The sequence below is a fragment of the Paenibacillus sp. FSL H7-0442 genome, assembly GCF_038593105.1.
GTDB lineage: Bacteria > Bacillota > Bacilli > Paenibacillales > Paenibacillaceae > Paenibacillus > Paenibacillus polymyxa_D.
In genome coordinates, this window is the sequence record NZ_CP151963.1 from 2,702,672 (window position 1) to 2,760,342 (window position 57,671).

Annotated in this window: 15 protein-coding genes and 1 riboswitch (1 of these 16 cut by a window edge); of the genes, 11 read left to right on the top strand and 4 right to left on the bottom strand. The window is 49.5% G+C overall.

The annotated features are described in order from the left end of the window. Positions 1–83 precede the first annotated feature (83 nt). From MHH57_RS12040 to MHH57_RS12060, 5 genes are all read left to right on the top strand, one after another. Entirely contained in the window at positions 84–494 is a 411-nt protein-coding gene (locus MHH57_RS12040; protein ID WP_069011340.1) for a MarR family transcriptional regulator, read from the top strand. A gap of 73 nt (positions 495–567) precedes the next feature. After that, a complete protein-coding gene (locus MHH57_RS12045) occupies positions 568–2,331 on the top strand; it encodes an ABC transporter ATP-binding protein (protein ID WP_039275165.1) in 1,764 nt (587 codons plus the stop codon). Continuing rightward, on the top strand, positions 2,324–4,174 hold the full coding sequence (locus tag MHH57_RS12050) for an ABC transporter ATP-binding protein (RefSeq protein WP_342435120.1): 1,851 nt from the start codon (positions 2,324–2,326) through the stop codon (positions 4,172–4,174). The genes MHH57_RS12045 and MHH57_RS12050 overlap by 8 nt, the downstream gene beginning before the upstream one ends. A 121-nt stretch (positions 4,175–4,295) precedes the next feature. After that, positions 4,296–4,604, top strand: coding sequence for a hypothetical protein (locus tag MHH57_RS12055; protein WP_342435121.1), 309 nt, complete (start codon positions 4,296–4,298; stop codon positions 4,602–4,604). Between the two features lie 2,016 nt (positions 4,605–6,620). Then, positions 6,621–48,827, top strand: coding sequence for a non-ribosomal peptide synthase/polyketide synthase (locus MHH57_RS12060; RefSeq protein ID WP_342435122.1), 42,207 nt, complete (start codon positions 6,621–6,623; stop codon positions 48,825–48,827). Between the two features lie 820 nt (positions 48,828–49,647). On the opposite strand, the gene MHH57_RS12065 is transcribed toward MHH57_RS12060, so the two are convergent. Beyond that, the gene (locus MHH57_RS12065) at positions 49,648–50,310 is read right to left on the bottom strand and encodes a YitT family protein (RefSeq protein WP_340885403.1); all 663 of its coding nucleotides are present in this window, start codon (positions 50,308–50,310) and stop codon (positions 49,648–49,650) included. Positions 50,311–50,424: 114 nt separating this feature from the next. Between MHH57_RS12065 and MHH57_RS12070 the strand changes: the two genes are divergently transcribed. The 4 genes from MHH57_RS12070 (at position 50,425) to MHH57_RS12085 (ending at position 52,359) form a co-directional block, all read left to right on the top strand. Further along, positions 50,425–50,877 carry a MarR family transcriptional regulator gene (locus MHH57_RS12070; RefSeq protein WP_340885407.1) on the top strand — a complete coding sequence of 151 codons (453 nt, stop codon included), beginning with the start codon at positions 50,425–50,427 and terminating at the stop codon, positions 50,875–50,877. A gap of 26 nt (positions 50,878–50,903) precedes the next feature. Beyond that, positions 50,904–51,422 carry a GNAT family N-acetyltransferase gene (locus MHH57_RS12075; RefSeq protein ID WP_165150630.1) on the top strand — a complete coding sequence of 173 codons (519 nt, stop codon included), beginning with the start codon at positions 50,904–50,906 and terminating at the stop codon, positions 51,420–51,422. Positions 51,423–51,507: 85 nt separating this feature from the next. Beyond that, positions 51,508–51,604, top strand: a riboswitch (guanidine-I (ykkC/yxkD leader). Between the two features lie 95 nt (positions 51,605–51,699). After that, positions 51,700–52,041, top strand: a complete 342-nt coding sequence (locus tag MHH57_RS12080) for an SMR family transporter (RefSeq protein ID WP_340885412.1) — start codon at positions 51,700–51,702, stop codon at positions 52,039–52,041. Between the two features lie 3 nt (positions 52,042–52,044). After that, entirely contained in the window at positions 52,045–52,359 is a 315-nt protein-coding gene (locus MHH57_RS12085) for a multidrug efflux SMR transporter (RefSeq protein WP_023988641.1), read from the top strand. Between the two features lie 149 nt (positions 52,360–52,508). Here MHH57_RS12085 and MHH57_RS12090 read toward each other — a convergent pair whose 3' ends face one another. Both MHH57_RS12090 and MHH57_RS12095 read right to left on the bottom strand, forming a co-directional pair. Continuing rightward, positions 52,509–53,159, bottom strand: coding sequence for a helix-turn-helix domain-containing protein (locus tag MHH57_RS12090; RefSeq protein ID WP_342435123.1), 651 nt, complete (start codon positions 53,157–53,159; stop codon positions 52,509–52,511). Between the two features lie 11 nt (positions 53,160–53,170). Further along, a complete protein-coding gene (locus MHH57_RS12095) occupies positions 53,171–53,314 on the bottom strand; it encodes a hypothetical protein (RefSeq protein ID WP_342435124.1) in 144 nt (47 codons plus the stop codon). A gap of 153 nt (positions 53,315–53,467) precedes the next feature. On the opposite strand from MHH57_RS12095, the gene MHH57_RS12100 reads away from it, so the two are divergent. Then, a complete protein-coding gene (locus MHH57_RS12100; RefSeq protein ID WP_340885416.1) occupies positions 53,468–53,692 on the top strand; it encodes a hypothetical protein in 225 nt (74 codons plus the stop codon). Between the two features lie 324 nt (positions 53,693–54,016). Here the strand turns inward: MHH57_RS12100 and MHH57_RS12105 are convergent, their stop codons facing one another. Continuing rightward, positions 54,017–56,863 carry an alpha-amylase family glycosyl hydrolase gene (locus MHH57_RS12105; protein ID WP_029515329.1) on the bottom strand — a complete coding sequence of 949 codons (2,847 nt, stop codon included), beginning with the start codon at positions 56,861–56,863 and terminating at the stop codon, positions 54,017–54,019. A gap of 561 nt (positions 56,864–57,424) precedes the next feature. On the opposite strand from MHH57_RS12105, the gene MHH57_RS12110 reads away from it, so the two are divergent. Continuing rightward, positions 57,425–57,671 carry the beginning of a starch-binding protein gene (locus MHH57_RS12110; protein WP_342435125.1) on the top strand. 1,823 nt of this gene lie beyond the right edge of the window, so 247 of the gene's 2,070 nt are visible here — the first part of the coding sequence; it begins with the start codon at positions 57,425–57,427; its stop codon lies beyond the right edge, outside the window.

Genomic DNA, 57,671 nt, shown 5'->3' on the forward strand with positions numbered 1-57,671 from the left:
TGTAACCCAACATTATTATTATCTTATACTATAAGATTAATTATCTCATACTATAAGGTATTAGCGAGAAGGTGTTGTGACCATTGGATTATAAAGCATTAGCGACAGAACTATTCGAGTATATCGTCAAATCGCGGAAACCAGCATTAGAGGAACGAGGGCACTTCTCACGTGGCGAAATGGGGATTCTCATTTGTCTGAATTTCAATAAGGACGGGGTTACCTCTGGCCACTTGAGCGAATACTTGTCCGTCAGTACGGGACGAGTAGCAACGGCACTGAAGAGCCTTGAGAAGAAAGGACTAGTTGTACGGCGTACTGATGTCAATGACAAACGTAAGGTGATTGTATTCATTACGGATTCAGGTAAGCAATTTATGATTGATAGGCATAAGGAAGGAATCACATGGACCGAGAATGTTCTTCGAAAGTTAGACGAACAGGATGCCAAAGAACTGATCCGGCTCATTAAGCTTATTGTCTCTAGAAGCTGAATTTCTATGCAGACGCAGGAGCACCATACTTCACCAGACATCAAAGACTATCAGATAAAAGGAGAGCAACGGAATGCTAAAGATATTCAAATATCTCAAAAAAAATGAATGGATGCTCGTGCTTTGCAGCCTGGCTTTCATCGTTGTGCAGGTATGGCTTGATCTGAAGCTACCTGATTATATGGCGGAAATTACGACCAAGCTGCAAACAGAAGGAACACCTATGTCCGAACTGCTGATTCCCGGCAGTTACATGTTGTTTTGTGCCGTCGGCAGTATGATTGCATCTATTATTGTCGGCTATTTTGCGGCAAAGGTCGCGGCAGGGCTGGCCATGCGTCTGCGTGCGATGGTCTTTGACAAGGCCTTATCTTTTTCCATGGAAGAGATGAACAACTTTTCAACAGCCAGCCTTATCACCCGCTCCACGAACGATGTTACCCAAATTCAAACGGTGGTTGCGCTGGGGCTGCAGGTGATCATCAAGGCGCCGATTCTGGCCGTGTGGGCCATTGCAAAAATTGCGGATAAAAACTGGCAGTGGACCGCCTCTACAGGAGTGGCTGTGGCTGTCCTGATCCTGATGCTGAGTGTCATTGTTATTTTCGCTCTTCCGAGTTTCCAAAAAATCCAACGTCTCACCGATAATCTGAACAGAGTAACACGTGAGCATCTGACCGGGCTTCGGGTGGTGCGCGCTTATAATGCAGATCAGTATCAGGAGGAGAAGTTCGGGCAGGCTAATGCCGAATTGACGAATACAAACCTGTTTGCGAACCGGTTAATGGCAATGGTTGGCCCGGGTATGACCTTTATTATGTCGGGTCTGAGTGTCTCGATCTATTGGGTTGGCACTTACCTGATTAACGGAGCGGCCGTGCCGGACCGCATTACGCTATTCTCTAATATGGTCGTATTCTCCTCTTATGCGGTGCAGGTGGTCATGGCCTTTATGATGGTAAGTATGATTTTCTTCCTGATGCCTCGAGCTTCGATTTCTGCCAAACGGATCATGGAGGTTTTGAATACCGAATCCAGTATCGTTAACGGGCATGAGACGACTGGAGAAGAAAGCGTTATGGGGCAAGTGGAATTCCGTAATGTCAGCTTCAAATATCCGGACGCGGAGGAGGCCGTGCTTCGCAATATTAGCTTTACGGCGAAACGAGGCGAGACGGTTGCCTTTATTGGCGCTACAGGCAGCGGCAAAACCAGCGTGATCAATCTAATTCCCCGCTTCTATGATGTGACCGAGGGAGAGGTACTCGTGGACGGTGTGAATGTCAGGAACTATAATCAGCAGGCACTCCATAACAAAATCGGATATGTTCCCCAGAGAGCTGTACTGTTCAACGGTACGGTGGTATCCAACGTTTCGTATGGTGTTAACGGAAGAGCAGGAGCTTCAGAGAAACTCGTCAAAGAAGCCGTTGGTATTGCTCAAGGAACGGAGTTTGTTGAAAAAATGGATGGTCAGTATCAGGGTAGAATTTCGCAAGGTGGAGCGAACGTGTCCGGTGGTCAAAAGCAACGGCTGTCGATTGCGCGTGCCATCTACCGACAGCCGGAAATTTATATTTTCGATGATTCCTTCTCGGCACTAGATTACAGAACAGATCGGATTCTGCGCTCCGCTCTCAAAAAAGAAACCGGCCACGCTACGACACTTATTGTTGGTCAGCGCATAGGCACTATCAAAGACGCTGACCGAATTATCGTGCTGGACCAGGGGGAGATTGTAGGGAGTGGCACGCATGAAGAGCTGATGACGAACTGCAGCACCTATCAGGAGATCGCATATTCGCAGCTTTCGAAGGAGGAACTCATACATGGATAAGAATGAACACACCGTCGACAGCCAGCAAATGAAAATGAATCAGCCAGGTCCCATGGGCAAAGGTCCCACGGGGGGCAGGGGTGGTGGTGAAAAAGCAAATAATTTTAAAAAGACCATCAGCCAGCTTGCATCCTACAGCAAGGCCTATGTGCCTATGATTATACTCGCTATGGTACTGGCCCTGGTCGGCTCTACCCTCAACGTGATTGGCCCAGATAAGCTCAGTGATATTGCCAACCTGATTCAGGAAGGAATCGTAACCGGGATTGATGTAAGTGCTGTTCAGAAGATTGTTTTTGTATTAGCGCTTTTATATGGATTTGGTCTTATTTTTAACTATTTTCAGGGCTTCATTACAGCAACCGTCTCACAGCGTCTTACAAAGAAGATGCGAACAGAGCTGTCTCGAAAAATCGATCATATGCCTTTGAAGTATTTTGACTCTACGAGTTACGGTAATGTGCTTAGCCGCGTAACCAACGATGTCGATACCATCGGACAAACGCTAAACAACAGTCTCGGCACGCTTGTTAGTGCGCTGGCCACTTTCGTGGGAGCCTTGATTATGATGCTTTATACGAACTGGATCATGACCGTTACCGGAATTGTAGCTACGCTGATCGGCTTTAGCCTGATGAGCGTGATTATGAAGCATTCACAGAAATACTTTGTAGCACAGCAAGCGGAGCTTGGCCAGATCAACGGTCATATCGAAGAAACCTATGCTGGTCATAACGTAGTCAAGGTCTATAACGGGGAACAAGCAGCCAAGGAGGTGTTTCATGGCATTAACAGCCGCTTATATACAAATGCATGGAAGTCCCAGTTCATGTCTGGTCTGATGATGCCAGTCATGATGTTCATTGGAAATTTTGGTTATGTCGCGGTCTGTGTTGTGGGAGCTTTGCTGGTCAACCAACAGACTATAACCATCGGAACTATTGTCGCCTTCATGGTGTATATTCGTCTATTTACACAGCCCTTGTCACAGTTGGCGCAGGCAGCAACCAATTTGCAATCGGCTGCTGCTGCCAGTGAACGTGTATTCGAATTTTTGGGTGAAGAAGAATTGGCGGATGAAAGTGACAAGACTATGAAGCTGGATAACGCCAAAGGGGATGTTGAATTCAAACATGTTCGTTTCGGTTATAACGAAGACCATATGATTATCAAAGACTTCTCTATGAAAGCTGAAGCTGGTCAGAAAGTCGCCATTGTCGGTCCGACAGGCGCTGGTAAGACCACGCTCGTGAATTTACTCATGCGGTTTTATGAGCTGAACGATGGAGAAATCTACATTGACGGAACCCCGATCAGCCAATTAACGCGTGAGAATATTCATGAATTATTCTGTATGGTGCTTCAGGATACCTGGCTGTTCGAAGGAACGATTCGTGACAATATCGTCTTTTCCAAAGATCATGTTACTGATGAGCAGGTAGAAGCTGCATGTAGAGCGGTGGGACTGCACAGTTTCATTAAAACACTGCCGCAGGGATATGATACAGTTCTGGATGACAAAGCCAATCTCTCTGCGGGTCAAAAGCAATTGATTACCATTGCAAGGGCGATGATTGAAGATTCACCTATGCTCATTCTGGATGAGGCCACAAGCTCGGTCGATACGCGTACGGAATTGCTGATTCAACAAGCGATGGACCAGCTGACTGTGGGGAAAACCTCCTTTGTGATTGCTCACCGACTTTCGACGATCAAGAATGCGGATCTGATTCTGGTCATGAAGGACGGTGACATTATCGAAATGGGTAACCATGAGGAATTGCTAGCAAAAGGCGGCTTCTATGCCGATCTATACAACAGTCAGTTTGAACATGCGTCCTAAAAAGTAACTGCTTGAAAGTATAATTAATATCCATATAGTTCCAACTTAATTAACATCATCATGTGGACATTATAAGGTATGAGAGCCAGAATTTCTTAATCATAATTGTGGAGGCAGATCAATGAACCAGCGTTTTCGAATCACCCGTTCCATGCAGGAAAATCCTGTGGAGCAATCCATTTCCCTGGAGGAGTGCAAAGATTACTTTGCATCCCAGCCAAACTTTTCGTATTCACGGGAGCTTATCATACAAGGTACTGAGAGCACCATGTCGATCGAGGGAGATTTTTTCATGTGGAAGTATGCTGACGTAGAAATACCTTTTCGTCATTACATGGGGGATGTGTACGTGGCTATTTCCAATGAGGCTGTCGTGCCTAAGATGATTGAAATTGCAACAGATTTACAAGCAGATGTAGTGGATGGGTGAAGAACGATTCTTATTGCAGCAAAGTAGGCGTAGAAGCCAATATCCGGTTCAGTTCTCGCACCAGTTTGAATCGGTTAATGTGGACAGCCGCGGGAATCCCTTGTCATCTAAAAGACGTGATATACGATTGCTTGTCTGGATATCTGGTGAGTGGTTGCAAAGGATTTGTTCCATGTCTGATCACAGGGCAGAAGCTCAATCGGTTGTGATGTGCTCGGCAACAAAAACGATTCGATTCGTACACAGTATACGTCACACAACAAATGTTTCTGGTACGTTCGCTGTGGCAGTATTCACTTCATTCTTAAGGGTCAAGTCGCCAAAACATAAAAATAGCAAGTCTCTTGCAACATGGAGACTTGCTATTTTGTGTTTTCGGTTCATTGAATTTTGCGAAAAAAAATAGTTCCAAAGTTATGAGTTTTCTAAAAATTTATACTTTTAAAGGAAGATCAAAACGTTTCTATTAAATAAAAAGCAAAGTTTCTAGCTAAAATTAGAGAAAAATTTAATCTGAACTGAAATTTCAGAAGAAAATTAAAGAAAATTTCGCATGTGAATTAGTTCAAAAGAGCTATGAAAAGTCACTATCTATTTAAAAAATGAAGAGTTATTAATTTTGAATCACTTCAGCTTGATGTGAATAAATTCCATTATATAGGTGATTAAAGAATATTGCTGAAAAAGTTGAAATTTGTCGGATGATGTCAGAATTGATTTGTTACATTTGTGTTAATGATGTGTAACGTAAAATTTGTTTTGATACAAGGGTTTTGGACTTTTTTGCAAGTCTACGTCATTTTGATTTTATCAATTTATAAAATCAAAAATTTTGTCTTAAATCACGTTAACAGGTCATGATCGGTATTCAATTTAATAAAAAAGTGAAATTCTTGTATTTGAAGATATAAAAATAATAGAATAATATGGGTTATTTATGGATTTCATGAAATCTATCAATTTGGAACTTTTGTCCCATGCTAATCGGTTTTAAAGTTTGTATATTTAAAATAGCTAGAAAGTATTGGGAGGAAAAAAGGGATATAAGGATTTATTGTGAAATTTTGGGCAATAAGAGGATTTGAGAAATTTATATGGCGACTCCGATCATGTCTTAGTTTTTAAAAATCGTGATCTATCTGACTGAGAAGATCCAGTTATTTTCGCCCGATATGAGGACTTTGCTTAATGGCTTGCAGAACATAGAAGTTGTTCAACAGAAGCTCCATGGACATCAAGCAGGACAACATGCCCTCACTGCTTCCCGAAATGGCTTCATAAGTACATAAGCTGTTCTCTTTTTTAGACAATGTATGGGGGCACTGATTGTAATTGAAACAGCATGGCAGTTGTATAGGCCAAACTGTAAGATTCCCTGTCCATAGCATCATATCCAGTAAATCCGTCCCACATCTCCCGTATTGCAAAAGACAACTTCATTATTTTTAAGGTATGTGAAACGTATCCTTAGCAGCCTGGGAACCCCGTTGGCCCGTCCGATGACCATCATTTTTCATCCATGTACAAAATCAGGAAGTCATAAGCGCAGTCGTGAATCACGCTCCTAACCACGCTGCAGCAGCTCATGTATCTCACAGCATCGATACCCTCCAGCCAAGATTCGACAGCACACATCATGATACACTACGTTGTTAATATTGTGGCAACCATTCTACAACCCACCACCAAGATGTACTCTCAGCATAATTCAAAAATATTCTCATTCCATGCACATTTTCATACATCCAGATCAGAGTTATTTGCTATGTCCGCACAACTAAAAAAGCTTGCACTGCGAAAGTGTGAGCGATGAAAAAGAAGATGCGCTTGTTTCGATTCAAATTCAGCTCTTTGAAGGCACCCATATCTCAATGGTATATCAGGAGTGATCGCTTTTGCCGACTACCATTGGCAATTTAATGCCGGAGAAAAGACACGCATGACTAGTTCCTTGACAAGGGCGGTCATTTATGAGGAGTTACTTTACCTCTATCTATTTCGCGAGGAGAGATACGTATGACTCAGCACAATGTTCAACTGTTTGCATTAAGCCAACCACAGCAACGTATTTGGTACACGGAGCTTGTGTATCCCAATCGCAACACGTCCACGATTATTACCACTGTTAAAATCAAGGGAACGGTTCGAATAAATGCATTGCAGCAGGCAATGAACCGGGTGATTGCACAAAACGATTCTTTTCGTATCAAAATCACGGCTCGGGATGGCATCCCCTATCAATATGTGGAACCGTTTGCTGCTCAAAGCATAGAAACGCTTCAGGTTACCCCGGAGGAAGCTGAGCTATGGGTCAGCCATCACAACGCACAGCCGTTCCCCTTACTGGATTCGCAGCTGTATCGGTTTACTATTTTGCAGCTGGGGGCAGAAGACACCTGGTTTAGTTTCAAGATGCATCATATTATTTCGGATGGCGTTACCATGGAGCAGGCCATTAATGAAATTACGGGGAATTATATGAATATTGTGCATGGTACAGGTTCAGATGCGCCGGCCCCAGCGAACTCATATCTCGATTTTATTCAGACGGAGCAAAGCTATGAGCAATCGGACCGCTATCAAAAGGATAAGATGTACTGGACGGAGAAATTTGCCAATTTGCCGGAGGTTACAGGTTTAAAATCGTACAATCCGCTCACAGTAAGCACGGCTGCACGCCGGGAGACCTATACACTGGAGCACGAATTATATCGTGGTGTCACGGCTTTTTGCGAGGCGCATAACATCAGTATTTTTACATTTTTCCTGGCTGCTCTGTATATTTATTTACATAAAACGACAGGTGAACAAGATTTAACGGTTGGTACATTGTATGCTAACCGTACGTTGAAGAAGGAAAAAAATACAATGGGCATGTTCGTCAGCACTGTGGCTACACGTTTGCAAGTTGAGCCGGAATCCGAGCTGCTTACTTTCCTACAGGGTGTTGGAAAGGAGCAGTCGTCCATTTTGCGGCATCAGCGTTATCCGTATAACAAAATCATACAGGATTTGCGTGAACAACAAAGCGGCACGGATATTGGCCGCCTGTTTGGCGTTACCATTCAGTACCGTACGCTGAGCTTCTCTCGTTTTGATGAAGCTGTTCAGCAGGTGCATACCGATTTCTGCGGAGATACAGTGAGTGACTTTGATATTGCCATGATTGATATGCTGGATGACGATAAACTTGTATTGCAACTGGATTATCGGACCGAGCTGTTCAGCGAGCAGGAAATCGCCCGAATTATTCGTCAATTCTTGAGTGTGGTTGAGCATATGGTGAAAGGGCCACAGCAGCGGATTCAGGAGTTGTCACTGATGAGTGACAAAGAGCGGGCACAAATTATGAATGTATTTAATGCGACCACAGTTCCCTTTCCAGACGATGTGGGGATTCATGAGTTATTCGAGAAACAGGCAGAATGTACACCAGATCAGACAGCGGTTATGTTTGGAAGTCAGAGTCTGACTTATCGGGAACTGAATGAACGGTCGAACTCATTGGCACGAATGCTTCAAGCACAGGGAGTAGGACCTGACAAGCTGGTCGGCCTGATGATGCAGCGCTCCGTGGAAATGATCGTAGGCCTGCTGGCTGTTCTAAAAGCAGGCGGTGCTTATGTGCCGATCGATCCTGAATTTCCGTCATCTCGTATTCAATACATGCTTGAAGACAGCAAGGCTGCAGTGCTTCTGACCAGTCGTGATCTGTTGGAAGAGCATCATTGCAATGCCAATGCAATATTTCTTGAGGATGCAGCATTGTATCAGGGAGAAAGCAACAACCTGGAGACGATTGCTCGCCCAGAGCATTTGGCTTACGTCATCTATACCTCTGGATCGACCGGAAATCCAAAAGGAGTTATGCTCCAGCATCGTTCGGTACTGAACTTTATTACCGGGATGCATGAAATCATTGACTTTGAAGCTGGCAAAACCATTTTGTCACTCACGACCATTTCATTCGATATTTTCGTCTTGGAAACCATCTTGCCACTGTTGGCCGGAATGACGGTTGTGCTTGGCGACCATCAGCATCAGGTGGACCCTCAGGCGCTGGGTGAGTTGATTGCTCATCATTCTATAGACATGTTGCAAATGACACCATCCCGGCTACAGATGCTGCTGGATCATGAAGCTGGTTCCCACGCGCTGCGAGGCGTGAAGGAAATCATGGTGGGAGGTGAAGCCCTTCCGTCCAAGCTGCTCGCAGCACTGCAAGAAATAAATGGTCCCCGTATTTATAACATGTACGGACCTACAGAAACGACGGTTTGGTCGACCGTACAGGAACTGACTCATGCTCAAGAAATTAATATAGGACGTCCGATCGCGAATACCCAAATCTATATCATGAATGCGAGCGGGGAATTGCAGCCAGTCGGTATGCCGGGCGAGTTATGTATTGCGGGGGAAGGATTGGCCCGTGGGTATTGGAATCTCGAAGATCTGACGGCAGAGAAATTTGTGGAAAATCCGTTTGCCGGAGGCAAAGAGGGCTATGAACGGATGTACCGTACAGGCGATTTGGCGAGATGGACACTGGATGGCAATATTGAATATTTGGGACGAATGGATCACCAGGTTAAAATCCGTGGCTACCGGATCGAACTGGGCGAGATCGAATCGCAGCTATTGCAGGTGGAGTCGGTACGAGAAGCGGCTGTCGTGGCCCGTGCGGACGAAACAACGGGTCAAAAACAAATGGTGGCGTACTATGTGGCCAGTCAAGAAATGGAAGCCAGTGAACTGAGAAGTGAGCTGGGGCGGGAGCTACCAAGCTATATGGTGCCGTCGTATTTCATTCAGTTAGAGCAGATGCCGTTGACACCGAACGGTAAAATCGACCGCAAGTCCCTGCCAGCACCGGAAGGCAGTCAGCAAAGCGGAGCGGATTATGAAGCGCCCCATACCGCGCCGGAACGGGCACTCGTGGCGATCTGGCAGTCTGCCTTGGGCGTGCCAACTGTAGGTATTTTGGACAATTTCTTTGATCTGGGCGGCGATTCCATCAAGGCGATTCAAATCGTATCCCGTGCGTTCCAGGTAGGCTACAAGCTGGATATGAAGGATCTGCTTCGCTGTCCAACCATCGCAGCATTGGCACCGTTTATGGTAAGTCGTATGGCAGATCAGGGAGAAGTGAGCGGGGAAACGGCATTGCTTCCGATCCATCATTGGTTCTTTGAACAGGAGCATGTAGACGCGCATCACTTTAATCAGGCGGTTATGCTGCACCGGGAGCAGGGCTTTGACGAAGCTGCTTTGCATCAGGCGCTAATCCAGTTGACCGAGCATCACGATGCACTACGGATGGTATTCAGGAAGACCGAGCAAGGCTACCAAGCGTGGAACCGCGGAATACAGGAAGGCGAGCTGTATCATCTGGACGTGCTAGACTTTAGGGCCTTGACGGATGAAGCCATTCTGAGCGCGACGATTGAGGCGAAAGCAACTGAAATTCAAAACAAAATGAATCTATCCGAAGGACCGCTGGTAAAGCTGGGTCTGTTCCGTTGCAACGATGCAGACCATTTGCTGGTGGCGATCCACCATTTGGTGGTTGATGATGTGTCTTGGCGTATTTTGCTGGAGGATTTGGCAACCGGCTATGAGCAGGCTTTACGGGGCGAGTCTGTCCGGTTGCCGAATAAGACGGATTCCTTCCGTCTGTGGGCAGACCAGCTATCCGCTTATGTGAGCAGTGCAGCGTTGGAGAAGGAGCGTGCGTATTGGGAACAAATTGAGCAAGTAGGGAAGAGCCAGGCATCCTTGCCTAAAGATTACACTCGTAAATCTCAGACCAAGCCACAGCTTCGCGATGATCGGACACTGACCGTAGCGTGGACGGTAGAAGAAACGGAACAATTCCTGAAACAAGCTCATCGGGCCTACAATACAGAAGCAAACGACCTGCTGCTGACAGCTCTGGGCACCGCAATCCAGGAGTGGGCAGGCATCCGTCAGGTGCTTGTAAATCTGGAGGGTCATGGACGGGAAGCCATTTTGCCGGATATGGATATCACGCGTACGGTCGGTTGGCTTACCAGCCAATTCCCGGTTGTACTCGATATGGGCGAGGATCGGAATGTGGGACGACGTGTCAAGAGCGTCAAGGAAGGGCTGCGTCGTGTGCCGCATAAAGGGATTGGATACGGGATTTTGAGATATCTTGCTGGCTGGGAAGGAGAAGCAGCTTTAGTTGTCGAGCCGGAAATCAGTTTTAACTATCTCGGACAATTCGATCAGGATTTAAAGCATAATGCATTCCGCATGTCTCCTTATTCCATCGGAGCTTCCATGAGTGACACGTTGACCAAGCGGTATGCTCTGGATATCAACGGCATGATCACGGACGGTGCACTGGAGCTGACAATCAGCTACAGCAACAAAATGTTTATGAAAAAATCAATCAAAAAGCTGGCTGATCTGCTTCAAGAGAGCTTGCGTGAGGTATTGGCTCACTGTGTGGGCAAAGAGTTGCCGGAGCTGACGCCAAGCGACTTGTCCTTCCAAGGACTGACGGCTGGAGAGCTGGATCATATTGTAGAGCAGACGGCTGCTGCGGGAGAACTGGAAAACATTTATTCGCTCACACCCATGCAAAAAGGCATCCTGTTCCACGGCCTAATGGAGCCGAAATCCGGGGCGTACTTTGAGCAGGCGACATTTGATCTGCAAGGCAGCTTTCAAGTGGAGGCTTTTGCCGAAAGCTTAAATCAACTAGTAGATCGCCATCAAATATTCAGAACGAATTTTTATAGCGGATGGAATGAGCAGCCTTTACAGGTGGTGTACCGTCACAAGCACGCCGGGTTCCGTTTTGAAGATGTACGTTCGATGGAACAAGGTGAGCAGGACGCATACATTGCTGATTTTGCTGAGCGCGACAAAGCCGAAAGCTTTCATTTCAGCTCAGGCGAGCTGATGCGGGTGTCTGTTTTGCGTACAGGCGAGGAGTCGTACCATTTTGTGTGGAGCTTCCATCATATTTTGATGGACGGCTGGTGCTTGTTCCTGGTTGTCGGGGAAGCCTTCAACACGTATTTTGCCATCCTCGAAGACCGCAAACCGGAGTTAGCCTCAGTAACGCCTTACAGCGAATATATTGAATGGCTGGATCGGCAGGACAACGTGGAGGCTGAACGGTTCTGGCGTGATTATTTTGCTGGTTTTGAGCAGCAAACAGTGCTGCCTCAGGCGAAGCAACTGGACGGTCACGCCAAGGGATATGAAGGGGATAAGCTTTCGTTTACACTGGGCCACGAAGTGACCAAGCAGATGAACAAGCTGGTCAAGCAGCAGCAGGTAACGGTTAATACACTGCTACAAGCGGCGTGGGGCGTTGTGCTGCAACGGTATAACAACAGTCGGGATGTTGTATTTGGCAGTGTCGTATCCGGCAGATCAGCGGATATTCCGGACATCGATAAAATGATTGGTTTGTTCATTAATACGGTTCCTGTACGGATTCACAGTGAGAAAGATATTACGTTTGCTGCGTTAATGAAGCAGATACAGGAGCAGGCACTGGCTTCCCGTGCCTATGAAACCTATCCGTTGTATGAAATTCAGGCCCTGACTGAGCAGAAACAGGACCTGGTGAACCATATTATGGTGTTTGAAAACTATCCGGTGGAACAGCGTATGGAGCACATGGGGAGCCGTGACACGAACGGTTTTACGATTGTTAATGCTTCAATGTCAGAGCAAACGAATTATGATTTTAACATTACGGTTGTGCCAGGCGATGAAATAGACATTCATTTGGAATTCAACGCGCTGGTGTTTGAACGTGCAGCTGTCGAGCAAATCCGCGAGCATTTGCTGCATATGATTGAAGAAGCGATTCACAGACCAGATGCGCTGGTAGATGAGTTGGAGCTGGTGACTGCTGCGGAAAAAGCAAAAATCATCGATGGTTTTGGATCCGTGGGCGTATCTGCATGGAGTGACGAAAAAGAATCTGAATTGTTGTTCCATGCCTATGTGGAAGAACAAGCGCAGCTTGTGCCGGATCACGTGGCAGTGGTATACGAGGAGCGGCAGCTTACGTATCGCGAGCTGAACGAGCGTGCGAACCAGCTTGCCCGCCGATTGCGGATTGAGGGCATTGGGCGCGAATCCATTGTTGGTATTTTGAGCGAGCGATCGGTGGACATGATGGTCGGCGTACTGGCGGTGTGGAAGGCCGGCGGTGCATACGTGCCACTGGATGCAGATTATCCTTCAGAACGTATCCGCTTTATGCTCGAGGACAGCGGTGCGACAGTGCTGCTAACGCAAACAGGTTTGCAGGAGCGCGCGCAGGCATGGCTGGAGGAAAGCCGACAGGCCTTGGTCGGAGGGCAATCTGAGGGAGAGTTGGAGACAGCGGCTGGCGCTGAAACGATGGAAAGAGACAGCCTGAATGAAGAATTAAGCTTGAAATCAAATTCGGAGTCTGACAGCGAAGCAGCATCCGAATCCGCAGCGGACTTGCGTCTGCATACTGTACTGGCACTGGACGATGAGTCGCTGTACACCGGGGATGCCACGGATGTGGAACATATCAACGAGCCGCAGGATCTGGCATATGTGATCTACACCTCCGGTACAACGGGACGTCCGAAGGGTGTCATGATCGAGCATCACAGTTTGGTAAACACAGCCGCGGCATACCGCCGGGATTACCGTCTAAATCAGTTCCCGGTACGCCTGTTACAACTGGCAAGTTTCTCCTTCGACGTATTCGTCGGCGATATCGCGCGGGCACTTTATAACGGTGGCACGATGGTTATCTGTCCAAAAGACGACCGGATTGATCCGAGCCGTCTGTACGGCTGGATTCACGATTACCAAATTACGGTGTTCGAATCCACACCGGCTTTAATCGTACCGTTTATGCAGCATGTGCATGAACAGGGCCTTGACATGAGCAGTCTGGAACTGCTGATCACCAGCTCGGATAGCTGCAGCGTGACGGATTATCGGGTGCTGCAAGAACGGTTTGGCGCAGATATTCGCATTATGAACAGCTATGGCGTCACGGAAGCGGCGATTGACTCCAGCTTCTACGACGAAGAACTGTCAAAGCTGCCAAGTAGCGGCAGTGTGCCGATTGGTCAGGCATGGCTGAACGCACGCTTCTACATCGTGGACAGCCAGCTGAATCCGGTGCCGATCGGTGTGCTGGGTGAGCTGTGCATTGGCGGTGCTGGCGTGGCACGAGGCTACCTGAACCGTGCAGACCTGACGGCCGAGAAGTTCGTAGCGAATCCGTATGTAGCCGGTGAACGATTGTACCGCACAGGTGACCTGGCGCGGTGGATGCCAGACGGCAATGTGGACTTTATCGGCCGGATGGACTATCAGGTCAAAATCCGGGGCTACCGGATTGAGCTGGGCGAGATTGAAACGGCAATCCAGCGGGTGCCGGGTGTGCGTCAAGCGGTAGTCATCGACCGGACGGATGAGCGTGGACACAAGTACTTGTGCGGATACATCACAGGAGAAACCGAGCTGCGGATCGAGGAAGTACAGGCCGAGCTAGAAGCAGGACTGCCAGCACATATGGTACCTGCACGTTTGATGCGTCTGGAGACCTTGCCACTGACCCACAATGGAAAAATCGACCGTAAGGCCTTGCCGGAGCCCGAAGGAAGCATCCATACCGGCGCAGCCTATGTGGCTCCACGTACTGCGGTAGAACAGGTATTAGCTTCAGTGTGGGCGGGAGTGCTTGGTGTCGAAACGGTAGGCACGCAGGATAACTTCTTTGAACTGGGTGGCGATTCGATCAAAGCACTGCAAGTATCGTCCCGCTTGCTGCAAGCAGGCTATCGACTGGAGATGAAAGACCTGTTCAGCAATCCGACAGTAGCGGCACTCAGTCCGTTGCTTCGTACAGATGGCAAGATGGCCAGTCAGGAAGAGGTCGTAGGCCAGGTGGAACTGACACCTATTCAGCGGTGGTTTTTCGAGCAGCAGCCTGCTGATCTGCACCACAGCAATCAGGCGATGATGCTGTACCGAGCTGGGCGCTTTGACGTCGACGCGCTACGCCGTACAATGGACCGTATTGTCCAGCATCATGACGCATTGCGCACGGTATTCCGTGAGAGGGAGCAGGGCTATGCCGCTTGGAACCGCAGTGTAGAGGAAGGCGAGCTATACACACTGGACATCGTAGATTTTAGAGGAATGGAGAACGAATCTGCCGCTGTCGAAGCCAAGGCGAGTGAAGTTCAAGCAGGCATTCATTTGAGCGAGGGTCCGCTTGTGAAGCTCGGTCTGTTCCATTGCGCTGAGGGCGACCATTTATTAATGGTCATTCATCATTTGGTTGTGGACGGCGTATCGTGGCGTATTTTGCTGGAGGACTTGGCGTCCGGTTATGAGCAGGCTGTTGCAGGTAAAACAGGCACAGCTATTCGACTGCCGCATAAAACAGATTCGTTCCAGGTATGGGCCAAACAACTGTCAGCCTATGCGAATCGGGCGACGATGGAGCGTGAGCTAGCCTACTGGCAGCATATCGAACAAGCAGAAGCGAGTCTGGCGAAGCCTTTGCCAAAGGATTTTGCGAAGGATAAAGCCCTGCTCGGAGACAGTGAGGTTGTGACGGTCCGCTGGACGAAGCAGGAAACCGAGCAGTTGCTCAAACAAGCTCATCGCGCATACAACACGGAAATGAATGACCTGTTGCTGGCTGCGCTCGGAAAAGCCGTATATGACTGGTCTGGTTCCGAACGAGTGCTGGTCAACCTGGAGGGCCATGGACGGGAAGCCATTGTACCGGATGTGGATATTACGCGGACAGTCGGTTGGTTTACGAGCCAGTTCCCGGTTGTACTGGATGGAAGTCTGGGCCAGGGCGGAAATACCGCTCGTCTGATCAAACGGATCAAGGAAGGGCTGCGTCATATTCCGCAGAAAGGCATCGGCTATGGTATTTTACGATACCTGTCGGATACGAATGTTCTGGAGAAACCAGGCGTGCAGTTAAAGGCTCAGCCTGAGATCAGTTTTAACTATTTGGGCCAATTCGATCAGGATTATAAAGGCAATGATCTGGAGCCTTCCTCCTATTCCATCGGTGTGCCTGTCAGCACGAATGCGGCTATGGATTTTGCACTGGATATCAATGGAGTCATCGAGGATGGAGAACTGATTTTCACGATTCGCTACGGTACAACGCAATTCCGTCATGAGACGATTGCACGACTTGGAGAGCTGCTGGCATCCGGCTTGCGTGAGGTGATTCATCATTGTGTCGCCCAAGAAAGAACGGTGCTGACCCCAAGTGATGTCCTGTTAAACCATGTAACGCTGGATGAGCTGGAGCAATTGGTGAAGGATACGCAAGATATGGGTGAGCTGGAAAATGTGTATGCTTTGACACCGATGCAAAAGGGCATGCTCTTCTTCAGTCTGATGGATGAAAATTCGGCAGCTTATTTTGAACAGGCCACCTTTGAATTGAACGGGCGTTTTGATGTGGTTGCTTTCGGTAAAAGCTTTGACCTGCTCGTACAGCGTCATGAGGCATTACGGACGAACTTTATCAGTTCATGGAAGGATGAGCCTGTACAGGTCGTCTTCCGCAACCGTAGCGGAGAATTATATTATGAAGACTTGCGCGGACTAGAAAAAGAGGAACGAGAAGCTCGTGTTGAAGCTTTTGCCATCGAGGACAAAGCGAAAGGATTCAATCTCGCAGAGGATGCACTCATTCGTGTCTCCATTTTGCAAACTGGGGATGAAACGTATCACTTTGTTTGGAGCTTCCATCACATTTTGATGGATGGCTGGTGCTTGTCCTTTATGACACAGGAGGTATTTGGCAGCTATCTGACACTGCGCGCCGGTCATGAGCCAGCGCTGGAGCCTGTCACGCCGTTCAGTCGATTTATCGAATGGCTGGAACGTCAGGATCGTGAGGCAGCTTTGCAATATTGGCGTGGGTATCTGGCGGACTATGAGCAGCAAATTACGCTTCCTCAGCAAAAAACACAGCCTAAATCGATGCAAGCCGGGCTATATGTCGCTGAAGATCTGGAATGTGACTTCCAGCCAGAGCTGGTTGCTCAGATCGAACGGGTAGCGAAGCAAAATCAGGTCACGATCAATACGCTGATTCAAACCGTATGGGGCGTTCTGTTGCAAAAATATAACAACAGTACGGATGTCGTGTTCGGCAGCGTTGTGTCCGGTCGCCCGGGAGATATTCCAGGCGTGGAGCACATGATCGGGCTATTTATCAATACAATTCCAGTGCGTGTGCAGTCTGAACCAGGTGAAAGTTTTGTCGAGCTGATGAAACGAACACAGCGGCAGGCGCTGGCTTCCAATGCCTACGATGCGTTCCCGCTGTATGAAATTCAAGCACTGACCGAGCAGAAGCAGGATTTAATCAATCATATTATGATTTTTGAAAATTATCCGGTGGAGCAGCAGGTAGAACAGTTAGGCGGCGATGGGCAGAATAAATTTACGATTTCGAACGTGGTGTCTACAGAGGCAACCAACTATGATCTGAACGTCGTCGTGATGCCGGGAGAAGGCATCAAGATTCGTTTTATGTATAACACGCTCAGCTTTGATCAAGCAGGCATTGAGCGTTTGTATGGACATTTTGCACGTTTGCTGGAGCAAATTTCGCTCAATCCGCATGTTCGGGTGGAAGAACTGGAACTACTCACAGCAGCAGAAAAACAACAGATTACAGCGGCCTTTAATGATACCGCTTGTGCATTCCCATGCAAACAGACGATCCATCAGCTGTTCGAGGAGCAGGTAGAATATACGCCGGATCAGGTAGCATTGGTGTTTGGACATCAGCGTCTGACGTATCGGGAGCTGAATGAACGGGCCAATTCATTGGCACGAATGCTTCGAGCCCAGGGAGTAGGACCAGACAAGCTGGTCGGTCTGATGGTACAGCGCTCCGTGGAAATGATCGTAGGTCTGCTGGCCGTGCTAAAAGCAGGCGGTGCTTATGTGCCGATTGATCCCGAATTTCCATCCTCTCGTATTGCATACATGCTGGAAGACAGCGAGGCCGCAGTGCTTCTGACCCGTCGTGAACTGGCAGAAGAACACCATTGCCATGCCAATACCCTGTTTCTTGAGGATGCCGCATTGTATCAGGGAGAAAGTAGCAACCTGGAGACGATTGCCCGCCCAGAGCATTTGGCTTATGTCATCTATACGTCGGGTTCGACTGGAAATCCGAAAGGAGTTATGCTCCAGCATCGCTCGGTCCTCAACTTTATTACTGGGATGCGCGAAGTCATTGATTTTGAAGCGAGCCAAACCATGTTGTCACTGACGACCATTTCATTCGATATTTTCGTATTGGAAACCATTCTCCCCCTGTTGGGTGGAATGACGGTTGTGCTTGGCGACAGCCAGCATCAGGTGAATCCTCAGGCACTTGGTGAGTTGATTACTCAACATTCGATTGAGATGTTGCAAATGACCCCATCTCGGCTGCAGATGCTGTTGGGTCATGAAGCAGGTTCCCGCGCGCTGCAAAGCGTGAAGGCAATTATGGTTGGGGGCGAAGCACTTCCATCCAAGCTGCTCGCAGCATTGCAAGAAATAAACGGTCCCCGTATTTATAACATGTACGGACCTACAGAAACGACGGTGTGGTCGGCCGTGCAGGAACTGACCCATGCTCAAGAGATTAATATCGGACGTCCTATCGCGAATACCCAAATCTATATCATGAATGCGAGTGGAGAATTGCAGCCCGTCGGTGTGCCGGGCGAGTTATGTATTGCCGGGGAAGGATTGGCCCGTGGATATTGGAAACGTGAAGAACTGACGGCCGAGAAATTTGTGATTAATCCGTTTGCTGGGGGTAAGGCAGGCCATGAGCGGATGTACCATACAGGCGATTTGGCGAGATGGACGCCGGACGGCAACATTGAATATTTGGGGCGGATGGACCATCAGGTGAAAATTCGGGGCTACCGAATCGAACTGGGCGAGATCGAATCGCAGCTGTTGCAGGTGGAGTCGGTACAAGAAGCGGTCATCATGGCTCGTGGGGACGAAACGGGTCAAACACAGCTCGTGGCGTACTATGTGGCGAGTCAAGAACTGGGAGCCGGTGAGCTGAGACATGAGCTGGGACAAGAACTGCCAAGCTATATGATGCCGTCGTATTTCATCTGGTTGGAGCAGATGCCGCTGACACCGAACGGTAAAATCGACCGCAAGTCCCTGCCAGCACCGGAAGGCAATCTGCACAGCGGTGCGGATTATGTAGCGCCACGCACTGCACCGGAACGAGCGCTTGTAGCGGTCTGGCAGTCCGTCCTGGGTGTGCCAACCGTCGGTATGTTGGACAATTTCTTTGATCTGGGTGGCGATTCGATCAAGGCGATTCAAATCGTATCGCGTGCATTCCAGGCCGGCTACAAGCTGGACATGAAGGATTTGTTCCGCTATCCCATCGTCGCAACCCTGGCATCGCATATGCATGAGGTCAGTCGTATGGCAGATCAGGGAGAAGTAAGCGGAGAAACGGCGTTGCTTCCGATCCAGCACGAGTTCTTTGCGCAGGAGCAAGTAGACGTGCATCACTTTAATCAGGCGGTTATGCTGCACCGGGAGCAGGGGTTTGACGAGTCGGCTCTGCGTCAGGCGCTTGGCAAGCTGACAAAGCATCATGATGCTTTGCGAATGGTGTTCAGCAAGACCGCGCAAGGCTATAAAGCATGGAACCGTGGAATACAGGAAGGCGAGCTGTATCAGCTGGACGTGCTGGACTTTAGGGATATAACGGATGAAGCCATGCTCAGCGTGGCAATGGAGGCGAAAGCTACCGAAATTCAAAGCAGTATCCAACTGCATGAAGGGCCGCTGTTTAAAGCAGGTTTGTTCCACTGTGTAGATGGCGATCATTTGCTGATGCTGATTCACCATTTGGTGGTGGACGGGGTATCCTGGCGTATTTTGTTTGAGGATTTGACTACTGCCTATGAACAGGCCATCCATGAAGAGGTGCTTCAGTTACCGGACAAAACGGATTCCTTCCGTTCCTGGTCACAAAAACTTTCCGAGTATGCGAATAGCACAGCCATGGACAGTGAACACGCCTACTGGGAACAATGGAACGCAGCCGCTTTGTCTGACCAAGTACGCTTGCCTGAGGATCAAGCGCAGGCTGACTCGTTTACTTTGGCTGACACCGATACAGTGGTTTTCCAGCTTACGGAAGAAGAGACAGAGAGATTATTGAAGCAAGCACACCGCGCATATAACACGGAAGTGAACGATCTGTTGCTGACGGCTTTGGGCATGATGCTGTACACATGGACCGGCCATGAACGTAGCCTGATCAATCTGGAGGGACACGGACGTGAGAACATTTTACCGGATACGGATCTTTCTCGTACGGTAGGCTGGTTTACGAGTCCATATCCGGTATGGCTGGACATCGGTCGTGATCCAGCTTTGTCGGGACGCATCAAACAGGTCAAAGAGAGTCTGCGTGATATTCCGAATCAAGGAATGGGCTACGGAATTTGGAGATATTTGAGTGAATCTGGCCAAGCCATGGGTCAGCAAGCAGATGCACTGAATCTTGCTCAACATCAAGCTTTTGCTGAGCCGCAAGTGAGCTTTAACTATCTCGGACAGTTTGATCAGGACTTGCAAAACAACGATCTGCGTAGGTCTCCTTATTCGATGGGATCGGTCGTTAGTGACCGGACGAAGATGAAATTTGCGCTCGATGTGAGCGGAATCGTAACGAACGGCATCCTGGAACTGGACATTCGGTATAACAGCAAAGCCTTCCGTAAAGATACGGTCCAAATGTTAGCCAACCTGTTGAAATCCAATCTGCTTGAAGTTATCGAGCATTGTGTTACACGAGATCGGATCGAATTAACTCCAAGTGATGTACTGTTCAAAGGTCTGACCCTGGAGCAATTAGATGCGATTAAGGAGCAGACCCAGACGGTTGGGGAATTGGAAAATGTGTACCCGCTAACGCCCATGCAAAAGGGCATGCTGTTCCACAGTCTAATGAATGCTGAAACAGGCGTGTATTTTGAACAGGCGACCTTTGATATGGAGGGCCATTTTGCACCGTCCACATTCGAGGAAAGTCTGAAGCTGCTGGTTAGTCGACATGCTATATTACGGACGAATTTCTACAGCGGCTGGCATGGTCAACCCTTGCAAATCGTCTATCGCCATAAAAGTCCGAGCTTCTTTTATGAGGACGTTAGAGGGCGTGAACAGGCTGTAGCTGAATTTGTGGCCCAGGACAAAGCTCGAGGCTTTGATTTAAGCAAGGATGCGCTTATGCGAGTATCCGTCTTCCGCACGGGTGAAAGCTCATACCGTTTTGTATGGAGCTTCCATCATATTGTGATGGACGGCTGGTGCCTGTCGCTGATGACAGACGAAGTGTTTGGTGCCTATGCTGCCTTGCTGGAGAACAAGCAGCCAGAGCTCGCACCTGTCAAGCCGTATAGTGACTATATCGAATGGTTGCAAGATCAGGATGCACAGGAAGCGACCCGTTATTGGAGTGACTATTTGGCAGGCTTTGAGCAGCAAACCTTGTTGCCTGGTGAGAATGCGCAAGCTTCTGTAGCCGCACGGGATGAAGAACCAGACGGAAGTGGTGGAAGTTCAAATTCTGGCTATGTTTCGGAAAAGCTGCCATTTATGTTGGGTAAAGAACGGAGTGCCGCATTAAACCAAATGGCCAAGCAACAACATGTCACGATTAACACCTTGCTGCAAAGTGTGTGGGGCGTTATTTTACAGCAATACAATAATAATCAGGATGTTGTGTTTGGTGGTGTGGTATCCGGTCGTCCGGCAGACATTCCAGGTGTGGAGAACATGATTGGATTGTTTATCAATACCATACCGGTTCGGATTCAAAGTGAACGGAATGCTACATTTGCTGAAGTATTGCAGCGCACACAGGAACAGGCTTTGGCCTCCAGTGTCTATGATACGTTTCCGCTCTACGATATTCAGGCACGGACTGAACAAAAACAAGACCTGATTCATCACATCATGGTCTTTGAAAACTACCCGATTGGGCAGCAGATGAAGCAGATGGGCGGTTCCGGCGAGACAAAGGCACAAACAGGCTTCTCGATTGCCAATGTGGCACTTGCCGAGCAAACCAACTACGATTTTAACCTGATTGTCGTGCCTGACGAGGATATCTCTATCCTGCTTGAATACAATGCTCTGGTGTATAACCGGTCTGCTATGGAGCGTATCCAGGGCCATATCGACCATGTCATCAGGCAAATTGTGGACAATCCGAATATCCGTGTGAATGAGCTGGAATTGGTAACACCAGAAGAACAGGCACAGATCGTTCAGGTTTGGGGGGATACGGCGGTAGCCTATCCACAGGATCAGACGCTAAGTGCACTGTTCGAGCAGCAGGCCACGAACACGCCGGATCAGGTGGCAGTGTTGTGCGGATCGGAATCGTTGACCTACGCGGAGTTGAATGAGCGAGCGAACCGTTTGGCTCGGACGCTGCGTGCGGAAGGTGTTGAACCGGATCAACCAGTCGGTATTCTGGTCCGCCGTTCGCTGGAGATGATCGTAGGCATCTACGCGATCCTCAAGGCAGGCGGAGCCTATGTGCCAATCGATCCGGAATATCCGGCCGACCGCATCCGCTTTATGCTGGAGGACTCGGGCGCGAAGCTGGTGCTGACGCAAGCGCATCTGGCGGAGCAAGCATCGCTGAGTTTCAACGGCCAGGTGCTGGTACTGGACCGCGAGAACATCTATCACGAAGATGGCTCGAATCTGGAGCCTCTGGCGGGGCCGCACCATGTTGCGTACGTCATCTATACCTCTGGCTCCACCGGAAAACCGAAGGGTGTGATGGTGGAGCACCATTCCGTGCTGAACCGGATTTTGTGGATGCATGATCGTTACGGCTTGAGTGCGGAAGATACGATCCTACAAAAGACCGCTTTCACCTTCGACGTGTCAGTGTGGGAGCTGTTCTGGTGGTCGATGGTCGGCTCGAAGGTAAGCCTGTTGTCCGTGGGCGGGGAAAAGAACTCGGAAGAGATCGTCGACACGATTGCCCGCGATGGCGTAACCACGATGCACTTTGTACCCGCTATGCTGCATGCGTTTCTGGAGTACGTGGAGCAGCAGCCACGGGAAGTGATGCAAGCGAAACTGGCAACGCTGCGCCATGTCTTTGCCAGTGGTGAAGCATTGCCACCACAGCATGTGGCCCGGTTCCAACAGCTTGTATCGAGCCTTGCGGGAGCGAAGCTGATCAACCTGTACGGCCCAACCGAAGCGACGGTGGACGTATCGTACTTTGATTGCGAGCCGGATGGGGAATATACAGTCATTCCCATCGGGAAACCGATTCAAAACATTCGTCTGTACATCGTGAAGGAAGGCACGGAGCAATTGCAGCCGATCGGGGTTGCAGGGGAGCTGTGCATCGGTGGTGTCGGTGTGGCACGAGGTTATCTGAACCGTCCGGAGTTGACGACCGAGAAATTTGTAACTGATCCGTTTTCGGGTGGTGAAGCAGGCTATGAACGGATGTATCGCACCGGCGATTTGGCGAGATGGATGCCGGACGGCAACATTGAATATCTGGGCCGGATCGACCATCAGGTGAAAATCCGGGGCTACCGGATTGAGCTGGGCGAGGTGGAATCGCAGCTGCTCCAAGTGGAATCGGTACGCGAAGCCGTCGTCATGGCTCGTGCGGCTGAAACGGGCCAAAAACAAATGGTGGCCTACTATGTTGCGGGGCAAGAGATAGGAGCCAGTGAGCTGAGAAGTGAGCTGGGCCGGGAGCTGCCAAGCTACATGGTGCCATCGTACTTTGTACAGCTGGAGCAAATGCCGCTGAGTCCCAATGGCAAAATTGACCGCAAGGCCTTGCCGGCACCGGAAGGCAGCCTGCAAACTGGAGCCGATTATGCAGAGCCGCGTACCACACCAGAACGCGCTTTGGTAGCGGTCTGGCAGTCGGTACTGGGACTACAGACGGTCGGTATTTTGGACAATTTCTTTGATCTGGGCGGCGATTCGATCAAGGCCATTCAAATCGCATCTCGTGCGTTCCAGGCCGGCTATAAGCTGGACATGAAGGATTTGTTCCAGTATCCAACGGTTGCAACACTGGCACCGCATATGCATGAGGTCAGCCGTATGGCAGATCAAGGAGAAGTGAGCGGGGAAACCGCGTTGCTACCGATCCAGCATTGGTTCTTTGCGCAGGAGCGCGAGCGTCCGCAGCACTTTAATCAAGCGGTCATGCTCTATCGCGCTGAGGGCTTTAACGAGGCAGTGGTTCGGCAAGTCATGGATCACCTTGTGAAGCATCATGATGCGCTTCGTACGGTTTTCCGTCAGGATTCCTCTGGTTATACGGCTTGGACACGCGGTGTAGATGAAGGCGCGTTGTATACGCTGGAAACCGAAGACTACCGTGAACAAGTAGCCTATGCGGAAGCGCTGGAAGCGAAGGCAAATGAAATTCAAAGCAGCATTCACCTGTCCGAAGGACCGCTGGTGAAGCTGGGATGGTTCCGCACAGCCGAAGGCGACCATCTGCTAATCGCCATTCACCACTTGGTGGTGGACGGAGTGTCGTGGCGGATTCTGTTCGAAGATTTCTCGACAGGCTACGAGCAGGCGAGCAAGGGTGAGCCTGTACGATTGCCCTATAAAACGGATTCCTTCCAAGCATGGGCACGGGAGTTGTCGTCTTACGCCAACCGTCCTGAGGCTGCCTCGGATGAAGTTTATTGGAAGCAGCTGGAACAGGCCAAAGCCGAAGCGGCGCCGCTGCCTAAGGATTTTGCCTATGAGGGCTCCTTAAACGCAGACAGCGAAGTGCTGACGGTAGAGTGGACCGAAGCTGAAACGCAGCAGCTGTTAAAGCAGGTCCATCGCGCCTATAACACCGAGGTCAATGATTTGCTGCTGACCGCGCTGGGACTGGCGGTGCACAATTGGACAGGCGCAGGACAGGTACTGGTGAACCTGGAGGGCCATGGCCGGGAAGCGATCCTGCCAGAGCTGGATATGACACGTACCGTAGGCTGGTTTACGAGCTTGTATCCAGTGCTGCTGGAGACCGACAAGGAAATGACACTGGCTCAGCGGATTAAAGAAACGAAGGAAGGCCTGCGCCGGATTCCGCATAAAGGGCTAACCTATGGCACTTGGCGCTACCTGTCCCCTGCGTCCGGATCAGGTGAAGCGCATGCGATTGCAGCAGAACCGGAAATCAGCTTTAACTATTTGGGTCAGGTCGATCAGGATCTACAAAACAGTGGAATCACATTGTCATCCTATAGTGCAGGGGAGACAGAGGATGCACATTCACCGCTGCAATATACGCTGGATTTAAACGCGATGATCTCGGAAGGCACGCTGCGCTTGACGATTGCTTACAGCCGCAAGCAGTATCGCAAAGAAACGCTGGAACGTGTGGCAGGACTGCTGCAATCCGCTTTGCAAGAGGTGATTACGCATTGCGTCGCTCAAAAGCAGCCTCAGCTGACTCCAAGTGATGTGTCCTTTAAAGGTTTGACGACTGGAGAGCTGGAACAGATCGCGGAACAGGCAACACGTATCGGTGAGCTGGAAAATGTATACGCACTGACGCCGATGCAAAAGGGGATGCTCTTTTACAATCTGATGGATTCGCAATCGGGAGCATATTTTGAACAGGCCTCCTTTGATCTGCGAGGACATTTTAATATCGCTGCATTTGCGGCCAGTTTGGATGTTTTAATGCAGCGGCATACGGTACTGCGCACGAACTTCTACAGCGGCTGGCAGGATGAACCGCTTCAGGTTGTGTACCGCAATAAGCGCAGTGAACTGTATGTGGAAGATTTGCGGGATATGAAGGACGAGCAGCAAAACGAATACATGCTCGAATTTACGCGTAAAGACAAGCAAAGAGGCTTTGACCTAGCACAAGACGCCTTGATGCGTGTCGCTGTGTTGCGCACAGGTGAGGAGACGTACCGTTTTGTATGGAGTTTCCATCATATCGTGATGGATGGCTGGTGCTTGTCGCTGGTGACCAACGAAGTGTTTGCGAGCTATTTTGCGATCCTGGCCCATAAACAACCGGAACTGGCCCCTGTAACGCCGTACAGTCAATATATCGAATGGCTGGAGCAGCAGGATCGTCAGGCCGCATCAAGCTACTGGAGCAAGGTTCTGGAAGGATATGAGGAGCAGTCTCGTTTGCCACAGGCTAAAATTCAGGGCAAAACGGGGTATCAGTCGGAGCGTTTAGATTTTGATTTGGGCGCGGATCTCACAGCTGGTATTCAGCGCATAGCCAAGCGTTATCAGGTGACGATCAATACGTTGATGCAGACCGTTTGGGGCCTTTTGCTGCAAAAATATAATGGCACCGATGATGTCGTGTTTGGCAGCGTGGTATCTGGACGTCCGGCAGACATTCCGAATGTGGAGCACATCATTGGTCTGTTTATCAATACGATTCCGGTGCGTATCCGTAGTCAAGTGGGTAGTCTATTCTCCGATGTGATGAAGCAAACCCAAGAGCAATCGATTGCTTCCCATGCCTATGATACGTATCCGTTGTATGAAATTCAGGGACTGTCGGAGCTTAAGCAGGATTTGATCAACCATATTCTTATTTTTGAGAACTATCCGGTCGAGGAACAAATCGAGCAATTAGGTAGCGGTGAGGCGTCCAGCTTCACGATCACCGGAGCCGAGTCCGTCGAGCAGACCAACTATGACTTTAACCTGGTGGTGCTGCCGGGGAACACCATTCACATGAGCTTTGGCTATAATGCTCTGGCCTTTGAACGGGAAAGTGTAGAACAAATTCGAGGTCATCTGGTGCAATTGCTGGAGCAGGTAACTGCGAATCCGAACATCCGTGTACATGAACTGGATATGATAACCGCGCAGGAGCGTGAGCAAATCGTTAAGGTTTGGGGGAATACAGCAGCAACCTATGCAAGCGAGCAAACGATCCATGGCTTGTTCGAGACGCAAACGGCGCAGACACCGGAGCAGACAGCCTTGTTCTTTGAAGGAGAAACGCTGACTTATCGCGAGCTGAATGAACGCGCCAATCGCCTGGCTCGTACCTTGCGCAGTCAAGGCGTGACGAAAGATCGTTTGGTGGGTCTGATGACCGAGCGGTCGGTGGATATGATCGTGGGCATCTTCGGGATTTTAAAAGCCGGAGGCGCATATGTCCCCATCGATCCAACCTACCCGGAAGAGCGTATCCGCTATATGCTGGACGACTCGGGTGCGAAGCTACTGTTGACACAAAGTCATCTGGTGGACAAAGCAGTTATCGATGGCCAAGTGCTGGTGCTGGATGGAACGCAAACGGTGTATCACGAGGATGGTTCCAACCTGGAGCCGTGGTCCGGTCCAGATGATTTGGCGTATGTGATTTATACATCGGGTACAACAGGGCAGCCGAAGGGCGTTATGCTGGAGCATCACGGGCTGTGCAATCTGAAAACGTATTTTGATCAGACGCTTCGAATCCGCACGTCGGATCATGCGTTGCTGTTCGCTAGCTATTCGTTTGATGCGGCTTGCTGGGAAATCTTCCAAGCGCTGTTCTGCGGAGCCACGTTATATGTGCCAACGACAGAGACGATTTTGAACTACGAGCGGTTTGAGCAATATATGGCGAATCACCGGATTACGGTGGCCGCTTTGCCGCCGACCTATGCGGTGTATCTGGAGCCAGAGCGGATGCCACACCTGCGTATTCTGTTCACTGCGGGTTCAGCATCTTCCACCGAACTGGTATACAAGTGGAAGGATCAAGTGGCGTACTACAACGGCTACGGTCCAACTGAAAACTCAGTTGCAACGTCCATCTGGCCGGTGTCCGAGGATGCAAGGGCTGGACAACTCATTTCCATTGGACGTCCTGTGCCGAATCATCGGGTATACATGGTGGATGGGCATGGACATTTGGCTCCGGTAGGCGTAGCAGGTGAGCTGTGCGTGTCTGGTCCAGGTCTGGCGCGTGGATATCTGGATCGTCCAGAGCTGACGGCGGAGAAATTTGTAGCGAACCCGTTTGCGGTTGGTGAAGCAGGCTATGAACGAATGTACCGTACGGGTGACTTGGCGAGATGGATGCCAGACGGCAACATCGAATATTTGGGCCGGATTGACCATCAGGTGAAAATCCGGGGCTACCGGATCGAGCTGGGTGAGGTCGAGGCACAAATCTTGAAAGTGGAAGACGTGCAAGAGGTCATCGTACTGGCCCAAGCGGACGAACAGGGGCAAAACCAACTGGTGGCGTACTATGTCGCTGAAAGAGACGTAAGCGCTGGGGAGCTGCGTAGCTTACTGGGTGAGGATCTGCCCAACTATATGGTGCCTTCGTATTTCATCCAGCTGGAGCAGATGCCACTGACACCGAACGGTAAAATCGACCGCAAGGCACTGCCAGCACCGGAGGGCAGCTTGCAAAGCGGAGCGGATTATGTAGAGCCGCGCACAGCACTGGAGCAGACGTTAGTGTCCATTTGGCAGTCTGTATTAGGAGCAAAGAGAGTCGGCATTTTGGATAATTTCTTTGATCTGGGCGGCGATTCGATCAAGGCAATCCAGGTATCGTCCCGCTTGCTGCAAGCGGGCTACAAGCTGAAGATGAAGGATTTGTTCCAATATCCGTCCATTTCACTGCTGAGCAGTCATGTACACAAAGTTAGCCGCACAGCCGATCAGCGGGTGGTCTCGGGAGCAGTTAAATTGACCCCAATACAGCAATGGTTCTTTGGACAATCCTCAGCAGAGCCACATTATTTCAACCAATCGGTGATGCTGTATAGAGCACAAGGATTCGATGAAGCCGCATTGCATCAAACGGTGACCCAGGTGACGGAGCATCATGATGCATTGCGTATGGTCTTCCGTCAGACCGAACAGGGCTATGAAGCGTGGAATCGCGGTGTGAACGAAGGCGAGCTGTACAGTCTGGACGTTGTTGATTTGACAGGCGTCGAAGACACGGCAGAGGTGGCGATGGCGATTGAAACGAAAGCCAATGCCATCCAAAGCTCTATTCGTCTAGATGAAGGACCGCTGGTGAAGCTGGGACTTTTCCGCTGCATGGATGGAGATCATTTACTGATTGCGATCCACCATTTGGTCGTAGACGGGATTTCATGGCGGATTGTGTTTGAGGATTTTGCCACGGGGTATGAGCAGGCCGTGCGGGGAGAAGCGATTCGCTTGCCATATAAAACGGACTCTTTCTCTGCTTGGGCAGAGCAGTTGTCTCAATATGCGAACAGTCCGGCGATCGACAACGAACGCGAATATTGGCAGCATCTTGCCCAAATGGAAGTTGCATCGTTGCCTAAGGATCAAGAGAGAGCGGAGGGACAACATTCTCTAATCAGAGACACTGCGACGGTGAGCGTGGCTTGGAGCGAACAGGAAACCCGGCTACTGCTTCAGGAATCGCATCGTGCGTACAACACCGAGGTCAATGATCTGCTGTTAACTGCACTCGGCACCGCGTTATATAACTGGAGCGGTCAGGAGCGCGTACTGGTCAATCTGGAGGGCCATGGCCGGGAAGCCATTGTTCCAGATATCGACATCACACGTACCGTGGGCTGGTTTACGAGCCAATATCCGGTGCTGCTTGATGTGGATGGGAAGGCAGAAGTAGGGCAGCGAATCAAGCGGGTGAAGGAAGACCTGCGCCATGTACCGCATAAGGGCATTGGCTACGGCATTTTGAAATATATGTCTCAGCATGATGTCCATCCTTCCTTGACCTTGCAGCCTGAAATTAGCTTTAACTATTTGGGACAGTTTGATCAGGACTTGGAAAATGGGGATATCAGGCTGTCTTCGCATCCAGGTGGAGAGCCGATGAGTGATCATACCGTTCTGGAGCAGCCGCTGAATGTGAACGGCATGATTACAGCAGGCGGGCTGACACTGGACATTCGCTATGACAGTAAGGTATATCAACAGCAAAATGTAGAGAACTTTGCGCAGTTGCTGCAGGAAAGCCTGCAGGAAGTGATCGCGCATTGTGCCTCCCAAGAGCGGAGCGAACTAACCCCAAGCGATGTCTTGTTCAAAGGCTTGTCGTTGGAACAACTGGAGCAATTGACGGAGCAAACGGCTTCTGTGGGCGAACTGGAAAATGTGTATGCTCTTTCGCCGATGCAGAAGGGGATGCTGTTCCATAGTCTGATGGAGCCGGACTCAGGTGCATACTTCCAGCAAGCGTCGTTTGATCAAAAAGGCAGCTTTGATGTTGAAATTTTCCGCAAGAGTCTAGATGTACTGACACAGCGTCATGAAGCACTGCGGACGAATTTCCATCGATTTGAAACAGGACATGGTCCGGAGCCATTGCAAATCGTGTTCCGTCACAAAGATAGCGATCTGTCCTTCAAGGATATACGCGAAATGCAGGAAGCGGAGCAACAGGCGTATATCCAGACGTTTAAGCAGGAAGACCAGGCTAGAGGCTTTGATCTCGGTACGGATGCACTTATGCGCGTACAGGTATTGCAAACCGATGAAGAAACGTATCATTTGGTCTGGAGCTTCCATCACATTGTCATGGATGGCTGGTGCTTATCGCTTGTTACAGGCGAAGTGTTTGGTACGTACTTTGCGCTGCTGGAGCAGAAACAGCCGGAGCTTGCTCATATCACATCATATGGTCAATATATTGAATGGCTGGAGCGTCAGGATGAACATGCGGCAAAAGAGTATTGGAGCAGCTATTTGGCGGGCTTTGAACAGCAGACGTTGTTGCCTGGATCGGATACTTCATCGAAAGACTACGTGGCGGACAGCAAGGATCATACGGTATCCACTACAGCAAGTGAAACCAGCGAATATATTTCTGAAAAAATAATGGTAGATCTGGACCCAGCATGGAGCGAAGCCATACACCGAATTGCGAAGCAGCAGCAGGTCACGATTAATACACTGATGCAGAGCGTGTGGGGCCTTATTTTGCAGAAATATAACAACAATGAGGATGTTGTATTCGGCAGTGTCGTATCTGGACGTCCGACGGATATTGCGGGTGTAGAGCATATGATCGGTCTGTTCATTAATACGATCCCAGTGCGGATTCAAAGTGAACAGAATGCCACGTTTGTGGACATCATGCGGAAAACGCAGGAGCAGGCACTGGCCTCAGGAGCCTATGACAGCTTCCCGCTGTATGAAATTCAGGCATTGACCGAGCAGAAGCAGCATCTGATTAACCACATTATGGTATTTGAGAATTATCCGGTAGAGGAGCAAGTCGAGCAGCTTGGGGAAGTTCGTCCATCCGCTTTTGAAATTACGAATGTGGAGGTTGTCGAGCAAACAAACTATGATCTGGACTTGATTGTGATGCCCGATGAAACCTTCCGCATTATGTTCAGATATAACGCCAATGTATACGATCGGTCTACGATCGAGCGGATGCAGGGACATGTACTGCATGTCATCGAGCAAATCGTGAATAATCCGCATATCCGTGTGAATGAGCTGGAATTGGTGACACCGGAAGAGCAGGCGCAGATCGTTCAGGTCTGGGGGGATACGGCGGCAGCTTATCCGCAGGATCAAACGCTAAGCGCACTGTTCGAGCAGCAGGTAGCGAACACGCCGGAGCAAGTGGCGGTGTTGTGTGGAGCGGTATCGTTGACCTACGCGGAGCTGAACGAGCGAGCCAACCGTCTCGCACGCACCTTGCGTGCGCAAGGGGTTAAACCGGATCAGCCTGTGGGCATTCTGGTTCACCGTTCATTGGACATGATTGTAGGCATCTATGCGATTCTCAAGGCCGGCGGAGCCTACGTGCCAATTGATCCAGAATATCCGGCCGACCGCATCCGCTTCATGCTGGAGGATTCGGGAGCGAAGCTGGTGCTGACGCAATCGCATCTGGCGGAGCAAGCATCCTTGAGCTTCGACGGCAAGGTGCTGGTGCTGGATCGTCATGAGCAGGCTGGCAAGGACATCTACCACGAAGACGGCTCGAATCTGGAGCCACTGGCCGGGCCGCACCATATCGCCTATGTGATCTATACCTCTGGCTCTACGGGAAAACCGAAGGGTGTGATGGTGGAGCACCATTCCGTGCTGAACCGGATTTTGTGGATGCATGATCGCTATGGCCTGAGTGCGGAAGATACAATTCTGCAAAAGACCGCCTTCACCTTCGACGTGTCGGTGTGGGAGCTGTTCTGGTGGTCAATGGTCGGCTCGAAGGTAGGCCTGTTGCCGGTCGGCGGGGAAAAGAACCCGGAAGACATCGTGGACACGATTGCCCGCGATGGCGTGAGCACGATGCACTTTGTACCTGCCATGCTGCATGCGTTCCTGGAGTATGTGGAGCAGCAGCCACGGGAAGTGATGCAAGTGAAACTGGCAACGCTGCGTCATGTCTTTGCCAGTGGTGAAGCCTTGCCGCCACAGCATGTGGCTCGCTTCCAACGGCTCGTGTCGAGCCTGACCGGAGCGAAGCTGATCAACCTGTACGGTCCAACCGAAGCGACGGTGGACGTATCGTACTTTGATTGCGAGCCGACGGAAGAATATGCAGTCATTCCGATCGGAAAACCGATTCAAAACATTCGCCTGTACATCGTGAAGGAAGGCACGGAGCAATTGCAGCCGATTGGGGTTGCAGGGGAGTTGTGCATCGGTGGTGTCGGTGTGGCACGTGGGTATCTGAACCGTCCGGAGCTGACGGCCGAGAAATTTGTGAAAGATCCGTTTGCCGGCGGGGAAGCCGGGTATGAGCGGATGTACCGCACCGGCGATTTGGCGAGATGGATGCCGGACGGCAACATTGAATATTTGGGCCGGATCGACCATCAGGTGAAAATCCGAGGGTACCGGATTGAGCTTGGCGAGGTCGAAACGCAGCTGCTCCAAGTAGCGTCCGTGCGAGAAGCGGTTGTCATGGCTCGTGCAGACGAAACGGGACAAAAACAAATGGTGGCGTACTATGTCGCGGGGCAAGAGCTAGGAGCCAGCGAGCTGAGAAGTGAGCTGGGCCGAGAGCTGCCAAGCTATATGGTGCCGTCCTACTTTGTACAACTGGAGCAAATGCCGCTGAGTCCCAATGGCAAAATTGACCGTAAGGCCCTGCCAGCACCGGAAGGCAGCCTGCAAAGCGGAGCCGATTATGTCGCACCGCGGACGTGGGTGGAAGTGAAGCTGGCGCAAATTTGGCAGGATGTACTGGGCCTGGCGCAGGTCGGCGTGAAGGAAAACTTCTTTGAGATTGGTGGACACTCGCTGCGGGCGACGACACTGGCCTCAAAGATTCACAAGGAGTTGAACAAGCCGCTTCCCCTGCGCAGTATTTTTGAAGCACCCACGATTGAACAACTGGCAGCCGTTCTGGAAGGTCTGGATCAAGTGGTGTACGCGTCCATTCCGGTAACAGAAGAACGCAGCTTCTACCCGTTATCTTCAGCACAAAAACGACTGTATGTACTGCATCAGTTTGATCCAAGTGATGTGAACTACAACATGCCGTCAGTGCTGCAAGTGAGCGGTCCGCTGGATGTGAAACGAGTAGAAGACGTGTTCCGTCAACTAATTGATCGTCATGCAACCTTGCGTACCCGCTTTGAGCTGGTAGACAATGAGCCGATGCAATGGATTGAGGATACCGTGCCATTCGAGGTGGAATATACGAAGGTACAGGTAGAGAGTACGACTACGGCTACGGATCAGGACACAGCTACAGGATTGGATACAACTACAGCTACGTACACGAGGATTAGCGAGGAAGCACAAGAACGGGTCCGGCAGTTTATCCGTCCGTTTGATCTAAAAGCTGCACCGCTGCTGCGGGTAGGCTTGGTGGATCTAGGTGTCCAAGGAGTAGAGCAAGAATCCCAGCATTTACTCATGCTCGACATGCACCATATCGTTTCGGATGGTGTGTCCATGGAGGTACTGACCGATGAGTTTGTCCGCTTGTATGGCGGTGAAGAACTGTCGCCATTGCGGATTCAGTACAAAGACTATGCCGTATGGCAACAAAGCGAAACCCATCAGGAGTGGATGCAGCGTCAGGAAGCGTACTGGCTGGGCACTTTCCGGGGCGGAGTGCCTGTACTGGATCTGTCAACCGACTTTGCCCGTCCGGCGGTGCAGAGTACGGCAGGGGATACGATCGAGTTTGCACTGGGGCGTGAGGTTAGTGAATGCCTGAAAGAACTGGCTTCGCAAACAGGCTCTACCCTGTATATGGTGCTGCTGGCGGCGTACACTACGCTCTTGCACAAATACACGGGCCAAGAGGACATTGTCGTCGGCACGCCGATTGCAGGACGACCGCATGCGGAGCTCAGTAATCTGGTGGGTGTCTTCATTAACACGCTGGCGATTCGCAATTATCCGTCCAGCGACAAAACGTTCCTGGATTATCTGCAAGAGGTGAAGGAGCATGCGCTCAGTGCTTATGAGCATCAGGACTATCCCTTTGAAGAGCTGGTTGAACAGCTGAATTTGACGCGGGATACGAGCCGAAATGCGCTGTTTGACACGATGTTTGAGCTGAAAACCTTGGAGCAACAGGAGTTACTGCTGGAAGGTCTGACCCTGAATTCGTATCCACTGGAAAATCATACGGCCAAGTTTGATCTGACTTTAGATGCAGTGGAGCAACCAGAAGGCATTCTGTGCAGTCTGGAATATAGCACGGCGTTGTACAAGCCTGAGACCATTGCGCGATTGGCACAGCATTTTACCGAACTCGTACGTGCAATTACACTGCATCCGCAGCAGCCGCTGGCAGTTTTGGATATGGTACCTGCCGAGGAAAAAGCACAGATCATCTATGGATTTGGAGATGTAGGAGTATCGGATGTTGCTGCTGAAGCAGGAGCCTTATTCCATACCTTTGTGGAAGAACAGGCACAGCTTGTGCCGGATCACGTGGCAGTGGTGTACGAGGAGCAGCAGCTTACGTACCGGAAACTGAACGAGCGTGCGAACCAATTAGCCCGTAGACTGCGAAATGAAGGCATTGGACGCGAGTCGATTGTCGGTATTTTAAGTGAACGTTCGGTAGACATGCTGGTCGGCGTACTGGCGGTGTGGAAGGCAGGAGGCGCCTATGTGCCGCTGGATGCAGATTATCCGTCCGAACGGATTCGTTTCATGCTGGAGGACAGTGGTGCGACGGTATTGTTGACCCAAATCGGCTTACAGGAGCAAGCACAGATATGGCTTGGGGAAAGCCGACAGGCCTTGGCCGGAGGGCAGACTGAGGGTGAGTTGGAAACAGCGGCTGGTGCTGAAACGATGGAAAGAGACAGCCTAAATGAAAACTTAGGCTCAAAATCAGATTCGAAGTCTGACAGCGAAGCAGCATCCGAACCGGCAACAGGGCTGCGTCTGCATACCGTATTGGCATTGGACGATGAGTCACTGTACACCGGAGATACGACAGACGTCGATCACATCAACGAACCGCACGATTTGGCGTATGTGATCTATACATCCGGGACAACCGGACGGCCGAAGGGCGTCATGATCGAGCATCGCAGCCTGGTGAATACGGCTACGGCGTATCGCCGGGATTATCGCCTGAACCAATTCCCAGTCCGACTGCTACAGCTGGCGAGCTTCTCGTTCGACGTATTCGTCGGGGATATCGCGCGGACGCTCTATAACGGCGGCACGATGGTCATTTGTCCGAAAGACGACCGGATTGATTTTAGCCGTTTGTATGACTGGATTCGCGATGTCCAGATTACCGTGTTCGAATCGACTCCGGCCCTGATCGTACCGTTTATGCAGCATGTGCATGAACAGGGGCTGGACATGAGCAGTCTGGAGCTGCTGATCACGAGCTCGGATAGTTGCAGCGTGACGGACTACCGAGTGCTGCAAGAGCGGTTTGGTGCGGATATCCGCATTATGAACAGCTACGGCGTCACCGAAGCGGCGATTGACTCCAGCTTCTACGACGAAGAGCTGTCGAAGCTGCCAAGCAGCGGCCATGTGCCGATTGGTCAGGCGTGGCTGAACGCACGCTTCTACATTGTGGACAGCCAGCTGAATCCGGTGCCGATCGGCGTACTGGGTGAGCTGTGCATTGGCGGAGCCGGGGTGGCACGAGGCTACCTGAATCGTGCAGACCTGACAGCCGAGAAATTCGTAGCGAATCCGTATGTACCAGGTGAACGGTTGTACCGTACAGGCGATTTGGCGCGATGGATGCCGGACGGCAATGTAGACTTTATCGGCCGGATGGATGATCAAGTCAAAATCCGGGGCTTCCGGATTGAACTGGGCGAGGTGGAAGCGCAGCTGCTGACCGTGGACGGCATTCAGAAAGCCATCGTCACCGCCTGGGAAAACGAAGACGGAGACAAGGATCTGTGTGCGTATGTCGTAGCCTCGGAGGCGCTGAATTTGCCGGATCTGCGCAGCACACTCCAGCCCAAACTGCCGGGCTATATGATCCCGACCTATGTCGTACAACTGGATCGTTTCCCGCTGACACCGAACGGAAAAATTGACCGCAAAGCGTTGCCTGCGCCAGAAGCGCGCCTCGAAGGAGGCACGGCGTACGTGGCACCGCGCACACCGCTGGAAGAGCAGTTGGTACGTATTTGGCAAAGCGTTCTGAATCATCATCAAATAGGCATCCAGGATAACTTCTTTGAAGTGGGAGGACATTCTCTGCGCGCTACCACCCTGATGGCGAAAATCCATCAGGAGCTGAATCACAAGCTGGCGTTGCGAGATATTTTCCAATATCCGACGATTGAGCAACTGGTGCAGTTGATGGGTGAAGATCAGACCCAGCAAACGTATGTATCTATTCCTGTGGTGGAGGAGCGTGAATATTATCCTGTTTCCTCGGCGCAAAAACGGATGTACGTGCTGAGTCACCTGGAAGGTGGAGAGGTTAGCTACAACATGCCAGGAGCGTTGATTATCGAAGGTTCCTTGGATAAAAAACGACTGGAACAAGCCTTCCGCCAGCTGATTGCCCGTCATGAAGCCCTGCGAACCCGATTCGAGATGGTGGATGGTGAGGTGATTCAACGGATTGAATCGGGCGTCGCATTCAGCGTGGAGCATGTGCAGGCAAGCGAAGAAGAGACCCAGCAGTATGCCCAAGACTTTGTACGCGCATTTGATCTCGCACAAGCACCATTGCTGCGGGTTCAGCTGGTGGAAACCGGACCGGAGCGTCACGTCATGCTCTATGACATGCACCATATTATTTCGGATGGCGTCACGGAAGGAATTATCGTGCAGGAGTTCTCTCAATTGTATGAAGGCAAGGAACTGCCGCCACTCCGTATTCAGTACAAGGACTATGCGGTTTGGCAGCATGCCGATATGCAAAGTGAGCGGCTTCGTGAGCAGGAAAGCTACTGGCTGAACACGATGGCTGGTGACATTCCGGTGCTGGATATGCCTACGGATTTTGCAAGACCAGCCGTACAGCGTCTGGAAGGAGCGCGATTGGAATTTGCGATCAGCCTGGAGGACAGCGAACAGTTGAAACAGCTGGCCGCGCAAACCGGCTCCACCTTGTACATGGTATTGCTGGCCGCGTATAGCACGCTTTTGCATAAATATTCGGGACAGGAAGACATTATCGTCGGCACGCCGATTGCCGGAAGACCACATGCGGAACTGGAGAGCTTGGTAGGCGTATTCCTCAACACGCTGGCAATCCGCAATTATCCGGCTGGTGACAAAACGTTCCTAGACTACTTGCAAGAGGTCAAAGAGCATGCGCTCAGTGCTTACGAACATCAGGAATATCCTTTTGAAGAGCTGGTTGAAAAGCTGAATTTAACGCGGGATACGAGCCGGAATGCGCTGTTTGACACCATGTTTGAATTGAAAACATTTGAACAGCAGGAGTTCGAGCTGGAAGGTCTGACCTTTAAAACGTATCCGACAGACAATCATACGGCCAAATTTGATCTGACCTTGGATGCCGTGGAGCAGCCGGAAGGCATTCTGTGCAGTCTGGAATACAGCACGGCGCTGTACAAGCCTGAGACCATCGCGCGATTGGCACAGCATTTTACCGAACTTGTACGTGCGATTACTCTTCATCCGCAGCAGCCACTGGCAGCTTTGGATATGGTAACTGTCGAGGAGAAGGCACAAATCATCTACGGTTTTGGAGATGTGGGAGTATCGGATGTTACTGCTGAAGCAGGAGGCTTATTCCATACTTATGTGGAAGAACAGACCCAGCTTATACCAGATCATGTGGCGGTGGTGTACGAGGAACAACAACTGACGTACCGCACACTGAACGAGCGTGCGAACCAATTAGCCCGTAGACTGCGAAATGAAGGCATTGGACGCGAGTCGATTGTTGGCATTTTGAGTGAACGTTCGGTCGACATGCTGGTTGGCGTACTGGCGGTGTGGAAGGCAGGAGGCGCCTATGTGCCGCTGGATGCAGATTATCCGTCCGAACGTATTCGTTTCATGCTGGAGGACAGTGGTGCGACGGTACTGTTGACCCAAATCGGCTTGCAGGAGCGTGCACAGGCATGGCTCGAGGAAAGCCAACCTACATCCGAACCCGCAACAGGGCTGCGTCTGCACACCGTACTGGCACTGGACGATGAGTCGCTGTACACCGGAGATACCACAGACGTCAATCACATCAACGAACCGCAGGATCTGGCGTATGTGATCTACACCTCAGGGACAACGGGACGTCCGAAGGGCGTCATGATTGAGCATCGCAGCTTGGTGAATACCGCCGCGGCGTATCGTCGGGATTATCGCCTGAACCAGTTCCCGGTACGTTTGCTGCAGCTGGCAAGCTTCTCCTTCGACGTGTTCGTCGGCGATATTGCCCGGACGCTCTATAACGGCGGAACGATGGTCATCTGTCCGAAAGACGACCGGATTGACCCAAGCCGTCTGTATGGCTGGATTCACGACTATCAGATTACGGTGTTCGAATCGACTCCAGCCCTGATCGTACCGTTTATGCAGCATGTATATGAGCAGGGACTGGACATGAGCAGTCTGGAATTGCTGATTACCAGCTCGGATAGCTGCAGCGTGACGGATTATCGGGTGCTGCAAGAACGATTTGGTGCGGATATCCGCATTATGAACAGCTACGGCGTCACGGAAGCGGCGATCGACTCCAGCTTCTACGACGAAGAACTGTTGAAGCTGCCGGACAGTGGCAGTGTACCGATTGGACAGGCATGGCTGAACGCACGCTTCTACATCGTGGACAGCCAGCTGAATCCGGTGCCGATCGGCGTACTGGGCGAGTTGTGCATCGGTGGAATTGGGGTAGCACGAGGCTACCTGAACCGTGCGGACCTGACGGCCGAGAAATTCGTAGCCAATCCGTTCGTGCCAGGTGAACGATTATACCGCACAGGTGACTTGGCGCGATGGATGCCGGACGGCAATGTGGACTTTATCGGCCGGATGGACTATCAAGTGAAAATCCGGGGCTATCGGATCGAGCTGGGCGAGATCGAAACGGCGATCCAGCGGGTGCCGGGTGTACGTCAAGCGGTAGTCATCGACCGGACGGATGAGCGTGGACACAAGTACTTGTGCGGATACATCACAGGAGAAGCTGAGCTGCGGATCGAGGAGGTACAGGCCGAACTGGAAGCCGGACTGCCAGCGCACATGGTGCCTGCACGTTTGATGCAACTGGAGACGATCCCGCTGACCAGCAACGGTAAAATCGACCGTAAGGCCTTGCCGGAACCGGAAGGAAGCATCCATACGGGTGCAGCCTATGTGGCACCGCGTACCACGGTGGAGCAAGTACTGGCTGCGGTATGGGCCGGGGTGCTCGGCGTGGAAGCGGTAGGCACGCAGGATAACTTCTTTGAGCTGGGTGGCGATTCGATCAAAGCCTTACAAGTATCCTCCCGATTGCTGCAAGCAGGTTATCGACTGGAGATGAAAGACCTGTTCAGTCATCCAACCGTGTCTGCCTTGGCACTGAAAGTCCAATCGGTGACCCGATTGGCGGATCAGAGCGAAGTGGTGGGCGCTGTGAAACTGACACCGGTGCAACACTGGTTCTTTGAGCAGAACCTGACGGATGCTCATCATCATAACCAGTCCATCATGCTGCATAGCAAGGACGGTTTTGATGAACCGGCCCTGCGCACGGCGATGGATCAAATCGTTAGCCATCACGACGCACTGCGGATCGTTTTCCGTCCTACGGAGCACGGATATGAAGCCTGGAACCGCGCAATTGGGGAGGGCGAGCTGTATACGCTGGAACGTATAGACCTCAGCCATGAGACTGAGGTGTCAGCGGCGATCGAGGCTAAAGTGAATGAAATTCAGGCGGGTATTCAGTTAAGCGAAGGACCGCTGGTGAAACTGGGGCTGTTCCATTGCCCAGATGGTGATCATTTGCTGATGGCGATTCATCACTTGGTGGTGGATACCGTATCTTGGCGAATTTTGTTCGAGGATATTACAACCGCCTACGAGCAGGCATTGAACGGACAAACGGCTCGTCTTCCGCACAAAACGGATTCATTCCGCACCTGGGCGGATGGACAGTCTCAATATGCGAACAGTCCGGCCATGGCAGCAGAACTCGCATTCTGGCAGGAAATGGAACAGGGCGTATATCAGCCGCTTCCAAAAGACGAATCCCATTCTCATTCCTTGAATAGGGACAGCGAGAACATGACAGTTACGTGGACAGCTCAGGAAACGGAGCAGTTGTTAAAACAGGCGCATCGTGCCTACAACACGGAGATGAATGATTTGCTGCTTACCGCCTTAGGACTGACTATTCATCGCTGGGCGGGCTTGGAACGAGTGCTCGTGAGCCTGGAAGGCCATGGACGGGAGTCCATTTTGCCAGAACTGGATATTACGCGGACGGTGGGCTGGTTTACGACCCAATTCCCGGTGGTGCTGGATATGAGCGTGGGGCAAGACCTTTCACAGCGCATCAAACAGGTGAAAGAAGGACTCCGCCGCATTCCGCAAAAGGGCATTGGCTACGGGATGTTGAGATACCTGTCCGCAGCCCGTGAGCAAGAGCGTTTTGTGACCGAACCTGAAATCAGCTTTAACTATCTGGGACAATTTGATCAAGATATGCAAAGTCAGTCCTTTGGCGTATCTCCTTACTCTAGCGGTGCAGAGCTTAGCGCCCATGCAGCCAGATCGCACACGCTGGATATGAACGGACTGATTTCGGAAGGCGAACTGCAATTGACAATCAGCTACAGCAAGCAGGAATATCGTCATGAAACGATGGAGCAGTTAGCTGAAGAGTTCAAAATCAGTTTGCAGGAAATCATTGCGCATTGTGTAGGCCGCAAACAGCAAGAACTGACGCCAAGCGATGTCATGCTTAAACATGTAACCATGGCCGAGCTGGATCAGTTGGTAGAGCGGACTCGTGACATCGGGGAACTGGAAAATGTATATGCGTTGACGCCGATGCAAAAAGGCATGCTGTTCCATAGTCTGATGGATGCAGCGTCAGGAGCTTATTTTGAACAAACGACCTTTGATTTGCACGGACGCTTCCAAGCGGATATTTTCCAAGATAGCTTGAATCATTTGGCGCAGCGGCATGAGATCTTTAGAGCTAATTTCATCAGCGGTTGGCAGGATGAGCCTGTGCAGGTGATTTTCCGCCGCAAGGAGGTTGGTTTCAGATGTGAAGATTTGCGTCATCTGAATGAGCAGGAGCGTGACGCGTATGTGCAGGAATTTATTCGCCAGGACAAGGCAGCCGGATTCGATTTGTCCCGGGATGCGTTGATGCGCGTGGCGATTTTACGAACAGGTGATGAGGATTATTATTTTGTGTGGAGCTCTCATCACATCTTGATGGATGGCTGGTGTGTGGCTTTAGTCACGGATGAGGTGTTTGAGGCTTATTTTGCAGCCGTGGAGCATAGACAGCCGAAGCTTGCCCCCGTGACTCCATACAGTCAGTATATTGAGTGGCTTGAAGCACAGGATGAAGAAGCAGCAGCTTCCTACTGGAAGGATTATTTGCTCGGCTATGAGCAGCAAACTTCGATTCCGACCGGAAAAGTAGGCGTGAAAGCGGACGATGCCCAATTTGAGCATATCCTGTGTGATCTGGGCAAGGATTTGACTGGACGTATGGAAATGGTGGCCAAGCAGCACCACGTGACCCCGAATACATTGCTGCAAACAGCTTGGGGCTTGCTGCTCCAAAAGTACAACGGTAGTGATGACGCTGTTTTTGGTGGTGTAGTGTCGGGTCGTCCAGCGGATATTTCGGGGATCGAAAACATGGTGGGCTTGTTCATTAACACCATTCCAATACGTATCCGCAGTGGGGTTGACGATACCTTTGCCGACCTGATCAGAACGAATCAGAAACAGGCGCTGACTTCTCAAGATTATGAAACGTATCCGCTGTATGAAATTCAAGCCTTGACCGAGCAAAAGCAAGACCTGATCAACCACATTATCGTGTTTGAAAACTATCCGGTGGAGGAGCAGGTCGAGCAACTTGGCGAAGGTGCAGCGTCGGACTTTGAAATTCGCAATGCCGGCATGATTGAACAAACCAACTATGATTTCAATCTGGTTGTTATGCCGCAGGAAGCGATGAAAATCCGATTTGAATACAATGCGAAGTTATATGATCGGGAAGCCGTTGAACGGACTCAGGGCCATCTGATACAGCTGTTGGAGCAGGTGGTAGCGAAGCCGGACATTCGGGTGCAGGAGCTGGATATGGTAAGTGAGCAGGAGCGTGAGCAAATTCTCACCGTATGGGGCAATACAGCTGCTGAGTATCCAAGCGAGCAAACGATTCATGGCTTGTTCGAGACACAAACGGTGCAGACACCGGAACAGCCAGCGTTGTTCTTTGAAGGAGAGCAGCTGACCTATCGCGAGCTGAATGAACGTGCGAATCGTCTGGCGCGCACCTTGCGTAGTCAAGGTGTGACGAAGGATCGTTTGGTGGGACTGATGACCGAGCGTTCGGTAGACTTGATCGTGGGGATCTTAGGCATTTTGAAAGCTGGGGGCGCATATGTCCCCATCGATCCGACGTATCCGGAGGAGCGTATCCGCTACATGCTGGACGACTCGGGAGTAGAGCTGTTGTTAACGCAAAGCCATCTGGTGGACAAAGTAGCTTTTGATGGTCAGGTACTGGTGCTGAATGGAGCACAAAGTGTGTATCACGAGGATGGTTCCAACCTGGAGCCGTTGTCCGGTCCGAACGATCTAACGTATGTCATTTATACGTCAGGTACGACGGGGCAGCCGAAGGGTGTCATGGTAGAGCATCGTAATGTCGTACGTTTGGTGAAAAATACAAACTACGCGCAGTTGGATGCTGACACGCGCATTTTGCAGACAGGGGCTATTGTTTTCGACGCATCCACCTTCGAAATTTGGGGCGCTCTATTAAACGGTGGACAGCTGGTGCTAGTGAGTCAGGATATCATTTTGGACGTGCTCAAGCTTAAGGAAGCAGTGCGCAGTCACGGTATTACCACGATGTTTCTGACCACACCGCTCTTTAACCAGTTGTCTCAGCAGGATTTGGCGCTGTTCGAGGGGATACGGGAACTGCTGGTCGGCGGTGATGTGATGTCCGTACCACATATGAACCGGGTGCTGGAGGCCCATCCGTCCCTTCGAATCAGTAACATCTATGGCCCGACTGAAAATACGACTTTTTCCACAGTGCATGCGATCACCGGTGTGCAATCGGAATCGGTGCCAATTGGTAGACCGATCCATAATTCAACAGCGTACGTCGTGGACCGTTCGATGCGGCTTCAACCCGTCGGGGTATGGGGTGAACTGCTGGTAGGCGGTGACGGGGTGGCACGTGGATACCGCAACCGTCCGGACCTGACATCCGAAAAGTTCATTGATAGCCCGTTCCGCAGCGGAGAACGCTGCTATCGCACAGGTGACACGGTACGCTTAAATGTGGACGGTACGCTTGAATATAAGGGGCGGATCGATGCGCAGGTGAAAATTCGGGGCTACCGGATCGAACTGGGCGAGGTAGAAACGCAGCTGTTGAAGCTGGAGGCAGTGCGAGAAGCTGTGGTCATCGCACGGGAAGATGAGCAAGGGCAGAAGCAGCTCTGCGCTTATGTGGTCGCCGATGAGGAAGTTGTCGCAAGTGAGCTACGCAGCGATTTGAGCCAGAAGCTGCCGGGTTACATGATCCCTTCCTATCTGGTACAGCTGGAGCAAATGCCGCTGACACCGAACGGTAAAATCGACCGCAAGGCTCTACCAGCACCAGAAGACAGCCTGCAAAGCGTAGCCGACTATGTCGCACCGCGGACGTGGGTGGAAGTGAAGTTGGCGCAAATCTGGCAGGATGTGCTGGGCCTGGCGCAGGTCGGCGTGAAGGAAAACTTCTTCGAGATTGGTGGGCATTCACTGCGGGCGACGACGCTCGCCTCGAGGATTCACAAGGAGCTGAACAAGCCGCTTCCATTGCGCAGTATTTTTGAAGCACCAACGATTGAGCAATTGGCAGTCGTACTGGAATATCTGGATCAAGTAACATATGCGTCCATTCCAGTAACGGAAGAACGCAACTTCTACCCGTTATCGTCGGCGCAAAAACGACTGTATGTGCTGCATCAGTTCGACCCGAATGATGTGAACTACAACATGCCGTCAGTGCTGCAAGTGAGCGGACCCCTGGATGTGAAGCGGGTAGAAAACGCGTTCCGTCAATTAATCGCCCGTCATGCGACCTTGCGTACCCGCTTTGAGCTGGTGGACAGTGAGCCGGTGCAATGGATTGAGGACACCGTGCCGTTCGAGGTGGAGTATACAAAGGTACAGGTAGAGGGTGCGACTACGAATACAGACCAGGACACAACCACGGATGCGGACACGATGGTCAGCCAGGAAGTACAAGAACGGGTGCGGCAGTTTGTACGACCGTTCGATCTGAAAGCTGCTCCGCTGCTGCGAGTAGGCTTGGTAGATTTGGGCGTACAAGGAACCGAGCAGGAACCGCAGCATTTACTCATGCTCGATATGCACCACATCGTTTCGGATGGCGTGTCCATGGGTGTACTGACCGATGAATTTGTCCGCTTGTACGACGGTGAAGAGCTATTACCATTGCGGATACAATACAAGGATTATGCGGTATGGCAGCAAAGCGAAGCCCATCAGGAGTGGATGCAACGTCAGGAAGCGTACTGGCTGGGCACCTTCCGGGGGGAACTGCCTGTACTGGATGTACCTACGGACTTTGCCCGTCCGGCGGTGCGAAGTACGGCAGGCGATACGGTGGTGTTCGGATTGGAACGTGAAGTCAGCGAACGGCTGAAAGAACTGGCGGCGTACACAGGCTCCACGCTGTATATGGTGCTGCTGGCAGCGTACACTGCACTCCTACACCAATACAGCGGGCAAGAAGATATCGTAGTCGGCACACCAATTGCCGGACGACCGCATGCCGATCTGGAGCCGATGATTGGGATGTTCGTCGGAACGCTGGCATTGCGGAACTATCCGACGTCAGAGCAAAGCTTCCGAAGCTATGTGGAGGATGTGAAGACGCGTGCCCTGCAAGCTTACGAGCACCAGGACTATCCGTTTGAGGAGCTAGTGGAAAAGCTGAACGTGAAGCGGGATATGAGCCGCCATCCGCTGTTCGATACGATGTTTACGCTGCAAACGACTGAGGAAGGCGAACTGCAACTGGCAAACCTGAGCTTCCGTCCATACGGCCTGGAACAAACGCCAGTCAAGTTTGATTTAATGATGGAAGCTAGAGAGGAAGAGGCAGGCATCCAGTTTGGATTGCAGTATGCAACTGCGTTGTACGAGCGCGAAACGGTAGAACGGATGACGCGTCACTTTGTTCGCTTGGTCGAAGCCGTGGCGGCGAATCCGGATGCGAAGCTGGGAGAGCTGGAGTTGATTACGGCGGAAGAAACCGAGCAGATTCTGAAGGTGTTCAATGATCCGAATGCACATAGCGTGCGTTGTGCTGAACACAGACAGGTGCAAGGCCATTCGCTCAGCGAACGCTTTGAAGAGCAAGCTGAGCGCAACCCTGAGCGGATAGCCGTTGTGTCTGGGGCCACCGCGCTGACCTACACTGAGCTAAATGAGCGTGCGAACCAATTGGCTCGTGTGTTACGAGCGGAAGGGGTCGAAGCAGATCAACCGGTGGGCGTATTGCTGGAACGTTCTGCGGATATTCTGGTGAGCATTCTGGGGGTACTGAAGGCCGGAGGCGCGTATGTGCCGATGGATACGATGTATCCACAGGAGCGCATCGACTACATGCTCCAAAACAGTGGGGCCAAGGTCGTGATTACAAGTAGAGTTGCCAACCTGTCGCTCAGCTTGCCATCCACAGTTCGAGCTGTAGTCTTGGATGACGAGGACGCTCAAGCTCAACTGGGAGCACAGGATGCGAGCAACCTGATCCCTATCGCCGGCCCGCATAACCTGGCCTATATGATTTATACGTCAGGCACCACCGGTCAGCCGAAAGGGGTCATGATTGAGCAGAGCAGTGTTAGCAATCTGGTAGATGCTTTATGGAAACGAGTATACAGTCGTTACGAACAGCCGCTTCATGTCGCATGGCTGTCAGCATTTGTATTTGACGCTTCGGTGAAGCAAATCTTTGCCAGCTTGCTGTTAGGCCACACCCTGCATGTGGTGTCCCGTGACGTCAGTCTGAGCGGAGAGCATTTGATCGCCTACTACCGCACACACCGGATTGATTTGTCGGACGGCACACCTGCGCATCTGCATATTTTGAATGAAAGTGTCAGTGTGACGGAAGCACCGGAAGTGAAGCATTACCTGATCGGTGGCGAAGCATTATCCGTGCAGCTGGTACATGTGTTCCTACACAAATGGGCCGGGTATCGTCCGGTGATTACGAACGTGTACGGTCCGACCGAAACGACGGTAGATGCGACCGCTTATACGATTGAAGATATGGAGTCCCTGAACGCACTGCTGGAAAAAGGGGAGCATACGGTATCTATCGGAACGCCGATCGCGAACCAGTCGGTGTACATCCTGAACAGCCAGCAACAGCTGGTACCGATCGGTATCGCAGGTGAACTCTATATCGGGGGTGCAGGTGTCGGACGAGGATACCTGAATCTGCCAGAGCTGACGGCAGAGAAGTTTGTCCTGAATCCGTTCGCTGTTGCGGCAGCAACCGATCAAGCGGACAGCACTTACGCACACCGAATGTACCGAACGGGCGACCTGGCCCGGTGGTTGCCAGACGGCAGCATTGAGTATTTGGGCCGGATTGACCACCAAGTGAAAATCCGGGGGTACCGGATCGAGCTGGGTGAGGTGGAAGCGCAGCTGCTGACCGTGGACGGCATTCAGAAAGCCATCGTCACAGCATGGGAAAACGAAGACGGACACAAGGACCTGTGTGCCTACATCATAGCTTCATCGTCCCTGAGTTTGCCGGAGCTGCGTAATGCGCTGCAGCCGAAGCTGCCGGATTACATGATCCCGACGTATGTGGTACAACTGGATCGTTTCCCGCTGACACCGAACGGGAAAATCGACCGCAAGGCGTTGCCGGCACCGGAAGCACGTCTCGAAGGAGGCCTGGAGTATGTTGCACCGCGGACGCCGCTGGAAGCCAAGCTAGCCCAAATCTGGCAGGATGTCTTGAAGCTGTCCAGCGTAGGAGTCACCGACTCATTCTTTGACGTGGGTGGGCACTCCCTGCGGGCAACGACGCTGGTGGCCAAAATCCATCAGGAACTGGACAGCCGGATTACGCTGCGTGAGGTGTTCCAACACTTTACGATTGAGCAGCAAGCCCAGCTCATCGCAACGCACGGCACAGACACCTATACGGTGATTCCTGCGGCGGCGAAACAGGCATACTACCCGGTTTCCTCGGCTCAAAAAAGACTGTACATTTTGAGCCATCTGGAAGGTGGGGATCTCAGCTACAATATGCCGGGTGTACTAACCGTGGAGGGACCGCTTCAGGCCGATCGGCTGGAGGATGCGTTCCGTCAGTTAATAGCTCGTCATGAAACGCTGCGGACTTCCTTTGAAATGCTGGAAGGCGAGGTCGTACAGCGGGTGTACGATCAAGTGGAGTTTGCAGTAGAGCACCTGCAAGCCAGGGAGTCCGAAGCCGATGCCTATATCGAGTCCTTTGTACGCAGCTTTGACCTTCGCCAGGCACCACTGCTGCGTGTCCGTCTTATTCAAACCGGACCAGAGCGCCATCTCCTGATGTACGACATGCACCATATTATTTCAGACGGTGTATCGTCGAACAATATCGTGCAGGAGTTGGTACAACTGTACGAAGGACAGGCATTGGAGCCGCTGCAAATTCAGTACAAAGACTACGCCGTGTGGCAGCAGCAGGAGATGCAGCGTGAATCATACCAACGCCGGGAACACTTCTGGCTGGAGCATTTAGCTGGAGAGTTGCCGGTACTGAATTTGCCAATTGCTTATCCTAGACCTGCTGTTCGCAGCTTCGAAGGTGCGATGTATGAATTTACAGTGGACGCGAATGTATCCGAGCAACTGCACCGAATTGCGACACAAACCGGAAGTACACTGTACATGGTGCTGTTGAGCGCCTACACCGTTCTGCTGTCCAAATACAGCGGTCAGGACGATTTGATCATCGGTACGCCAGTAGCAGGCCGCTTGTTGCCTGAGCTGGAGCCACTGATCGGAATGTTCGTCAACACGCTAGCCATCCGGCATCAGCCGAGGGGCAACCAAACGTTCCACAGCTACTTGCAGGAAGCCAGAGATCGTACGCTGCAAGCCTTCGAGCATCAGGATTATCCACTGGAAGAGTTGGTGGAAAAGCTGGATGTAACACGGGATGCAAGCCGTAACCCGTTATTCGACACCATGTTTGTACTGGAAAACACAGAGTCGCCGGAAGCGCAGCTTGAAACGTTGTCCTTCAGCCCGTATGTTCGGGAGCATCGTATTTCCAAATTCGATTTGACTTTGTCTATGAGTGATGAAGATGGGGAGATGAAGGGTTCGTTTGAATATTGCACGAAGCTATTTGGGGCTGACGCTATTGAGAGATTAACCAGAGATTTGATAGCGATCCTGTCCCAGATTGGAATCGATCCAGATTTGCTGTTAAGCGATATTCAGGTGAACTCGGACGAGCAGCCGGAAGGCTTCTCACCGGATTCCATCGACTTTGTTTTCTAAAATGCAATGATTTCACTTTGCGAGTGCAGAGGGTGGCGGCTTGTCCGACTGCCCTTGCCTGCAAAGTATTCTTTTTCCGACACAATGATCATCTACTAACATTAAAAAAATAGCAAAAACAATTCCATTTGAAAATTTAAGTATTATAAAACAATTCGTCGAGTTTAGGTTGATTATGCACATTATATATTAGGGGAAGAGTATAAGATGGATTAGCTCCATTTTATGCTCCGAATTGTTTAGATTATTTAAAAGGTACCACTTTGAATAAGCTCAATGAACTCTAACAAAAGAAGACCCGCGTTTCAATAACGCGGGTCTTCTTTTGTTAGAAATTGCTGGTTTGATTCATATGCAGTTTAAAGACCAATTTGATTAAACCATCATTTTAATTACGATAATTCCAATCAATGCAAGAATTAAGCCGAATATCTCTTGACGACTCATTTTTTCTTTTAGATAGAATTGAGACACGTTCTAAAAGTGTCCCTTCATTTTTTTGATTTTTTGTTTTGCTCATTAAAAGTTACATCTGTTGAAGAAGGAACTTGTCTAATCTTAATTACAAAGGCTATAAAACAAGATGGCCAGTATGCCCCATTGCCAGTCTTGATACTGTCCTACTTGCAGATCTCGCTTGTATCTAACGACGCTAAGAGAGGATAATGATGCAGAATCCGACTAGCTGCACTAAAACGGCGTCTCTTCCCAAAACAAAGCAGCTAGGCAGGATAACAAGCACAGGCGTTAGTCCCGAAAAAATGCTATGACTGAAGCTCGACCAAGAGAAACTTAAGATCGAAACAAAGAGATATGAGCATCAAGCTTCAGTCTCAACTTGGATATTACATCTTTTATCTTTCTCATGATTTGGTGATGTAGCAGAGTGTGTTAATATGCGGTCAAGTATTTTTTTAGTAAATGGCATAAAGTAATTGAGTATTAGCCCCCCTAAACAAACGGTTAACAAGGTTCCAATGCCAATGGGTCCGTTTAAAAGGACTGCTATGATCAAGAATATAAGGTAGATGAATGTTCTCGAAAAAAATAGATTTGTTTTAGTTAATTCCTTTATGATTAATGTTAATCGATCAACTGGAATGGGTGCAAAATTTGTCTGTAAATATGTTGCAGTTCCTAATCCTACAACAACTAAACCAATTCCAAAACAAACAACTTTGCTGTACCATAGTTCAGGTGTTATCAAATTGTGCAGTAAAAAAAGCCACATATCAATACCAATACCCGTTATAAATGCTGTTAACAACCCCAAAACTTCTGGTGTTTGTCTTTTTAAAAGCGAATTACAACCTATCAATATTATAGCTATTATGATTTCCCAACTTCCCACAGTAAGCCCCACATTTATAGACAGTCCTACTAAAAGTGCATCAAAAGGTGAAGCCCCAAGGTCTGATTGTATAGTGAACGAAATTCCAAGGGATAATATAAAAATTCCTAATACGAAAAAAATATATTTCAATTTACTCGACCTCTTTAATATATTTTTTTGTTGCAAATGCAATAAAAATAAGGTAAATTCAATATATATCATTTTTATTGCATTTGCAACAAAACAGGGGTAAAGGAGTCCATTATGAAGGAAGTACTTCGTGAAATTGGAATGATCGCAAGAGCATTAGATTCTATAAGCAATATTGAATTCAAAGAATATGACCTTACAAAAGGACAATATTTATACCTTGTACGAATATGTGAAAACCCAGGAATCATTCAAGAAAAGTTAGTTGAGATGATAAAAGTAGATCGAACAACCGCATCTCGTGCTATAAAAAAACTTGTTATTAACGGATTTATTGAAAAGGAAGAGGATCAGCATAACAAAAAAATTAATAAACTCTTTCCAACAGAAAAAGGGAATAAAGTCTATCCTTTTATAAAAAGAGAACATGATTATTCGGATAATGTTGCATTAGCGGGATTTTCGGAAAGTGAAGTAAACACCATTTTTAATCTTCTTCAAAGAGTAAGAAAAAATATAGGTGATGAATGGGAATTTGTAAAAAAAGGGAACAAGAGAAATTATTGATTTACATGAAGGAGCGATAATTTAAAGTGACTGTAAAAATAATAAAGTGCAGCCGTGAAGATCTACAAATACTCCAAGAAATAAGTATTGAAACATTCAACGATACTTTTAAGGATCTGAATTCACCTGAAAATATGAAGGCCTATCTGGAAAGAGCATTTAACTTTAAACAGTTGGAGAAGGAATTGTCCAACGTCTCTTCAGAATTCTTTTTCATCTATTTCAATGAAGAACTTGCTGGATATTTAAAGGTAAATATGAACAATGCCCAATCCGAAAAAATGGGTAATGAGTCGCTCGAAATTGAGAGGGTTTATATAAAAAACAGATCTCAAAAACATGGGCTTGGTAAATATCTGCTAAATAAAGCTATGGAAATTGCAATGGAACATAATAAAAAGAAAATCTGGCTCGGTGTATGGGAAAAAAATGAAAACGCCATTGCTTTTTATAAGAAAATGGGGTTTGTTCAAACTGGCGCACACTCTTTTTATATGGGTGATGAAGAACAAATTGATTTCATAATGACCAAAACAATGATATAAGTTTAGGGAGATATACGAATTTTTATTGATTTTATATTGTGTTTTATTCACTAATATGTATAATGTTAACTATAAAATTGAATTCAAAAATGTTTTCTAGGGTTCCGCGATAATATCGGCTGGTCCGAGAGAAAACTCACAGTCGTCGTACTGTGCCACGGAGGGATAAAAGCCTGGGAGAAAAACTGCTGTATGCAGTATTCTCTCAGGCTTTTTTTTATTGCTGCTATAAATCCATACTACATTTGCAGCATTATCTAAAAGGAGGAAGCACAGAATGAACAAGACATGGTTATCTGTTGTAGTTGCGGCATTATTCGAAGTTGGATGGGTCATCGGCCTGAAACATGCCAGCGGCTGGTTAGAGTGGGGGGGCACTTTAGTTGCCATTTTAGTAAGTTTCATACTCATGATTATGACTTCCCGTACGCTTCCGGTAGGTACGGTGTATGCAGTATTTGTCGGATTGGGAACGGCCGGCACTGTATTAGCAGAAATTTTGTTGTTTGGTGCTGAGGTACAGGGATCTAAATTGTTGCTAATTGGGGTGCTTCTGCTCGGAGTTGTAGGGCTCAAAATACAGAGCAAAGAGAAGAAACAAGGAAAAGAGGTGCACTGACGTATGAACTGGGTATTTCTTATTTTGGCAGGCGTATTTGAGATGATGGGAGTTCTCATGATTAATAAACTCCATAAAGACCGGAATTTCCTGTCTGCTTTTTACTTGCTTGCAGGCTTTGGATTGAGCTTTTTGTTTCTATCCCTGGCCATGGAAACACTACCAATGGGAACGGCCTACGCTGTCTGGACCGGTATTGGAGCTTCTGGCGGAGCCATATTGGGCATGATCTTCTACAGTGAGCCGCGTAATACCGCGAGAATTCTGTTCATCGCGATGGTACTCGGTTCAGCAGTTGGCCTAAAGCTGGTAAGCTGAATAATGATGGAATTAGAAAAACTGCTGCTCATCTTAGAACAGCAGCGAACTATCTGAATGCTTATGGTAGCTAGAAAAGACCAGCGTGCAGACAAAGTATCGACAAGAAATTTTGTCTGCATGTTTTTTTGCATATTCTTAGCCTTCTATCACTGATCTTGAGGATCGCCGCGTTGTGTTTTCAGTTTTAGAAAATGAAGAGTCATTTGAAGCTTCAGGTGAATATCACCATCGCTTAGATCAATCTCGAAAAGTTCACGTATCCTGTTGATTCGATAGAACAAAGTATTTCTATGAATAAAAAGTGTTTTAGCAGCAAGATTTGGAGTGTCCACATATTGAAGATAGGCTTCAAGGGTGGGCAGTAAACTTGTTTTGTGGCCATTGTCATAAGCAATTAACTTTTGGATAACTGGATGGCAGAAGTCAGCGAGATCGTTCTGTTCCGATATGATCTTTCCAATATGCTCGAAGAGATAGTCCTCATACATATACACTGACTTGTTTGAATTAAGTTGGAAACCAATCTCGACGGCGGTTAGGCATTGCTTATAATATTTTCGCAAAAAAGTTAAATGACTAAAGCAGTCACTCAGCGAAGCAGTTAGATCGTTTACTTGGAGAAATTCCAGAAATCGTTTGTCTTCAGCAATGATTTTACAGGATGAATCAACGAGGGAAATGAGAAATACAATGCGTCCCTGATATACGATCCAGCGGCTATCCGGTAGCAATTGGATCATATGCTGTGCAACTAACTGAACTTTCCCGTCAAAAAAGCTGTTCTTCAGGTCTGTCAAGGTCATCACTCTTAGGTAGGTGTAAGCGTCCAGTCCAGATGAGCCAGTCGCATTGCGATGACATTAGCATCATTGAGCTCGCCTGTGAGCAGTTCGGAAAGCAAAAAGCTATGCATCATTCCTTGACTATAATTATAAAAGTCGTTCTTTTGCAATTCTACCGAAACCAGCTCACAAAGAAATTGCACTCAGTTCAAAATCAATATCTGTAAATTTACGATCCAGTTCCATAACACTGACCTGCGCGAATTCTATACCATGTACGTACACCAAAGCTGTTATCCAACAGTCGTTGGTCTCGGGATCGCGTGAATAATAAACTGCATTTCACCGAAGGTCAGCGCGTTACTGTTCCAACAGGGGTTTCCTTATTTCCCAAGGAGCTGCCCACGCCTCCCCGAAGCTGGGTAGAACGCGTCTATAATATTACGTACTGGGAGAAAGCGAATAAAGGCGGTCATTTCGCCGCTATGGAAAATCCTAAATTGTTTGCCGACCATCTAAATCATTTTTTTCATACATTAAGCGTCTGATAGCCTCTATCCTTCGGGGAGCAATGCAGGGGGGATAAACAACAACGGAATGGACAAGAGAGCAGGGTACGTGCTCACGCTTTATCAGTTCTAGGGGCGGGATAACCGCTAATACTTGATGGTTGTTGGTCATTAAATATACGGAAGAATTTACGCACATAGAAGCTGTCGTTGGGGCATCTTGGTTCACTCCCATCCGTTAAAAATTTAGTTCAGAGCAATATCCTGACTCTCTCTCTTAGATATACTTTTTAATTGGAAGCAACCTTAGCACAGTGCAATACCGAACTGAGGTTGCTTCAGTTATCTAAGACATACTACCGTTTACTTCAGATAGGTTCCCGTTTCTCCAATTCCACCTCTACCATTCAATACATATACCCTTGCATTTCCTTTGCCGGAGCATGTCAGGGTAATCTTGCCATCAGTAACGGTTTTGGAATCACCGGTCACCGCATCCACATAGGTTCCGTTCGGAATTCCGGTAAACGTGGCGTTTCCTGAAATCGTGACCAATGCAAAGCTGTCAATGCCTTTGGCACTGTCGGTATATCTTCTCTTAAACGCCAGATTGCCCGACACATTCTCTGTGGAATACTGGCCTTTTTGCAAGGCGGGAACAGCTCTTCTGATTAAATTAAGCTGTCTGATATGTTTCGCCAGAGGATGGTTGAGCGATTCCGCAAGCGTGCCAGTAGCATTTGTGTATTTGCCGTAATCTTGTACCGTAACATTGCCTTCCACGTGATCGCCGAAATATGCTCGTCCCGTTTTGCTTAGCGGTGCGTTTGGACCTGTATCAATAGTTGCCCCTTTTTGAAACTCGATTTCGGAGCCGTAGAAGATAGCGGGTATTCCGCGGAAGGTGAACATCAGATCGAGATTCTCAGCCCAAGTGTCCTGTGTGCCCGCGAATCTTTGATTTTCCGGAGCCTGGTCAGGAGCATAGTCATGCGAGTCGACATAGGTTACATTCCACGTAGCATCATTATAGTATTGGTCGCCACTTCTCATATTGAATGCTTCATGCGCGGTCTTGAATGCCCAATGCATTGGAAAATCAATCACATCCATGCCCGATTTCATCGAATAGTCAGGCGTATGATAGGTATTTCCGTTTAAGAGAGCATTGTTCGAGGTTGGCTGTCCTGCTGTAGTAGAGTTGTCCGTCCACTCTTGTTCAACTGACGCTTTATTGGAGGCGTAGTCATTCTTTCCATCGCCCGGATACGATTTCGAGCTTTTCCAAGTATAGAATGGCGTCGAGATCGCCGGAATTCCACTGTTCCAAACATCTCTGTAACGTGTGGCTACTTCTCCAAAAATATAGAAATCCGAGCCGCCTCTTGTTTTCCAGGCAGGAATATAGTATTTATTGAAAATATACCGGCTCACATGCTTCACCGTATCGACACGGAAAGCGTCAACACCCATGTCAATATAGTGATTGTAGGTATCAATTAAATATTTGTTAACTGCAGGGTTTTCCGTGTTCAAATCCACGCAATCTCCCGCTATCTGACCAGTCTGAACCGTATAGGATTCCCAGGAAAGACTTTTCTCTGTATGGTAAATGTTATTGTTCGTTCCCTCGTTCTTCATTAAGGCGAGCCTTGCCTGATACTGCTGATCGGGTGTCATAGTATCATAGTTTGGTGGCAGCTTATCCGTAGTTTTCACCAAGTTGTTAGCAGTATCCGGTTTAGCCGGATCTTTCTTGAACATGGGGTACAGATTCTCTTCACCGAAATTACCCGTATGATTGACGACGATGTCCTGAATAACCTTCAGCCCTTTGGCATGGGCTGCATTGATCAAATCCTGATAAGAAGCTCCCGCCGATTCATACCGTGGGTCTACTTTGGCAAAATTTAAAGCATGGTAACCATGGTAATCATAACCGCTGGCATTTTGCACAACAGGTGTAATCCAGATGGCGCTGAATCCGAGGGCTTTGATATAATCGAGCTTTTGAATCAGCCCCTTAAAGTCTCCTCTCCAAGCCGGGTCCGAATCTGGATTGCGCGCCTTTCCATCATCCCATGCGTGCACGTTGTTGCTCGGATCACCGTCATAGAACCGAGAAGTAATCACGAAATAGATGGTGTCTTCCCGAAAATCCTTCTTATTTCCAATATTATAAACAAAGCTCTGCTTGGTTTGATTACCAGCGCCGTCTATAACGAGAAATTTTAATGTCGTAGTCTTGGAGATAAGAATAGACGGTCCAGTCAATCCGGTCAGCGCGTTGCCGAGAATATAGACTTTTGAGCTTGTGGTTGGTTCTGTACCATCCTCCGTATAGTATGCCTTGGTCGTTGCCGCCTTGTTATCTTTCAGGTTAAAGGATACAGTCACCGAGGAATCAGAATGCCCGGCAGGCAAATTCGCTGTGATTGTCGGAGCTTGCAGATCTGCATTCAGGTCAATTACATAATCAAAAGAGGATGCATTTCCAGTTTGACCGATTGAGTTGATACCGAAGGCCTTAATGGTCAAAGAGGAAGCAACTTGGATTGGAGAGGTATACAAGGTCGAGGATGTCGTAGGTGTCGAACCATCTATCGTATAGTAAATCTTATCATCACTGTTGGTGCTGGAAAGCGTCACCGTTTGGGACGAATCATATGTTTTGGGTACAGGAGAGGCGGAAATCGCCGGAATTTTAGGCATTTCCGGGCTGACATCATACCATGTGTTATCTGTGTAATACCAGCCCTCTTTCACACTGCGGGACAAGTCGGCCGTTTGTTTGCCGCTACTGTCATTGAAAATGAGGCTTGAGCCTGTGGCATCGGCAATGGTGTAGCTGTACCAGTCATTTCCATCCGACTTCATCAGGATTCCCGGCCACGCCCCGCTTATCGGAACGCTTGCCGGATTCAGATTCCAGTAATGGATTCGAATCGCTGAATTCCAGCTTGAAGGTTTCTTAAAGTGAACCGTTAACCCAGTTTGAGTTGATTTAGTTGTTGTGGTAGGTGCATACGTTGCGGTAACGGTAGACGTGATCGAAGCGGTTGTCGATGGAAGAGCAGTCGCTGTGGAATTCGTGTAGGTGGCTGTATAATCGTTGTTACTCGAAGCTACGCCGGGTAAGCCGAAGAAGTTGAAGCAAAGCGATAAAATAATCAACCAAGAAATAAAACTCCCAGTTTTTTTTCTTAGCAAGTTAACAACCTCCTGATAATATTTAGTGGAATGGATTTTGCAACCGGTTGCATTAAAAGTAAAAAAAAGAAAGGCATTTATTTGGATAAAATAGATTCATTGATCGCCTCCTCCATGGTATGTAGGGAAATAAATCATTGTACGCGCTTACAAAAGAAAATATGAAAAAAACATCCACAGGGCACTATGCCAATGATTTTTCCTTTTATGATTATATCAACCATACTTTTACTAGTCAATGCAATTGCAGGGACATTATTCAAATCTAAGAAAACCAGTTCGTAATTGAAGTCAACGTCCAAAAAGTCTTGAAGGCACAGTGAATAATAATGAGGGGGAAAAAAGGCCGTTGGAAATTTATCTTTAATATAAGCATTGACAAATTGTCAAATAAATGAAATCATGTCGTTGAGCTCAATTATGTGCAAACGATTGCCCTTTTTGGAAGCGTATACATGTTGTTTTGCCCTCTTTTATTTACTCCTAATCTCTCAAGAGAGGTTGGTTGTAAAATAAAATTTAAAAGGAGAGTTTAGTATGAGGAGGAAGACAAGCCCCATCTTGAGGCGTACCTGGAGTATCGTTCTCTTTGTCGTATTGTTGTTGCAAACGAATGGCTTTACTCCCGAAGCACAGGCGAATGCCGATGTTCGGCAGTTAGGAGGTTCGGATGCGAAGCTATCGGCTGTCGCAAACTACGAACTCCCGGAAAGAACGAAGGATGGTCTTATTTTTCATGCGTGGAACTGGTCTTTTGACAACATCACCAGGAACCTTCCGGAACTGGCTCAGGCGGGATTTAAAGCGG

Bases quoted from the DNA above. Each gene is read 5' to 3' on its own strand.
- MHH57_RS12080 (WP_340885412.1), top strand. From the start codon at position 51,700: ATGAACAAGACATGGTTATCTGTTGTAGTTGCGGCATTATTCGAAGTT.
- MHH57_RS12045 (WP_039275165.1), top strand. From the start codon at position 568: ATGCTAAAGATATTCAAATATCTCAAAAAAAATGAATGGATGCTCGTG.
- MHH57_RS12085 (WP_023988641.1), top strand. From the start codon at position 52,045: ATGAACTGGGTATTTCTTATTTTGGCAGGCGTATTTGAGATGATGGGA.
- MHH57_RS12070 (WP_340885407.1), top strand. From the start codon at position 50,425: ATGAAGGAAGTACTTCGTGAAATTGGAATGATCGCAAGAGCATTAGAT.
- MHH57_RS12055 (WP_342435121.1), top strand. From the start codon at position 4,296: ATGAACCAGCGTTTTCGAATCACCCGTTCCATGCAGGAAAATCCTGTG.
- MHH57_RS12060 (WP_342435122.1), top strand. From the start codon at position 6,621: ATGACTCAGCACAATGTTCAACTGTTTGCATTAAGCCAACCACAGCAA.
- MHH57_RS12050 (WP_342435120.1), top strand. From the start codon at position 2,324: ATGGATAAGAATGAACACACCGTCGACAGCCAGCAAATGAAAATGAAT.